Raw genomic sequence first — 57,035 nt, 5'->3', positions numbered from 1 at the left:
GGAGAAGGGCAGACGGGGGGAGGTAGCAGAGGAGCGACGACCCGACACATAGCACCCCCCCCCCCCCCCCCCCCCCCTACCCCCCCCCCCCCCCCCCCCCCCCCCCCCCCCCCCCCCCCACGCGCGTGTCGGGGATACTGGTAGGCGCAGACGTAGAGGGAAAGGCCACACATCGTGACTGAGATCGAGATCGGGCGCGGCAAGCGCGGCCGCAGGGCGTACGCGTTCGACGACATCGCCGTCGTACCGAGCCGGCGCACCCGGGACCCGAAGGAGGTCTCGATCGCCTGGCAGATCGACGCCTACCGCTTCGAGCTGCCGTTCCTGGCCGCTCCCATGGACTCGGTGGTGTCGCCGCAGACCGCGATCCGCATCGGCCAGCTCGGCGGCCTCGGCGTCCTGAACCTCGAGGGCCTGTGGACCCGGTACGAGGACCCGCAGCCGCTGCTCGACGAGATCGGCGAGCTGGACGAGGCGAACGCCACCCGCCGTCTGCAGGAGATCTACGCGGCCCCGATCCAGGAGGAGCTGATCGGGCAGCGCATCAAGGAGGTGCGCGACTCGGGCGTGGTCACCGCGGCCGCGCTCTCGCCGCAGCGCACCGCCCAGTTCTCCAAGGCGGTCGTCGACGCCGGGGTGGACATCTTCGTCATCCGCGGTACGACGGTCTCCGCCGAGCACGTGTCGGGCGCGGCAGAGCCGCTGAACCTGAAGCAGTTCATCTACGAGCTGGACGTTCCGGTCATCGTCGGCGGCTGCGCCACCTACACCGCCGCCCTGCACCTGATGCGTACGGGCGCGGCGGGTGTCCTCGTCGGCTTCGGCGGCGGCGCCGCGCACACCACCCGTAACGTGCTGGGCATCCAGGTCCCGATGGCGACCGCCGTCGCGGACGTCGCGGCCGCGCGCCGGGACTACATGGACGAGTCCGGCGGCCGGTACGTGCACGTGATCGCGGACGGCGGCGTGGGCTGGTCCGGCGACCTGCCGAAGGCCATCGCGTGCGGCGCCGACTCGGTGATGATCGGCTCCCCGCTGGCGCGGGCGACCGACGCGCCGGGCAAGGGCCACCACTGGGGCATGGAGGCCGTCCACGAGGACGTGCCGCGCGGCAAGCTGGTCGACCTGGGCATCGTCGGGACGACCGAGGAGATCCTGACCGGTCCGTCGCACTCGCCGGACGGGTCGATGAACTTCTTCGGCGCGCTGCGCCGCGCGATGGCGACGACGGGCTACAGCGAGCTCAAGGAGTTCCAGCGCGTCGAGGTCACCGTCGCGGACGCCCAGCACAAGCGCTGAGCCCCTGACGTACGAAGGGCCCGCACCTCGAAGTCGGTGCGGGCCCTTCGTGCGTCCGGACGCGACCGGTCAGGCGTTGGCCTTCTTGGCGCCGGCGAAGGCAGTGACGGCGGCGATGGCGAGGAAGAGGTAGGTCATGGCGTCCGCGGTCTCCTTCCACAGGTCCGTCAGCGAGCCGAAGTCTTCCATGAGGATCTCGGGGGCGGACCCGCCCAGCGTGTTGCTGATGACGACCGCCACCGCGACGAGCTGGCCGAGGTAGACGGCGCCGATCGACAGGATCGCGGCGACCACGGGCAGGGCCGGGTTGCGGCCGCCGACCTTGGCGGCGGCGAAACCGACGAGGAATCCGACGCCGACCGCGGCGTATCCGATCTCGCGCTCGATGGCCCCTCCGATCGCGCCGTAGGCGACGGCGGCGACGAGGGCGGCCACGACCGCGGTCACCAGGCCGAGCGCGAGGTTGTCCCGCGCGGGGGCCGGGGCGGGCGCGGGTGAGTAGGGTGCGGCACCGGCGGGGCCGCCGAACGGGTTGCCGGGCGGCGGAACGGGCTGGCTCATGCTGGGAAGTCCCCCCTGAAGCGTGCACGGCCATGGCGCACACCTGTGCGTATAAAGACCGTGTGAAGTAGAGGGTCCGGAGACTAACAGCCCGCTCCGACATTCGCCCCCCGGTATCCCGGGCCGGACCTACAGGCGGTGGGCCGCGCCCGCCGGAGTGACTCCGCGGGTGTCCAGCAGGAGTTGCGCCTTCACCGCCAGACCTTGCAGGTCGTACGTACGGTGGTGCTGGAGCAGCACCGTCAGGTCGGCCGCCGCGGCCGCCTCGTACAGGGAGTCCGCCCGGGGGACGGGCAGGTCGCGGACGCGCCAGTCGGCGACGTAGGGATCGTGGTAACTGACCGCCGCGCCCAGGTCCATCAGGCGGCGGCCGATCTCGGCGGCGGGGGAGCCCTCCTGGTCGGCGAGGTCCGGTTTGTAGGTGACGCCGAGCAGGAGGACGCGGGCGCCGCGCGCGGACTTGCCGTGCTCGTTGAGGAGCGTGGCGCAGCGCTGGATGACGTACTGCGGCATGCGTTCGTTGACCTGGCCCGCCAGTTCCACCAGGCGCAGCGGGCGGTGGGGGCCGATCGTGTCGACGGGGACGCCGTGGCCGCCGACGCCGGGGCCGGGGCGGAAGGCCTGGAACCCGAAGGGTTTGGTCTCGGCGCACCGGATGACGTCCCACAGGTCGACGCCGAGTTCGTGGCAGAGCACGGCCATCTCGTTGACCAGGGCGATGTTGACGTGGCGGAAGTTGGTTTCCAGGACCTTGACGGTCTCGGCCTCGCGCGTGCCGCGGGCCCGTACGACCTTGTCGGTGAGGCGGCCGTAGAAGGCGGCGGCGGATTCCGTGCAGGCGGGGGTGAGGCCGCCGATGACCCTCGGGGTGTGGGCGAAGTCGTGGGCGCGGCTGCCCGGGTCGAGGCGGCCGGGGGCGTACGCGAGGTGGAAGTCGCGGCCCGCCCTGAGCCCGGAGCCCTCTTCGAGCAGCGGACGCAGGACGTCCTCGGTGGTGCCGGGGTGGACGGGCGATTCGAGCAGGACGGTGGTGTTGGGGCGCAGCCGGGCGGCCAGCGCGCGTGCCGCCTCGGCGACGGCGGTCAGGTCCGGTGTGCGGTCGGCGCCGAGGGGGGTGGGGGTGCAGATGACGGCGGTACGGACCCGGCCCAGCTCGGTGGGGTTGGTGGTCGGCCGGAAGCCCCCCGAGAGCATCCGGCGGATTTCCGAGGCGGTGAGCGAGCCGTCGACCGGCGGCCGGCCGGCCGCCAGCTCCGCCACGGGGTGGGGGTCGGTGTCGTAGCCGATCGTGTCGATCCCGGCGGCTGTGGCGGCTTGGGCGAGGGGCAGTCCGAGGTGGCCGAGGCCGATGACGGCGAGGTCTGCGGGCATGGGTGATGCCGTCCTTCCCAGTAGCCGGAGTGGACGCGGCACGCAAGTCCTGTGGACAGAACGAGCGCAGTGCAATGTCAGACTAGGCGTAAATATGACCGTTATGCGGCATTGCGGGCCATGGTTCGGCCGAGTGTTGTCCACAGGCGGTGGCTGAAGTCGGAGGGCCAGGACAGAATCAAGTCTGTGAGCCCGACCACACGGGGACACACGGGGGCGACGGGAGGCAGCGGTGAGGACAGCGACACTGGGACCCGCCGAGCGCGCCGAGGCGCTGGCGGCCATGGCCGATCGTGAACTGGACGTGCTGGTCGTGGGAGCCGGGGTGGTGGGCGCCGGGACGGCTCTCGACGCGGTGACACGCGGACTGGCGACCGGGCTGGTGGAGGCGCGCGACTGGGCGTCGGGCACCTCCAGCCGGTCCAGCAAGCTGATTCACGGCGGGCTGCGCTATCTCGAAATGCTGGACTTCGCGCTCGTACGGGAAGCGCTGAAGGAGCGCGGACTGCTGCTGGAGCGGCTCGCCCCCCACCTGGTGAAACCGGTGCCGTTCCTCTACCCGCTCCAGCACAAGGGCTGGGAGCGGCTCTACGCGGGCTCGGGCGTGGCGCTGTACGACGCCATGTCCGTCTCGTCGGGGCACGGCCGCGGGCTCCCCGTGCACCGGCACCTGTCACGGCGGCAGGCGCTGCGCGTGGCGCCCGCGCTGAAGAAGGACGCCCTGGTCGGGGCGTTGCAGTACTACGACGCGCAGATGGACGACGCGCGCTTCGTGGCGACGCTCGTGCGGACGGCCGCGAGTTACGGCGCGCACGTCGCCAGCCGGGCACGGGTCATCGGCTTCCTGCGCGAGGGCGAGCGCGTCGTCGGCGCCCGGGTCCAGGACGTGGAGGCGGGCGGCGAGTACGAGGTCCGCGCCAAGCAGATCGTCAACGCGACGGGCGTGTGGACGGACGACACCCAGGCCCTGATCGGCGAGCGCGGGCAGTTCCATGTACGGGCGTCGAAGGGCATCCACCTGGTCGTGCCCAAGGACCGGATCCACTCGAGCACGGGCCTGATCCTCCGCACCGAGAAGTCGGTCCTCTTCGTCATCCCCTGGGGACGCCACTGGATCGTGGGGACCACCGACACCGACTGGGACCTGGACAAGGCCCACCCGGCGGCGTCCAGCGCCGACATCGACTACCTGCTGGAGCATGTGAACAGCGTGCTGGCGGTCCCGCTCACCCGGGACGACGTCCAGGGGGTGTACGCGGGCCTGCGGCCGCTGCTGGCCGGCGAGTCCGACGCGACGAGCAAGCTGTCGCGCGAGCACACCGTGGCCCACCCGGTGCCGGGTCTGGTCGTCGTGGCGGGCGGCAAGTACACGACGTACCGGGTGATGGCCAAGGACGCGGTGGACGAGGCGGTGCACGGCCTGGACGCACGGGTGGCGTCCTGCGTCACCGAGGACGTACCGCTGCTGGGCGCCGAGGGATACCGGGCGCTGTGGAACGCGCGGGCACGGATCGCCGCCCGGACGGGGCTTCACGTGGCGCGCGTCGAGCACCTGTTGAACCGGTACGGCTCCCTGGTGGAGGAACTGCTGGAGCTCGTCGTCGCCGATCCGAAACTCGGCGAACCGCTGAGCGGCGCCGACGACTACCTGCGGGCCGAGGTCGTCTACGCCGCGTCGCACGAGGGCGCCCGGCACCTGGACGACGTGCTGACCCGGCGTACCCGGATCTCCATCGAGACCTTCGACCGGGGCACCCGCAGCGCACGTGAGTGCGCGCGGCTGATGGCGCCGGTGCTGGGCTGGGACGAGGAGCACATCGAGAAGGAGGTGGAGCACTACGAGAAGCGGGTGCAGGCGGAGCGCGAATCGCAGCGGCAGCCGGACGACCTGACGGCGGACGCGGCGCGCCTGGGCGCACCGGACATCGTGCCGCTCTAGGCGGCTCCCGGGGCCCCGCGCCCTACTGCCAGGTCGCGGTGTCCGGGTCGACGCCGTGGGCGTGCGCGCTCGCGTCGACGATGCGACGGAACCACGTGGCGAGACCGGCGCGGATGCCGTCGTAGTGGGCGGCGAATCCCGGATCGGCCTCGTACATGCGGCCGAGGCACACCTGCATCTGCCTGGTGAGGGGGAAGTACGCAGCGAATACTTCGCGGTGCCGCTCGACGAGTCGGTTCGCTTCGGGGCTGCCGGGTGTGACGCCGGCGTCCATGGCATCCCCGAGGGCGCGTTCGAAGGCGGCCACGGCGTCGGCGATCGCCTGCCATTCCTCCGGACCACGAGAGGCCGAGCGTTCGGCGTACTGCCGCCATTGCGTCGTGTCCCCGTAGCGCTGACGCGCTTGGGCGGGCCAGTCCGGGTTCCACTGGGGGCCGAAGATCGCGGCCTGCTGCTCCACGGTCAGCAGCAGGCCGCGCTCGTGGGCGTCGACCATCCGGTCCAGACCGGCGCCGAGCTGCTGGAGGCGCTCGATCCGTTCGGTGACCTGGGCGCGCTGCGCGCGCAATGCGCCGGGTACGTCCGAGGTCGAGTCGTCCAGCACGGCCCGGATCCTGTCCAGGCCGAGACCGATCTCTCGGTAGACGACGACGCGGTGCAGGCGTTCGAGGTCACCGGCGGTGTAGAGCCGGTAGCCGGCAGCCGTGCGCAGCGATGGTCGTGCCAGACCGATCTCGTCCCAGTGATGCAGCGCGCGGACGGTCACGCCCAGACGCGCCGAGACCTGACCGACTGTCAGGCCCTCGGCGTCAGTGGCATCAGGCATGCTCCTCGTCGTCGCCGCGACCGACGCCCGGTGGGGTGATCCCGATGGCTTCAAGGTCCCGTGCCTCCTTGCTGGCGGGATCGAAGGGCTTCGCCGCAGTGAACACGATCCGTGCGTTCTCGGGGGTGATCACCGCCACATCGCGGGTGTTCCAGGGGGTGTCCCGTGGACCGTCGACCGAGTCCGGGCGGAGCGCACGACAGGTCTCGACGAGGGAGTCGACCTGGCTGAGCACGCACGCGAAACTGAAGCTCATCGCCGGTGGCTGCTCCGGAACGCTCGCATCCGAGACGAGGAGGACGTCCTGGAACGCCCACCGGCGCAGATGGACGAGTTCGCCGGGGATGCTGAACAGTTCGATGAAGCCGAGCCCATGGCACCAGAAGTCGACCGACGCCGCCAGATCGCTCGTGGGGATCGTCGCGAACGCAGGCATTCCATAGATGCCACGGAACGGCTCCGGCGGAACCGCGTCCGGGCCGGGGGCGGGTACGGGGCTGATCTCGAACGCGTTGTAGTAGTCGCTCATGCACCTCACCCTCCGGCCTCCCGCAACGTGAGGGTCAAGCCCGATCCGGGAAATCCTCGGGGACGTTGCCGGCGCGGCCGCCGGAGCGGCAGAACTCGTCCTCCAGGAGGGCCGGTTCCAGTGAGTCGAGGGCGCTGTCGGGCACGGCGTCCGTATTGACCCGGAAGGTGATGGTGCGTCGGCCGTCGCTGGTGGAGGCGGTGCGGACGTAGCTGCCGGTGATGTGGCCGTTGTGGCCCCACACCGTGGTGCCGCAGGAAAGCCGCTGGGGGTAGATGCCCATGCCGTAGGGGCCGTTCGCGGGGCGGGTGTCGAGCAGTTCCCGGAGCTGGGGTGCGGGGAGGAGGCGGCCGGAGAGGAGGGCCGCGTAGAAGCGGTTCAGGTCGTCCAGGGTGCTGATCAGTTCGCCCGCCGCGTCTGCGGCGCGCGGGTCGAGCGCGGTGACGTCCCGGCCGGCGGCATCGTAGGCCCGGCCGTGCGGCGGGGGCAGGGCCGTACGGGCGCCGGGGAAGGAAGTGCCGGTGAGGCGAAGAGGACTGATGACGCGCCGCCCGGTCTCCGCCGCGTAGGAGCGGCCGGTGACCTGTTCGATGACGAGGCCGAGCAGCACGTAGTTGGTGTTGGAGTAGGCGTAGCGACCGACGGGCCCAGGGGGACGGGCCAGCGCACGAAGGACGGCTTCGCGCGCGGGCGTCAGTGCCGTGGGCGGCCGGCGGCGTCGGCGTAGTCCGGCAGGCCACTGGTGTGGGTGAGCAGGGCGCGCAGGGTGACGCGCCGGCCCGCCTCGCCGGGCAGCAGGCCGGGCACATGGAGCCCGATCGGGTCGTCGAGGCGCAACCTTCTCTCGGCGGCGAGTTGGAGCACCACCGTCGCGATGAACGTCTTGGTGATGCTGCCCGCGCGGAAGCGGTCGGCGCGGTGCATACCGGGACCGGTTGCCTGGAACCGCGACGCGGTGGGCGAGTCGGACAGCATCGCCGCGGCCGGCGCGTGGCCCTCCGAGACGAGCCGGGGCAGCACGGCGGAGGGAGGGGTGGGGGAGGGTGCCCCGGGCAGCGGGCCGACGCCCAGCCCGAGCAGGGCGGTGACCAGCGGAACGGCGAGCCGGGCGCGGGGCAGTGGCATCGTGGGATCCTCCTTCGGGGCCCCATCCTGGCGGACGTGAGGACCCGGGAGATTCACCGGTCCCGGAGTGAGAGACAATGGACGCTCTTCCAGGGCGGGTTACCGCATCGCGCGGAAGCGGCAGGCGCGGGCGAGGATCAGGGATCGCAGAGGGGACGCATGTCGGGAGCGGAGCAGTCGCGGAACGCGGCTCGGGAACCTCAGCGGGACGCGGCGAAGCCGGGCGTCGGATCGGACGGGCCGGACAAGAAGCCGGGCGCCGAGCCGGCCGCGGACGCCCCCGCCACGTCGGGCACGGAGCCGGTCAAGGACGCGACCATGAAGCTGGGCGCCGGCCGGCCCGGGGCAGCGGCCGACGGATCCGGCGGCCCCTCGGACAAGGCGGCGGACGGCGAGCGGGACGCGGGCCGCGAGAGCGCGGGTACCGGCGCTTCGGTTCCCGCCCCCCGGTCGGACAAGGGCGCGGTTTCCGCCACGTCCGGCGGACGGCCGGGCAAGGACGCCGCCGGCGGGCCGGACGCGGAGCCCGGGGACGCGCCGAGCGTGGGTGACGAGGCGCCCGGCACGACGCCCTCGCCCTCGTCCACGGGCGCGGACACGGGCGGCCGCTCGGTCCCGTCCGCGCGCTCCGGCGCGGTGGAGGACGTGAAGGAGCCGAAGGGCCCCAAGGACTCCAAGAGCCCGTCCACGGGCCCCAAGGACCCCACGGGCCCGTCCACGGGCCCCAAGGACCCCACGGGCCCGTCCGCGGGCTCCACGGGCCCGTCCATGGACTCCAAGGCCCCCAAGGAGCCGTCCAAGGCGGCCAAGGAGCCGAAGGGCGCCAAGGGAGCGGGCGCGGTGGCGCCCGCGGGCGCCGGGGCGAAGCCGGCGGCGGCCGGCGGGCGCGGCGGCGGGGCCGACTCGGCGTCAGCGGTGCGTCCGACCAGCGAAGGGCGGCTCCTCGCGGGCCGCTACCGGCTCGGCGGCGTTCTGGGGCGCGGCGGCATGGGCACCGTCTGGCGGGCCGTCGACGAGACGCTCGGGCGTACCGTCGCCGTCAAGGAACTGCGCTTCCCCAACAGCATCGACGAGGACGAGAAGCGCCGCCTCATCACGCGTACCCTCCGCGAGGCCAAGGCGATCGCCCGGATCCGCAACAACGGCGCCGTGACCGTCTACGACGTCGTCGACGAGGACGACCGTCCCTGGATCGTCATGGAGCTGATCGAGGGCAAGTCGCTCGCCGACGCCATCCGTGAGGACGGTGTCCTCACGCCCAGGCGCGCCGCCGAGGTGGGGCTCGCGATCCTCGACGTCCTGCGTTCCGCGCACCGCGAGGGCATCCTGCACCGCGACGTGAAGCCGTCCAACGTCCTCATCTCGGACGACGGCCGGGTCGTCCTCACCGACTTCGGTATCGCACAGGTCGAGGGCGACCCGTCCATCACCTCGACCGGCATGCTCGTCGGCGCCCCGTCGTACATCTCGCCCGAGCGGGCCCGCGGCCACAAGCCCGGCCCGGCGGCGGACATGTGGTCGCTGGGCGGCCTGCTCTACGCGTGCGTGGAGGGCTGCCCGCCGTACGACAAGGGCTCCGCCATCGCGACGCTGACCGCCGTCATGACCGAGCAGCTCGACCCGCCGAAGAACGCGGGCCCGCTGGAGGAGGTCATCTACGGCCTGCTCCACAAGGACCCGGCCAAGCGTCTCGACGACGCGGGCGCCCGCGTGCTGCTCAACGACGTGATCCACGCGCCCGAGGCGGCCGTGGCACCCGTGCCCGAGCCGTCGCCGGAGGTCACGCGCATCGTGCCTCTGCTGCCGCTGCCCGGCGAGGACGCCACCGCCAAGCCCAAGGACGCCGACGACCCGGCGGCGGAGCGGATGCGCGGCGCGCTGCGTTCCGTGCGCAACGCGGCCGCGTTCGCCAAGGCGGAGCCGGCGTCCGGGCCGCAGAGCGCGGAGCGTTCCGCGCCGGTGGCGCCCGCGCGGGCGCCGCTCACCGATGTGGTGTCGCGGCGCACGCTCGTGGTCATCGCGGTCGTCGTCGCGCTCGCCGTGATCGCCACCGTGCTCGCCCTCACCCTGGGGGGTGACGACGAGCCGGGCGCCAAGGGCAAGGGCACGCCCGGCACCGACCGGACGGCGTCGGCCGGTTCGGCGGTCGCCGAGGGAGCCACCGGTGGCAACGACGACCAGCCGGCCGGCGAGCAGGGCAAGGAGCAGGGGGGCGAGCAGCCCGGCACGGGCGGCGCCAGCGGCGGCAAGGGCGGGGCGAAGCCGTCCGCCGGAACGGGGACGGGCAACGGCGGGGCGGCGCTGCCGGCCGGGTACACCATGGTCAGTGACGGCACGTTCCACTTCTCCATGGCCATGCCGTCGAGCTTCCGCAGGACGGCCATAGCGGGGCAGAACTCGGGCGGGATATACAGCGAGAGCGGTGGGTTCCCGAGGGTCCAGGTGGACTTCACCGACAACCCCAAGGACGATGCCGCGGCCGCCTGGGGGGCCGCCTGGCTCGGCCTCAAGGCCAGTGTCAGTGGCTACCGGCATCATGGAATCGACAAGGTGGACTACAAGGGTTATCCGACGGTCGCCGACTGGCAGTTCGAGCGCGAGCAGAGCGGGGAGCGGGTCCGCGTGCTCAACCGAGGCTTCAAGGTCGACGCCACGCACGGTTACGCGATCATGATCACCTGCAAGGCCGCGGAGTGGGACGGCGTGGAGTGCAAGACGCTGCGGGACACGGCGTTCGCCACGTTCAGCCCCAAGGACTGACCAGGGCCACGTATCGTGAGAGCTCGTGGACCGTACGCAGCCGGAATGGGCAGGTAACTGCACATCGGACGACCAGAATTGACGGTTTCGTACGGTCTGTGAAGCCGGGGGACAGCGCGCTCGTGGGGAGGCGGCGTCGTGGACGACTATGCGGGGAGGGTGCTCGCCGACCGCTACCGCCTGCCGTTGCCGCCCTCGGACGAGTACGAACTCGTCGAGACTCGGGCCTTCGACACGTACAGCGGCCAGGAAGTGCTGGTCCGGCAGCTCCCGTTGCCGGAGGTCGTCGACGCCGAGGTCGTGGAACCGGAGCGGCAGGCCGGGTCAGCGGGACCTGCCGGGGCCGCCGGGTCGCGCGTGCCGCCGCGCAGAGCGGCGAGCGGCCGGGCGGTCAGGCGGTCCGGTGACCCTGCGGTACGCCGGGCCATCGAAGCCGCGCAGGCGGCGGCGCAGATCCCGGACCACCCCAGGCTCGACCAGGTCTTCGACGTCTTCGCCGAGGCCGGGTCCCTGTGGATAGTGAGTGAACTGGTCGCGGCCAGGCCCCTGGCGGCCCTGCTCGCGGAGAAGCCCCTCAGCCCGTACCGGGCGGCGGAGATCGGCTCGGACGTGCTCACCGCGCTGCGCGCGCTGCACGCGCACGGCTGGGTCCACCGGAACATCACGGTGCGCACGGTGCTGGTCTGCGACGACGGACGGGTCGTGCTGACCGGGCTCGCGGCGGGCGCGGCGGAAGAGGCGCTGTGCGGGTACGCCCCGGTCCCGGATCCGGACGACGACGACTTTCCGCCCGCACCGCACGGACCGTCCGGACCGTCCGGACCGCACGCACCGGCCGCTCCGGCCGCTCCGGGATCCGCTCCCTCGCCCCTCCCCGCGCTCGCGCCGGGGTACGAACTGGCCACGCCCACGCTCCCGGAGCCCGCCACCGGCCCGGAACCGACCGCCCTCCCGGAGGCCCCGCACCCTTATCCGCACCCCCACCCGCCCGCGCCGGACGAGCGCGCCACCCGGGCCGGTGCCATCGCCGCGTACCGGGCCGGAGCGCGTGCCGCCGCCCGTGCGGAGGAGGCGGGCTCCGCCCTCGCCCTGCCGCCCCCGCCGAAGGGCCCCGCGGCCCCCGCGGGCGGCACACCGGACGACTACGAGCCCCAGTGGTGGTCCCGGGCCGCCGACCTCGACGACGATGAGGACGACACCGGCGAGGGCGAGGCCGACGGCGGAGCTCCGCGGCGTGCCCTGCTCACGGGCACCTGGAGCGACGGCCCTGGCTCCGGTCCCGGATCCGTCCCGGCCGGCGGGGGCGTATCCCCGTACGGCACCCGGGACGCCCTGCGCGCCGACGCCCAGCGCCAGGCCCGCACTCCCGTCCCGTCACCGGCGGAGCGGTCCGCCGAACCGGGCCGCTGGGACGACGTCGTCGCCGACACCCAGTCCGCCGCCCCGCGGTACCGGGGCCCCGCCACACCCCTCGCCGCCGAGCGCGCCCGCCAGGCCCGGATCGCCGTCGTCGGAGCCGTGACGGAGCGGTGGGCACCGGAACAGGCGGGGCCGGTGCACGACACCTGGCAGCTCGCCCCGCCCATCGGGCCGGCCACCGACCTGTGGGCGCTCGGCGCGCTGCTCTACCGCGCGGTCCAGGGCCACGCCCCCTACCCCGAGGAGAACGCCGCGGAGCTGGTCCAGATGGTGTGCGCCGAGCCGCCCGCGTTCGCGGAGGAATGCGGCCCGCTGCGCCCGGTCGTCGAGTCGCTGCTGCGCCAGGACCCCACCGAGCGACCGGACTTCGAGGAGCTGCGCGGCTGGCTGCGCTCGCTCGTCCGGTCGGCGCCGGAGCCGGACGCGGGCACCGGCGTCGTCCCGATGCCGTCCGTCGACGCCACCCGCCTGCCGGTCGTGCGGCGCCGGGGCGAGCTGGTCCGCAGGCGCCGCGCCGGCGCGCCCGGCAGCACCCAGGGCCGCCACCGCCACAGCAAGAAGACCAGGCCCACGAGGAGCAACGCCGGTGCCTCCCGGGCCCCGCACACCCCGCGTGCCCCGCGCGCCCTGGGACGGACGCTCCTGCTCGCCATACTGCTCGCGCTCGCCGCCGCCATCGCGTACGCCGTGATGTTCATGCCCAAGGCGGAGCCACAGACCCGGGGGCAGTCCCCGCAGCAGTCACAGCCGTCCCAGCGGCCGCAACAGCCGCCGCAGACCCAGCCGTCCGGCACCCCGCAGGAGCAGCCCACTCCGAGCGCTCCGGCGCCGTCCACCAACACCGTCACCCCCGACGCGCCGGACATGGCAGCCGGGTACACCGTGCGCGACGACCCCGAGGGGTTCCGTATCGGGGTCGACAAGAGCTGGCGGCGCAGCCCCATCAACGACGTGGGCCAGGTCCGCTACACCGGTGGCGACTTCACCCTGATCGTGGTCCCGGGCCGGGACACCGTCCAGGCGGGTGGCAGCGACCCCTTGGAGTACCAGCGCACCAAGGAGCGCGAGCTCCAGCCCTGGCGCGACTCCAGCTGGGCCACCGCCACCGGGCTGCGCCGGATCGACGTGGGCCGACAGGTCATGGCCGAGGGTCAGTTCACCTGGACGGACGCCAACGGCCGGGAGGTGTACGTCCGCAACCTCGCGTTGATCGTCGGTGACCGCTACCACGTCGTCCACGTCATCGGTCCGGAGACCCAGCGTGACAAGGTGTCCGAGATCTACCAGCAGGCGATCGGCGTGTACCGGTCCACCCGCTGAGACGTCGTCACTCCCTGTTCCCCACAAATGCGCCCGAAAGCCCAACTACGCATCACAGAGCGGTCTCCTTGGCAACCCCGAGGTTTCGGCCACGGCACAACCCTCCGTAACCTGGAATCCGAAGGAACGAGCGGGGGACAGTGGAACACTCTCAAGGCATGGGCGCGGGACTCGTGCTCGCCGGTCGCTACCGGCTCATCGAGGCCATCGGTCGCGGCGGCATGGGCAAGGTCTGGCGCGCCCACGACGAAGTGCTGCACCGCACTGTCGCCGTCAAGGAACTCACGGCGGGCAAGTACGTCTCCGAAGCGGATCGGGCCGTTCTCCACGCCCGTACGCAGAAGGAGGCGCGCGCCGCCGCCCGTATCACGCATCCCGGCGTCGTCACCGTCCATGACGTGCTGGAGCAGGACCACCGCCCCTGGATCGTGATGCAGTACGTCGACGGGCCCTCGCTCGCCGACGCCGCAAAGGCGGCTGAAAATCGCCGTATCGACGCGCGCGAGGCAGCCCGCATCGGACTGCACGTCCTGGGCGCGCTGCGCGCCGCGCATGCCGCCGGAGTGCTGCACCGGGACGTCAAGCCCGGCAATGTCCTGCTCGCCCGCGACGGCAGGGTCCTGCTCACCGACTTCGGGATCGCCGCCATCGAGGGCGACTCCTCCATCACCCGGACCGGGGAACTGGTCGGCTCCATCGAGTACCTGGCTCCCGAGCGGGTACGCGGTGGTGACCCGGGCCCCGCCTCCGACCTCTGGGCGCTGGGCGCCACGCTCTACACCGCCGTCGAGGGCACCCCGCCCTTCCACCGCACGTCACCGCTGAGCGTCATGCAGGCCGTGGTCACCGAGGAACCACCGCCCGCCGAGTACGCCGGCGCCCTCGCGCCCGTCATCACCGCGCTGTTGCGCAAGGACCCGGGGGACCGTCCCGAGGCCGCCGAGGTCGGACGCATGCTGCTGGAGGCGATGGAGGGCCGTACGCCCGCCGCCGCGCAGGCGTACGTCCCGACCCGGACCATGAGCCGTGAGGACCTGACGGCCGTGACCAAGAAACTGCCGGGGCCCGACGAGCAGACGTCCGAGCCCGGCTCCCCGCACGAGGCGGGCGAGGCGGACGAGGCGGACGAGCAGTCCCCGGACCGGCAGTCTTCAGACCGGCAGCCCCCGGGCCAGGAGTCCCCGGACCGGCAGACCCCGGACCAGGAGTCCGCGGACCGGGAGTCCGGCCGAAGAACCGCGGGCCGAAGACCCGCGGCGAGCGCCGACCGGAACACCACGGCCCGGACGACCGGAGGGCGGTCGGCCACGCGCCGCCGCCCGGAGGCCGAGCGGATGGCGGCCCAGGACACCACCGGCCACACGAACCGGGACCGGAGCGCCGCGTCCGGTGGAGCTCCGGGCTCACCCGGCTCCCTCGGCGCCTCGGGCGACCGGGACCGAGCCGGTGACCGGTCGTCCCGGCACCGGGGTTGGCGCACGGCCGTCCTGGTGACGGTCCTCGCCGCGGTCGTGGGCAGCGCCGCGGGTTTCGCCGTGATGCGGTACGGGAACGACGACACGGCCCGCGACGCCGCCGCGGCCGACCTGGACGGGGCGGCACCGTCCGTGCCGGATGGCTGGGAGCGCGTCGAGGACCCGTCGGGTTTCAGCCTTCTCGTACCGGAGGGGTGGAAGCGCCGGACGGAAGGCGGTCAGATCGACTACACGCCCGACAACGGCCGCCACCTCATCCGTATCAGTGTCGACGCCTCACCCGACTTCGAGAATCCCTGTCTTCACATGCTCGATATCGAGAAAGGGCTGAAGAAGCGGCTTCCCCGGTATGAGCGGAAGGAGCTGCACACGAACACGTTCCGTGATCAACTGGAATCCTGTCTGTGGGAGTTCACCTGGGTCGAGAAGAACGCCAACGCGGGCGAGCGGCACGCGATCGACCAGGTGTACTACGCGGACGACGGAACCGAGTACGCGTTGTTCATGTCCGCTCCCGCGGCCGACTGGCCGGTGACCAGGGAGCAGTTCGACATCGTGCTGCGCGGCTGGCGTCCCGCCGAGGAGTGACCCTCGGCGCGAGCAGAGGGGATGTGCCGTGTCCGGATCGGGGCAGCAGCGGCGGATCGTCGGACGCTACCGGCTGGAGGCCCGGCTCGGGCGGGGAGGCATGGGTACGGTCTGGCGGGCGTACGACGAGCTGCTCGGCCGTCGCGTCGCCGTCAAGGAGCTCCACGTCGACGTGGGAACCGCCGTCTACCCCACTCTCCGCGAGGCGCGTGCCATCGCGCGCGTGCACCATCCGCACATCGTCTGCGTGCACGACGTCGTCGAGGAGGACGGCGTCCCGTACATCGTCATGGAGCTGGTCGAAGGCCGTTCGCTCGCCGAGCGGATCGCGTCCCACGGTCCTCTCGACGCCCGTGAGGCGGCACGCGTCGGACTCGCGCTGCTGAGCGCGCTGCGGGCCGCCCACGCGCTCGGGGTGCTGCACCGGGACCTGAAACCGGCCAACGTCCTGCTGGAGGAGGGCAGCGGGCGGGTCGTCCTCACCGATTTCGGCATCGCGCAGCTCGCCGGCTCGACGACGATCACGGAGGCGGGGATGTTCGTCGGCTCGCCCGAGTACACCGCGCCCGAGCGGATGCAGGGCGCGCAGGCCGGTCCGGAGACGGACCTGTGGTCGCTGGGGGCGCTGCTGTGCGCCACGCTGACCGGCCAGTCGCCCTTCCACCGCGACTCGTTGGGCGGGGTGCTGCACGCGGTCGTGGAGGAGGACTTCAGACCGCCCGCGGCGGCGGGGCCCCTGCTGCCGGTCGTACGCGGCCTGCTGCAGCGGGACCCGGCCCGGCGGATGGGCGCGGCGGAGGCGGAACGGCTGCTGAGGGCGTACGCGGACACGGGACGGCCTCGCGGGTCCGAGGGACGCGGCGCCGACGGGCGCGGTCACGACGGACGCGGCGCCGAGTCACCCGGGTACGGGCGGCGCGGGTCCGAGGTGGCCGACGACGCACCGCTGACGTACACCGGCAGGGCGGCCGGTGCCGCCGGACCGTACGCCGATGCCGTACCGCCCCGCGCCGACGCCTCGCGCCGCTCGCCCTCGGACGCCGTGCCGGAGCGCGCCGACCGCGCCCGCGCCCGCGCCCGTACGCGTACCCGCGCCCGTGACCGTACCCACGACCGCCCCCACGCCCACGATCTCCCCCCGCACGGGGATGCCGCGCCCCCGCGCACCGGCCGCCCGCCCCGGCGCGGCCTCCGCAACCCACTGGTGGCCGCCGCCCTGCTGGTGGCCCTCGCCGGGGCGGGCGCGGCGGGCGTGCTGCTCCTGCGAGGCCACGGGGACGGCGGGGGCGGCGGAGGCGGCGACCACCCGACGGCCACCGTTTCCCCGTCACCGGACACGCCCACCGCTCCGAACACCCCCGGCGCGGCAGCCGGTACGGGGACCGGCACCGGAACCGGGACCGGCACGGACACCGGCGCCGGCCCGGGCGCCACCCCCACCCCCACTCCGAGCCACGCCCGCGTGCCCACCGGATACCGCTCCACCTCGGACCCGCGCGGCTTCTCGCTGACCGTCCCCCAGGGATACGTCCGGTCCACCGACGACAGGCGTGTCTTCTACATGTCGTCCGACCGGGCGGTGCGGATCGGCATCCGGATCCAGGACCCGGCCTCCGGCGGGCCCCTCGGCTACATGCGCCGGGCCCATGCCAACGGCCCGGAGGTCCACCCCGGTTACCGCGACGCCAAGGTCACGCCGACGACGCACAACGGCCTCCCGGCGGCGCTCCGGGAGTTCACCTGGGACGGGTTCTCCCCCGCCGAGGGGGCGCGGCGCACGTACGACCTCTGCTGGGACGAGAACGGGCGGATGTACGACGTGTGGGTCTCGGCGCCGGTGGCCCGGCGGGACGAGCTGAAGCGCCACTTCGACACCGTTCTCGATTCCTTCCGGGTGCGGCAATCGTGACCGGAACTCATGATCAGGCCCTGACCAGCCCCTGATCAGGGCTTATTTGCCAGTGAACGCTGGCATGGTGTGGGCGCCCGGTGAAAAGCTGTTACCGGCGGGTACCGCGCGGGCCCCATCCGGAATACCCTCGCCCCCATGACGGACACGACGGACACGCAGGCCCCCGCCACGCCTCTCGGTACGAACCCGGTAGCCCCCGCCCCGGCCGGTGCCCGCACCGCCGCCGACGTGGTGACGCCCGAGGTGGTCGCCCAGCTCACCCGGGGCGTCGTCGGTTCCGGCCGGACCGCCAACCACACCCCCTTTACCGGGGAACGGCTGGCCGAGCTGCCCGAGTCGACCCCCGAGGAGGTGGCCGAGGCCTTCGCCCGCGCCCGCGCCGCGCAGTCCGCCTGGGCCGCCACGCCCGTACGCGCGCGTGCCGCCGTGCTGCTCCGCTTCCACGACCTGGTCCTGGAACGGCAGGCGGAGGTCCTCGACCTGATCCAGCTGGAGACCGGCAAGGCCAGGCTCCACGCCCACGAAGAGGTCCAGGTGGTCGCCGTCGCCGCCCGCCACTACGGGCGCCGCGCGGCCGCGTACCTCAAGCCGAAGCGGCACACCGGCGCCATGCCGACCCTCACCAAGGTCACCGAACTGCGCCAGCCGCGCGGCGTCGTCGGCCAGATCGCGCCCTGGAACTACCCCCTCGAACTGTCCGTCGGCGACGCGCTGCCCGCCTTCGTGGCCGGCAACGCGGTCGTCATGAAGCCCGACACCGAGACGGCGCTGACCGCCCTGTGGGCCCGGGACCTGCTCATCGAGGCGGGCCTGCCCGCCGAGGTCTTCCAGGTCGTCATCGGCGACGGCCCGGTCGTCGGCCCCGAGATCGTCAAGCACGCCGACTACGTCTCCTTCACCGGCTCCACCCGCACCGGCCGTGAGGTGGCCCAGGGCGCGGCGGCCCGCCTCGTCGGCGTCTCCCTCGAACTGGGCGGCAAGAACGCGATGCTGGTCCTCCACGACGCCGACGTGGAGAAGGCGGCCGCGGGAGCCGTGCGTGCCTGCTTCTCCTCGGCCGGCCAGCTCTGCATCTCCATCGAGCGGCTGTACGTCCACGAGTCCATAGCCGACGAGTTCATGGACCGGTTCGTCACCCGCACGAAGGCCATGCGGCTCGGCAACTCCCTGGCCTACGGGGCCGACATGGGCTCCCTGGTCGGGGAGCGGCAGTTGGAGACCGTCACCCGGCACGTCGAGGAGGCCGTCGCCAAGGGCGCCAAGCTCGTCGCGGGCGGCGTCGCCCGGCCCGACATCGGCCCCCTCTTCTACGAGCCCACCATCCTGGAGGGCGTCCAGGAGCCGATGGCGGTGTGCGGCGAGGAGACCTTCGGCCCGGTCGTCTCCGTCTACCGCTTCACCGACGAGGACGAGGTCGTCGAGCGCGCCAACGCCACCGCGTACGGCCTCAACGCCAGCGTGTGGACCAAGGACGGCCGCCGCGGGCACGCCGTCGCGGCGAAGCTCCGCACCGGCACGGTCAACATCAACGACGGGTACGCCCCGGCGTACGGCAGCGTCCAGTCCCCGATGGGCGGCATGAAGGACTCCGGCCTCGGCCGCCGGCACGGTTCCGAGGGCGTCCTGAAGTACACCGAGGCCCAGACCGTGGCGCAGCAGCGGGTGATGCCGTTCGGGCCCTCGTTCGGCATGGACGACGAGCAGTACGCGGCGCTGATGAGCCGCAGCCTGCGCCTGATGAAGGCGTTCCGTTTCCGCTAGACCTTTTCCCTTCGGTACGAGGAGAGCCCATGCCCCAGGTCCCCCCTGCCCGGAATCAGGACGAAGCGCCTGACGGGTACGACTACGACGTCATCGTCGTCGGTTCCGGCTTCGGTGGCTCCGTATCGGCCCTCCGCCTGACCGAGAAGGGCTACCGCGTCGGTGTCCTGGAGGCGGGCCGCCGGTTCAGCCCCGGCACCCTGCCCAAGAGCTCCTGGGACGTGAAGAACTACCTGTGGGCGCCCGCCCTGGGCCTCTTCGGCATCCAGCGCATCCACCTCCTCGGCAACGTCATGGTCCTGGCGGGCGCCGGGGTCGGCGGTGGTTCGCTCAATTACGCCAACACCCTCTACGTGCCGCCCGAGCCGTTCTTCCGGGACAAGCAGTGGGCCTCCATCACGGACTGGCAGGAGGAACTGGCCCCCTACTACGACCAGGCCAAGCGCATGCTGGGCGTACGGCTCAACCCGACCATGACGCCGTCCGACGTCCACCTCAAGGCGACCGCCCAGGCCATGGGCGTCGGCGACACCTTCCACCTCGCGCCCGTCGGCGTCTTCTTCGGCGACGGCAAGGACGCCACCGAGGGGGACGGGCCGGGCGCGGCGAAGGTCAAACCGGGACAGAAGGTCGACGATCCGTATTTCGGGGGCGCGGGCCCGGCCCGGCGTGCCTGCACGGAGTGCGGCGAGTGCATGACGGGCTGCCGGCACGGCGCGAAGAACATGCTCACCGAGAACTACCTCCACCTCGCGGAGAAGGCCGGGGCCGTCATCCACCCCATGACCACGGTCACCGCCGTCACCGACGCCCCGTCCGGCGACGGCTATGCCGTCTCGACCGTCCCCACGCACCGCCGCCGCAAGGCCGCCCCGCGGATCCTGCGCTGCCGGTACGTCGTCGTCGCGGCCGGCACGTACGGCACCCAGACGCTGCTGCACCGCATGAAGGACGAGGGCAAGCTGCCCCGTGTCTCCGCCAGGATCGGCGAGCTGACCCGTACCAATTCCGAGGCGCTGGTGGGCTCCCAGACCACCGACCGCCGCTACCGCAAGCGGCACGGCCACAAGCGGGTGGACTTCACCCGGGGTGTCGCCATCACCTCGTCCATCCACCCGGACGCCAGCACCCACATCGAACCGGTCCGCTACGGCAAGGGCTCCAACGCCATGGGGTCCCTCTCGATCCTCCAGGTGCCCTACGCCGAACGCCGGGTCAGGGCATGGCTCGGCAACGTGGCCCGTCACCCGGTGCTGATGATGCGGTCGCTGTCCAACCGCCGCTGGTCGGAGCGGACCATCATCGGGCTCGTCATGCAGTCCCTCGACAACTCCCTGACGACCTACCGCAAGACCGACGGTGTCGGCAAGGGCCTCCTCACCGCCCGGCAGGGCCACGGCGCCCCCAACCCCAAGCAGATCGCCGAGGGCACGCGTGCCGCGAGCCTCCTCGCGGAGGAGATCAACGGGTTCGCCGGCTCCAACGTGGGCGAACTGATGGGCACCCCGCTCACCGCCCACTTCCTGGGCGGCTGCGTGATCGGGGCGACGGCGGAGGACGGTGTCATCGACCCGTACCACCGCCTCTACGGCCACCCCGGCATCTCCGTCGTCGACGGCGCGGCGGTCTCCGCGAACCTCGGTGTGAACCCGTCCCTCACGATCACCGCCCAGGCGGAGCGCGCCATGTCCTTCTGGCCCAACAAGGGCGAGGAGGACCCGCGCCCGGCGCAGGGCGCCGCGTACGAACGCCTCGCCCCGGTCGCGCCCAAGTCCCCCACCGTCCCGGCGAACGCCTTCGGCGCCCTGAAGTTGCCGTTCCTCGGCATCCCGGTGGTCCCGCCGAAGCGGTAGCCGGACGGCACCGGACATGAGAGAGGCGCTGCACCCCCCTCCGAGTGCAGCGCCTCTCTTGCTTGTGTGGTGCGTGTGTTACGCGGTGGCCCCACCGTTACGGCGACGCAGCGCGAACACGACACCGGCACCGGCGACGATGGTGACACCACCGGCGATACCGATGGTCGGCAGCATCGAGGAGGAACCGGTCTCGGCGAGCTCACCCTCGACCTTGATCGGGGTCGAGCCGCCCTGCGGCTTCAGGTCGGCAGGCTTCTGGTCGGACGGCTTGGCCTCGCCGCCGCCGTCACCGTTGCTGCCGGCCGCCAGGACCTCGAAGTCGTAGGACGCGTAGTCCTCGTAGCACTCCTCGTTCTTGTCGTAGCCGGTGGCCGCGAAACCGAGGGCGGTGCCGGCGGGCGCGGCCTTGTCGATCGAGATGCGCAGCTGGATGGTGCGGTTCTCGTTCTTCTTCAGGTTGACGACGTCGAAGAAGAAGCCGATGTTCTCGCCGGAGAGGTTGGCGCCGTTCTCCCACTGGCCGTTGGGCTTCTTGTACTCGATCTTGGCGTACTTCTCGACCAGGCGGTCGGTGTCGGCCTCGAGGTCGTCGGCGTAGGACGCCCAGGCGCCGACGACGACCTCGTCGATGGCGTCCTGGCTGTTGTTCTTGACGTTCAGCTGGAAGTTCTTCCAGCCGCTGCCCGCGACGATCTTGTGGGGGAGGTTGGAGAGCGTGACATCGACGGCGGCCTGCTTGCAGACCTCCTCCTCGATGATCTCCTCTTCCTCGTCGACGACCTCTTCCTCGTCGACCTCTTCCTCGTCCTTGCCGGTCTCGGTGCCCGGCTTCTCGGCGCCGTCCTCGGTGCCCGTGCCGGTGCCGTCTCCGGTGCCGCCCGTGGTCGTGTCGTCCTCGGTCTTCGAGTCCTCGTCCGTCGTGGACTCGTCCTCGGTCTTCGTGCCGTCCTCGGTCGTGGCGGCACCGTCGTCGGTCTGCGAACCGTCCTCGGTCTTGGTGCCGTCCTCGGTGGTGGCGGAGCCGTCGTCGGTGTTCGTGCCGTCTTCGGTCGTCGTGCCGCCGGTCGTGGCGTCCTCCGTCCCGCCCGTGGCGCCGGAGGTGGAGGTCGTGCTGGTGGTGCCGTCCGTCGCGTACGCGGCCGGAGCCGCCAGGAAGGCGGCAGGGGCTATGACGGCGGTCGCGGCAGCGACCGCCATGGCGCGGCGAAGCTTCATGAAGACCTCAGTGAAGTCCAGGCGTACCGCATGATGCGGCACGGTGTCGTGGGGCTGACCCGGTGTGGGGGCGTCACGGGTGTGGCCGTTGATTCGCATGCATGACCTGCGACGCGTGGGAATGGTTGCACGCCACCTGACAGAAAACTTATGTGCGCTGCATCACACATTCCGCTTGTGGGGCGCCACAGCTCCCGAACGACGACCGGCCGGAACCCGGCACACAACAAGGGCCCCGCGGAATCGCTTCCGCGGGGCCCTTGGCCATCGGCTCCGGCGTCAGGGCAGCGCCGGGGCCGAGGGAGGCGGCGCCGGGGGTAACGCCGCTCGGTGGCAGTGGTCGTGGGGAGAGGGGGGAAGAGGGTGTGGGAGAACGGGGGACAGGTACCGCGGGTGTGAACCCGTGGGCCGGATTGCGGTCGGCTCCGGGCGTCCCCGGAGCCGACCGCCTTTTCGGGTGACCGGGCTGCTGTCCCCTGCCGTCCGGTCACGCGCGCCGGGGCGAGGTCCCACGACGTACCCACGAGGTACGCCACACGCCCCAGCGGAGCCACGCGTGGTTTCTTCGGCCCGCCCCTGGCTGACACGGACACCCGGACCAACGAAGCCGTACGGGAGCGGTCACGCGCCGTACGGGTGAGAGCGCGCCCGAACTCAGATCCGGCCGCGGCACAGCTCCAGCATCGTCATCGCCAGCGACGTACCGGGCCTGCCCAGCGCGTCCCTGTAGTGGGCCAGCACCTCCATCTCGCGTGCCAGGTTCACGCGCCGGCCACCGGACGAGATCCGCGCCTCCTGGATGACGGCCGAGACGGCCATCCGTTCCTGGATGAGGCCGATGATCCGGTCGTCGAGCGCGTCGATGCGGTCACGCGCGCCCACGATCACGTCCGCCGCCTCGTCGGTGCGGGCGCCGGTCCTGTCGAGGGAGTCGAGTGCGGTCATGGCGGGGGCTCCTTTGGTGGGTGGGGCCCCGGGACCGGCGACAAGGTCCGGGAAAACGACAGGCGCCCCGGACCTTGTCGGCCCGGGGCGCCTGGGAAGTCGCTTGTCAGTGGCTCAAGCAGCACGACCATGGCAGCCGGACGGGCCCGGTGCCATAGGTAAAGACGAAGGTCGAGAGCTTGCGCATGCGGCCAGTATGGACCATCCACCCAGCGGGACGGGCGCGGGTTCGGATGGTGAGACAAAGGTTCCCCCGGCCACGCCGGTAGAATCGACATACAGACTCCTCCCGCCGGAAGGCCGCCGTAGTGTCATCAGCGAATCCCGCTGCCGCGCCCGACGCCGTACTCGTCGTCGACTTCGGCGCGCAGTACGCCCAGCTCATCGCCCGCCGCGTCCGTGAGGCCCGGGTCTACAGCGAGATCGTCCCGTCCACCATGCCGGTGGCCGAGATGCTGGCCAAGAACCCGAAGGCGATCATCCTCTCCGGCGGCCCGTCCTCCGTGTACGAGGAGGGCGCCCCCCAGCTCGACCGCGAGATCTTCGAGGCCGGCGTCCCCGTCTTCGGTATGTGCTACGGCTTCCAGCTGATGGCCACGACCCTCGGCGGCACCGTCGACAACACCGGCGCGCGCGAGTACGGCCGTACGCCCCTGCACGTCAGCAGGACGTCGTCCACCCTGTTCGAGGGCACCCCCGCCGAGCAGCCGGTGTGGATGTCGCACGGCGACGCCTGCTCCGCCGCCCCGGAGGGGTTCACCGTCACCGCGTCCACGGACGTCGTGCCGGTCGCGGCCTTCGAGAACGACGAGAAGAAGCTGTACGGCGTGCAGTACCACCCCGAGGTGATGCACTCCACGCACGGCCAGCAGATCCTGGAGCACTTCCTCTACCGCGGCGCCGGTCTGCGTCCCGACTGGACCACCGGCAATGTCATCGAGGAGCAGATCGAGGCGATCCGCGCCCAGGTCGGCGAGAAGCGCGCCATCTGCGGCCTGTCCGGCGGTGTGGACTCGGCAGTGGCCGCCGCCCTCGTGCAGAAGGCCATCGGCTCGCAGCTGACCTGTGTGTACGTGGACCACGGCCTGATGCGCAAGGGCGAGACCGAGCAGGTCGAGAAGGACTTCGTGGCCGCCACCGGCGTCCAGCTCAAGGTCGTCGACGCGCAGGAGCGGTTCCTCGAGGCGCTCGCCGGGGTCTCCGACCCCGAGGAGAAGCGGAAGATCATCGGCCGGGAGTTCATCCGGGTCTTCGAGCAGGCGCAGGCCGAGATCGTCGCCGAGGCGCCGGACGACCACCCCGTCGAGTTCCTCGTCCAGGGCACCCTCTACCCGGACGTCGTCGAGTCGGGCGGCGGCACCGGCACGGCGAACATCAAGTCCCACCACAACGTGGGCGGGCTTCCCGAGGACCTCGAGTTCAAGCTGATCGAGCCGCTGCGCAAGCTGTTCAAGGACGAGGTCCGGATGGTCGGCCAGGAGCTCGGCCTGCCGGAGGAGATCGTCCAGCGCCAGCCCTTCCCGGGCCCGGGCCTCGGTATCCGTATCGTCGGCGAGGTGACCAGGGAGCGGCTCGATCTGCTCCGCGAGGCCGACGCCATCGCCCGCGAGGAGCTGACGGCCGCCGGACTCGACCGCGACATCTGGCAGTGCCCCGTCGTGCTGCTCGCCGATGTCCGCTCGGTGGGCGTGCAGGGTGACGGGCGTACGTACGGGCACCCGATCGTGCTGCGGCCCGTGTCGTCCGAGGACGCCATGACGGCGGACTGGACGCGTATGCCGTACGACGTGCTGGCGAAGATCTCGACGCGGATCACCAACGAGGTGAAGGACGTCAACCGGGTCGTCCTCGACGTGACGTCGAAGCCGCCGGGCACCATCGAGTGGGAGTGACCCCACCACACGCCTGACCGGAGCCGTCGCCTACTTCCTGTGGGCGGCGGCTTCGAGCGTGAAGTCGTCGTAGTGGAAGCCCGGCGCGACGACGCACGTGACGAGGACCGGCTGGTCGCCCGCCGGTTCGGCCGCCTGCCAGGTGCCGGCCGGGACGAGGAGCTGGGGCTGTTCGCCGGTCTCGACGGACGGGCCCAGTACCAGCTCCCAGGGCTCGGACGGGGCGTCGCCCTCGCCGCCGAGCGAGAGGCGCAGCGGGCCGCCGCGGTGCCAGAGCCACAGCTCGTCGGAGCGCACACGGTGCCAGCGCGACCGTTCACCCGGGTGGAGCAGGAAGTAGATGCCGGTCGCGAAGGTGCGGGGGCCGGAGTAGCCCGCGGGTGTCGTCGAACCGGTCGTCTTCCAGGTCTCCCTGAACCAGCCGCCCTCGATGTGGGGTTGCAGTTCGAGGAGATCGACGAGGGGTGAGGGCAGGGTTCGGTCGTCGTCCGTCATGGGTGCATTCTGCTCCAGTCGCTCCCTCGGTGTGATCTCTCTGGTCAGTTGTCGTGACCGGCGGTAACTTCCGGCCATGAGTGAAGCCGAGGCACCCACGCCGGTCCCCGTCGAGCGGCTGCGCTTCGCGATGCCGCCGACGCACGCGTCCGTCGCCGAGGAGCGGGCGTACCGCAAGCAGCGGCTGGCGGGGGCGCTGCGCCTGTTCGCGCGGTTCGGGTACGAGGAGGGCGTCTCCGGTCACCTCACCGCGCGGGACCCCGAGTTCCCCGACTGCTTCTGGGTCAACCCCTTCGGTGAGCCGCTCGCCGGCCTCACCGCCCGGGACCTGATCCTGGTCAATGGAGAGGGCCAGGTCGTCGAGGGCACCGAGCACGTCAACCAGGCGGCGTTCACCGTGCACGCCGAGGTGCACCGGGCGCGGCCCGACGTCGTGGCGGTGGCGCACACCCACTCCACGTACGGCCGGGCGCTGGCCGCGCTCGGGGAGCTGCTCGAGCCGATCACCCAGGAGGCGTGCGCGTTCTACGAGGACCATTGCCTGTACGACGCGTACACGGGTGTCGTCGTGGACGCCGCCGAAGGGCGCCGGATCGCGGCCGCGCTCGGGGGCCGCAAGGCGATCGTGCTGCGCAACCACGGGCTGCTGACGGTCGGGGACTCGGTCGACGCGGCGGCCTGGTGGTTCATCACCATGGAGCGGTGCAGCCGGGTGCAGCTCGCGGCGCGCGCGGCGGGGAAGCCCGTGCCGATCGAGCACCGGGAGGCGGTCGCGACACGGGAGCGGCTCGGCAGTGATCTGGTGGCGTGGATCAATTATCAGCCGTTGTGGCGGCAGATCAGTCGCTCCGAGCCCGAACTCCTGTCGTAAACGGTCAAGTGGGAGGCGGTGATTTCACTCCTGTGGGAGGTGTGGGCGGGGCGCGGGCCATGGTGTTCATAGGAAAGAATTCCTTTTCCCTGTCGGGTGGTTGAGGCGCCGGTTGAGACACGGAAGGGGCCGCCATGGCGGTGCACGAGGCGAGGCGGTGCGGTGGTTGTACGACGCACGGGGCGCGCGAGGAGCACCGGCGGGCGGTGGCCGCGTTCCGGGCCCGGCGCGACCGGTTGGCGGTGGGGGAGGGCGTCCCGCACCTCCCTGACGGCGCGTCACGGCGGTGGGTGTCCGACGAGCTCGGCCGGCACGCGCGGACGGTCGCCGAGCGGGGCCGGGCGCTCGGCGAGGCGTGGCCCCAGGCGGTGTGGCGCGGAACGCTGTACGCGGTGTGGGGCACCGTCACGGCGCTGGCGGCCCTCGTGTCGGCGGCGCACGCGGTCGCCGCGCAGGACGGCGGAGGATGGACCGGGGCGCGGACGGCGGGGCTGGGCGCCGCGATATGCGTGGCCGCCCTGCTGACCGGCGCGGCACGGGTGCACCGGGCGCACGGAGGGCTCCTCGCGCCCCTGATCGGCGAGGACAACCGGCTGTCGACGTCCAGGACGGTCGCCGGCGGGTGGGTGCTCCTCACGGTCTTCGCGGCGCTCCACCTCACCCTCCAAGGTGCCGCCCGCGGTGCGGTCCGGCTGGAGGGGGGCGACCGGCTGCTGACCGTGCTCGCCCTGGTGTGCGCCGTGGCCGTCGCCGTACGCAAGGTGGTGACCGCGCGGATCCTGCGGCAGCGGGTGCAGAAGCTGCGCGCCGAGCGGCCGCGCGCCGCCGACGTGCTGTGCGACGACGCGGGGCGCGGCAGCCTCGCCGACGCGCAGTACGTCCTGGTCTCGGCGTTCGCGGTGCTGTTCGCCGCCGCCCGGCTGGTCCGGCGACCCGGCGAGCTGCCCCAGTTGCCGTGGGCGCTGGTCGCCCTGGTGGCGCTCTCGGCCGCCACCTACCTGGCCGCCAAGTGCGCCGAGGGCGTCCGCCCGGTCATCCTCTCCGTGGTGCGCGCCCCGGAGGCCGGCGCCCCGGACGCCCCGATCCGTACGGGCGACGACATCGAGATCCGGGGCGCCGGCTTCGTACCGCCCGGCGCGGCGAGCCCCGCGCACCTCACCCGGACGGTCGTCCGCATCGGGCCGGTCCACGTCCACGTGCCGCTCGTCCCCGCCCCGGGCGGCTTCACCAACCCCACCGACACCACCCTCACCGTTCCGGTCCCGGCGGACGTGCCCCCCGGATGGACGGACGTCCAGGTCGTCACCGCATCCGGAGCGGTGACGAACCGCGTCGTCATCGACGTGGCGGCCGGCCGCTCCTGAACCGGCTCGCCGGTGACCGCACCGGCGCGCCGGGCAGGCCGCTCCTGAACCGGTCCCCCGTCCGCCGCGTATCCATGGGCGGGAACGCCGAGGAGAATCGGTTTCGGGGACAGCCGTGTGAGAGGCAGGCCGGCGATGACGCACACCTACCGGACGACAGCGACCTACGGGAACGGCGGCGAGCCGCCCGGCTGGAAGGCGACCGCCACCCGGTACGCGCTGCTGCCGCTGCGGGTCTTCCTCGGCGTCACCTTCATCTACGCCGGGCTCGACAAGATCACCGACGACCGCTTCATGGCGGCGTCCGGGACCGGCTCGGTCGGCGAGATGATGCGGTCCGTCCGGGACTCCTCGGCCGTGCCCTGGCTCGTCGACCTGGCGCTGAAGAACCCGGAGGGGTTCGGATACGCCATCGCCTTCGGTGAGCTGGCGGTCGGCCTCGGCACGCTCGTGGGGCTGCTGGCGCGGCTCGCCGCGCTGGGCGGGGCGCTCATCTCACTGAGCCTGTGGCTGACCGTGAGCTGGCAGTCCGACCCCTACTACTACGGCAACGACCTCGTCTACCTGATGGCGTGGTTGCCGCTCGTGCTGGCCGGTGCCCCGATGCTGTCGCTCGACGCGGCCCTGGCGGCCCGGCGCCGGCGGGCGCGGTAGCCGGTCCAGGCGGCGATGCCCGACAGGACCGACCCCCCGCACAGCAGGGGCAGCACCGCGTACCAGGCCGTGTGCCAGGCTCCGGCCGCGTCGCCCGCGTACAGCGCCGCGATGCCCAGACCGGTGAGGCCCAGGACCAGCCGGCCCGGGTGGAACTCATGGCGCCACCGGCTCCGCTCCTCGGGGCGGGACCCGGGGTTCTCATGACGCGGCACGGGTGACCTCCACCTGTCCGAGATCGACCTCCAGGGTGAGGTCGAGGGTTCCTGCCGGAGCCGTGCCCCTGGGCGGGGCGATGGTGCGGTTCACCTCGCGGTCCGGGGCGATGTCGACGTCATCGGGCGGGTCGTCCGGGAGGCGCAGGTCGCCGAGCCCCACCGTGGCGTGGACCCTCACCGTGGCGTTCTCGGGGACGACGACGTGAAGGCGGCCCGCGCCGACCTCGGCGGTGGTGCGCGCCGTCTGCTTCGCGGGAACGGCCAGCCGGGACAGGTCCAGGGTGCCGACGCCGGTGTCCAGCTCGTACCGGGGGCGCAGGTCCGCCGCGGTCGCGGGCTTCCAGTCCGTGCGTATCCACTCCGTGTCGATCTGCCGGGGTATCAGCGACGCGCCCGCCAGCAGCACCGCCGTGACCACCGTCATGAAGACCGTGCCGGCACCCGTCCGCCCCACGAACGACCCGGCCACCAGACCGAGCGCGAACACCACCAGCGCGCACACCAGCCCGGTCTGGAGGCAGGTGCCGAGCGGCTGCGACCCCCAGGAAAGCCCGGTGCCGAGCCCGCCCGCCACCAGCGCCAGCAGGAAGACCGGGCCGCCGATGGAACGCGGGCCGGCGGCGGCCCGGCCGGCGGCGGCCCCCGCGCTCTTCGCGGGGCGCCGGAGGATCGCGTCCTCCACCCCCACGCCGTCCGCCGGCCCCCACAGGTACCCGAGCGGGACCGGCCCCGACGTACCGTCCTTGACGATCGGCTCACGCCACCACGAAGGGGACTCCGGCGGCGGCGGCGCCTTCGTCTCCGGCGGCGCGTCCGCCACCGTGTGCGCCGCCGGGGCCGCGACCGCCTCGTGGCCGTCGGCCAGCCTGCGCCGCTGCGACCAGACGGCCGCCCCGCTGACGGCGATGATCAGCAGGAGGGAGAAGGAGATCGTGCTGCCGTTGCCCAGCATCGACAGGAACAGACCGCAGCCCACCAGCGCCATGAGCAGCGCGATCAACGAGGCACCGTCGACCCGGCCCGACACCAGCCGCCGCGCCTCGTTCTCGTCGTCGCCCTCGGCCGTGATGAGCAGCCAGGCGAAGCCGTAGAAGACCAGACCGAGGCCCCCGGTCACGGCGAGCACTCCGATCGCGACCCGGAAGATCACCGGGTCGAGGTCGAAATGCCGCCCCAGCCCGCCGCACACCCCCGCCACGACCTTCCGCCGCGTGGTGCGCCGCAGCGGCGGGTGGGGTGGTCCTCCGTCGGCGGTCTCGGCGGGAGCGGGGGTCGTACGCGTCATAGGTCCATGGTGACGGCCCGTGAGCCCCGTCGGCACCTTCCGCGACCCTGGCCCGTCCCTGATATTGCCCCTGGGGCCGCTGCCCCGGGACGAGGGGATTCTCAGGGTCGGATGAGGGACGGCCCTGATGTCCGGCGCCGGCCGACGTGTGACGATCGGGGCATGCCAGTCGCCGCCCGCCAGCCCGAGACGACCGACGAGCCGCCCGTGCGCAAGCTCTACCGCAGCGCCGACGGGCGGATGCTCGGCGGTGTCGCGCGCGGACTGGCCGGGCATCTCGGGCTCCCCGTCATCTGGGTGCGGCTGGTCTTCCTCGCCCTGTTCCTCGCCGACGGCCTCGGGGTGCTGGTCTACGCCGTCTTCTGGATCGTCGTCCCGCTGGGTGTCGGCGGCCGGTCCACCGAACCGCGCTCCGTCTTCGCGACCGCGCCCGACGGGCGGCGCAGGCTCCGCAAGCCCGACAAGGGCCAGGTCGTGGCGCTCGTCGCGCTCACCGTCGGGGCGATCGGCTTCGTCACGAGCGTCGACCTCGGTGGCGACGCCAACCGGTATGTGTGGCCGGTCCTGCTCGTCGGCGTCGGCGTCGTCCTGGTGTGGCGGCAGGTGGACAACGCGCGCCGGGCCAGCTGGACCGAGCCGGGCAGCCGCAAGCGGATCTTCCAGCTCGTGCGAGGTCTCGCCGGTGTGGCGCTCGTCGGCATGGGCCTGACGGTGTTCATGGTGGTGCGGGGCTCGGCCGCCCAGCTCGGCACCGCGCTCACCGCCGCGATAGCCGTCCTCGCCGGGATGGCCCTGCTCGCCGGACCCTGGCTGGTGCGGATGTCGCAGGACCTCTCCGAGGAGCGCACCATGCGCATCCGCGCCCAGGAGCGGGCCGAGGTCGCCGCCCATGTGCACGACTCCGTCCTGCACACCCTCACCCTGATCCAGCGCAACGCCGACGACGCCGGCGAGGTCCGCCGGCTCGCCCGCGCGCAGGAGCGCGAGCTGCGCAACTGGCTGTACCGGCCGGAGGGCACCGGCAAGGACGAGGATCAGGAGCCCGAGACCCTGGCCGAGGCGGTCAAGAAGACCGCCGCCGAGGTCGAGGACGCGCACGGCGTACCCCTGGAGGTGGTGGTCGTCGGCGACTGCCCCCTCGACGAGGGACTGGCCGCACAGATGCAGGCCGCGCGTGAGGCCATGGTCAATGCCGCCAAGTACGGTGGCGAGGGAGGGGCGGTGCAGGTGTACGCGGAGGTGGAGGGCCGCACGGTCTTCGTGTCCGTACGGGACCGGGGTCCGGGCTTCGACCTCGATTCCGTACCCGCCGACCGGATGGGCGTACGAGAATCGATCATCGGGCGGATGCAGCGCAACGGCGGCACCGCGCGGCTGCGCTCGGTCCCCGGTGACGGCACCGAGGTGGAGCTGGAAATGGAGAGGGCGGACGGATGACCGACGAGACGACGACGGCAGGGGCGGGGCGCCGGGTGCGGGTCGTGCTGGTGGACGACCACCGGATGTTCCGCACCGGCGTACAGGCCGAGATCGGCCGGACCGAGACGACCGGCGTCCAGGTGGTCGGCGAGGCCGCCGACGTCGACCAGGCGGTCGCCGTGATCACTGCGACCCGCCCCGAGGTGGTCCTCCTCGACGTCCACCTGCCGGGCGGCGGCGGCGTGGAGGTGCTGCGCCGCTGCGCCGGCCTGATGACGGCCCCCGAGAACCCGGTGCGGTTCCTGGCCCTGTCCGTCTCGGACGCGGCGGAGGACGTCATCGGGGTCATCCGGGGCGGCGCGCGCGGCTACGTCACCAAGACGATCACCGGGACCGATCTGGTCGACTCCATCTTCCGTGTCCAGGAGGGTGACGCGGTGTTCTCGCCCCGCCTGGCCGGGTTCGTGCTGGACGCCTTCGCCTCGACGGACGCCCCGCCGGTCGACGAGGACCTGGACCGGCTCACCCAGCGGGAGCGGGAGGTGCTGCGGCTCATCGCGCGCGGATACGCGTACAAGGAGATCGCCAAGCAGCTCTTCATCTCGGTGAAGACGGTCGAGTCGCACGTCTCGGCGGTGCTGCGGAAGCTCCAGCTCTCCAACCGCCACGAGCTGACCCGCTGGGCGACGGCGCGCCGTCTGGTGTGACGGGGACCTCTCCGCGGATCCCGTCAGGCCTATTTGTGAGATAAACGGTACATAGGAGCGGCAACCAGTGCGGTGACGGTGCCCTCCTACTCACCGTGATGAGCCTGACAGGTACTCCCTTCCTCGTGACCTCGGTCGTCCTGGCCGTGATCGCCGTACTGCTGCCCCTGGCGCTGTGGAGCCGCGTGCGCGGCCCCGCCGTCGTCCGGGGCGTGACGCGGCTGGGCATGGTGGCCTTCGCACAGCTCACGGCGATCGTCGTGGTCTTCGTGGCGGTGAACAACGTCAACGGGCTCTACGACAGCTGGGACGACCTCCTGGGAACCAGCGACCACGTCGACACCGCCATCGACCTCGGCCCCGACGGCCTGGGCGGCAGACGCATAGCCGACCTGCCGAAGGTCAAGCAGACCTTCACGCCCGTCGACGACCCCACCGTGGGTACCGGTGTCCGGAAGACCACCCTGAACGGGGGGATATCCGGGGTGAAGGCCGAGGTGTACGTGTGGCTCCCGCCGCAGTACGACGACCCGGCGTACAAGGACAAGAAGTTCCCCGTCGTGGAGCTGCTCTCGGGCTTCCCCGGCTCGCCGAAGTCCTGGTTCGGCAGCATGCACGCCAACAAGCAGCTCGAACCGCTGATGAGGAACGGCACGGTCGAGCCCTTCATCCTCGTCGCGCCGCGCAGCAACGTCCTGGGCCACACCGACACCGGCTGCGCCAACGTCCCCGGCAAGGTCAACGCCGACTCCTGGCTGAGCGTCGACGTGCGCAAGATGGTCATCGACAATTTCCGCGCCGCCGACACGGCCGACGGCTGGGCCGTCGTCGGATTCTCGTCGGGGGCCCACTGCGCCACCAAGCTGACCATCGCCCACCCCGACCGCTACCGGTTCGGCGTCAGCATGTCCGGCTACAACGACCCGGCCGCCGAGCCCTCCTCGCTCACCGGGAAGGACCCCGAGCTGCGGCACGCCCACAACCCCCTCACCATGCTCAAGTCCGCTCCGGTGCCGCCGCGGGTCACGCTGCTCGTCACCGGCGACGGGGGCGACGGTTACCAGCAGGGCCTCGCGCTGCGGGAGGCGTCCAAGCCGCCGACACGCATCGACGTCCAGCAGGTCTACGGCGGTCACCGCGTCAGCACGTGGGTGCGGGAGGTGCCGTCGGTGTTCCAGTGGCTGACGCAGCAGTTCCGCGCCGAGGGCACGGGGGCCGACCGGGGCCAGGGTGCCGACGCGGGTGCGGGCGCGGATCGCACGGCCCCGGGCGCCGACGCGGGTGCCGGGCAGGAGCAGGGCCAGGATCAGGGCCAGGGCACTGGCCCGGGGCAGGGTTACGGGGACGGCACCGGGATGGCCGCGGGCGCGGGTGAAGGCGCCGGGAGCGGGACCGGTGCCGGGACCGGGACCGGGACTGCAACCCGGCCGGGAGCCGTGGCCGTCGGCGGTCGCCCGTAGCGGTCGGCTGCGGCCCGGGCCGGACCGGAGGCCCACGGCCCCGCCGCGCTGCGGGGCACGCGGGCGCGCTGCGGCTCGTCGACATCGGGCTCGCCCTGCCGTCGGTGCCGGACGTCGAGGCGCTCCAGCAGGAGCACGAGCACGAGGACGTGGCCCGGCCGCTGCCCGTCCCGGTGGGGGGCCGTCACGCGGTGGGCGCCGGTGTACGCGGGTCGCGTGCCGGCCGCCGGCGCACGCGGTGGCGCCGCCGCGCGGTGGGGCGCTCATGCCACGCGGGTCGCGCCCGCCCACGGCATCTCGTCGATCGGCGCGATCCGCACGGGGGCACCCGGCCTGGGGGCGTGGATCATCTTGCCGTCGCCGATGTAGAGGCCCACATGGCTGACGCCCGCGTAGAAGAACACCAGGTCGCCGGGGGCCAGCGCGGAGCGGGACACGCGCCGGCCGGTGTCGATCTGGCTGTACGTCGTGCGGGGCAGCGACACTCCGGCGGAGCGCCAGGCGGCCTGGGTGAGGCCCGAGCAGTCGAAGGCCGACGGCCCGGTGGCGCCCCACACGTACGGCTTGCCCAAGGCTCCGTACGCGTACGAGACAGCCTGCGCCGCGCGTGGGTTGGGAGCGGGGGCGGGGCCGCGGGGCGCGCCGTGCGAGGCGGGGACGGACGTGCCGTCGTACGCGGCGCGCTGGGCGGCGGTGAGCCGGGCGAGGAGATTCTCGGCGGCGGTGAGCCGGCTCCGGACGGTCGCCTTGTGCCGGGCCAGCTCGGCCTGCCGGGCCGTCAGGTCGCGCAGCCGGCCGGCCGCCTCGGCGCGCAGCCGGGCGAGCTCCGTGACCTGGCTCCGGGCGGCGGTGACGGCCGTGGCCTGGCGGTCGCCCACCCGGTCCGCGAGGGCGGCGCCCCGGAGGTACGCGTCGGGGTCGCTGGAGAGCGCAAGCTGGGCGGCCGGGTCGAGGCCGCCGCCGCCCCGGTACTGGGCCGTCGCCACGGAGCCGAGCGCGTTGCGGGCGGCGTTGAGGCGGGCGGTCCGGCGGGCGGCCTCGTCGCGCAGGGCGCCCAGGGCCGCCTCGGCCCGCTCCACCTCCTCCTTGGCCCCGTTGTACTTCTGGGTGGCCTCCTCCGCCTCCTGGTACAGCAGGTCGGCCTTGGCCTTCACCTGGCCGGGCGTGAGGTGGGGTTCGGCGTACCCGGAGCCTTCGAAGGCGGTGGCGGTGGCCGCCCCGGCGAGTGCCAGGGTGACGGCCGCGCGGCCGCTCAACGGCTGCTGCTTCGGTTTCCGGTGCGTTGCCACGGCGGCGGTCACTTCCCTTCGGCGGGGACGGGGCCTGGGGGAGGACGCTAAACCTGGGGGTCACGGTCGAGAGGCGGTATGACCGCAATTGGCCGCAGGTGAGGGTTCAGGAGCGTATTCCGCAAGAGCCCACCTGCTCGGAATCCCGCATTCCATATCACCTGCGACCGATGCGACGAATGAGGTGACCCTGGCCGGAGACCGGTGGTAACGCCCGGGCTAGGCTCCGCCCCATGGACGTACTCATCAATGTCTTCGTCGCGCTGCACATCATCGGTATCGCCGCTCTGCTGGGCGGCTTCATGACGCAGATGAAGGCGATGGGGGAGGGTGCGGCGCGTTTCGGCCCCGCGATGCTGCACGGCGCCCTGACCATGCTGCTCACGGGCGTGGTCCTGGTCGGGCTCAACCAGGCCGACGACCAGACCGTGAACAACGTCAAGATCGGTGTGAAGCTGGCCATCCTGGTCGTCATCCTCGGCCTGGTCTACGTCAAGCGGGACGAGGAGCGGGTCGACAAGGCGGTTTTCGGGGCCGTCGGCGGCCTGACCATGGTGAACATCTTCATCGCCACGCTCTGGACCTGATCGCCCGTCAGGCGCCCCGGGCGGCCGCCTCCTCGATGAGCTCGGCCGCCCGCCGCAGCCCGTCCCGTTCGCGGATCACCGCACCCGTCGCCGCCAGCCGCTCGCGCAGGGACGTGTCGCCGAGCAGCCGCTCCAGGGCCCCGGTCAGTTCCTCGTCCGTGAACCGGTAGGTGTCCAGCCGGACGCCGAAGCCCAGCTCCTGCATGCGCTGCGCGTTGTCGTACTGGTCCCAGAACAGCGGCAGCACGATCATCGGCTTCCCGAAGTGCAGCGCCTCCGTCGTCGTGTTGTTGCCGCCGTGCGTGATCACCAGGTCGACCAGGGGAAGGACCGACGTCTGGGGCAGGAATTCCGCGCCCCACATGTTCGGCGCCAGCTCGATCTCGGCGTGCAGCGGCCCCTTGGAGACGATGTAGCGGTACGGCGTCCGCGCCAGGACCCCGATCACGCGGCGCATCAGTTCCACGTCCGCGGATCCCAGGGAGCCGAGCGAGAAGTAGATCAACGGCGGCTCGCCGTCCGCCCCGGAGGGCGCGAGCTCCGGCGGCAGGACGAAGTCCTCGTCCGTCTCCCGTACGCACGAGTCCAGCCGGTGCCAGTGCGGCGGCAGCACGCGCGCGTAGTCGGCCGCCTCGGGATACACGTACAGATTCGTCCCGGCCTCGTGGATGAACTCCAGCTCGGGCAGGGGCGGCGCCCCCTGCTCGGCCACCCAGGTGCTGAAGTCGGCCCACAGCTCCCGGTGCGTACGGTCGTACTCGGCCCGGAAGGCCGCCCAGCCGGAATCGTCGCCCGCCGGGTAGCCGGAGAAGGCCGGCGGGACGCCCGGACTCCTGATCTCCAGCGGGTTGCAGGAGACGATGCGTACGAACGGCACTCCGGCGGTCAGCAGGGCGGGGAACGCCACCACGTTGTCCTCGACGATCACGTCCGGGCGCACCCGCTCGACGACCGCCTTCAGCTGCGGCTCGCAGTGGCGGGCGCCCGAGACCAGCTCCGTCCGGACCGGTCTGATCCAGGTGCCGAGCTGCTCGAAGGTCGGCTTGCGGAACTCCGGAGCGGTGTCCCGCACGAAGTCCTTCCAGAACCGGCCCGCGTCCTCCTCCCCGTCCGGGGGAGGAGCGAGACGGACGAGGTCCTCCTCGAAGCCGAGCGCGCTCAGCCTCACCCTCCAGGACGCCTCCGCGGCGAACACCACCCGGTGGCCGCGGCGCCGCAGCACGTCCGCGATCCCGACGCAGTTGTTCGTCGGCCCGTACGCGCTCTCCGGTGCGAACAGGACGGTGAGCCGGCGGTCGGTCACGGTTCCCCCCATGTGATCCCCCTGTGCGGTCGTCAGGCCGGGCGCACGCCACTGTGGACGGGCATGCAGTGGATGGACTCCTCGCGCACGTTCGCCCCGGGACCCAGCGCGTGGATCATCTTCCCGTCGCCCTTGTAGATGCCGACGTGCCTGATGTCGTCGTAGAAGAACACCAGGTCGCCGGGGCGCAGGTCCTCCGTCGCGACCCGGGTGCCCGCCAGCACCTGGTCCCGGGCCGCACGGGGGAGGTCGACCCCCGCCGCCCGCCACGCGGCCTGGGTGAGCCCGGAACAGTCGTACGAGCTCGGGCCGGTCGCGCCCCACACGTACGGCTTGCCGATCTGCGCCTCGGCGAAGGCGAGCACCTCGCGGGCCTTGGCGGTGTAGCCACTGTCGTCGTCCGGCTGCTGGAGCTGGTGCTGATGCAGGTGATCCTGTTGTTCTTGCTGCCGCTGCTCCTCGGCCTTGCGGCGGGCGTCCTCCTGGCGCCCCCGCTCCTCCGCCGTCAGCCGCGCCAGCAGCGACCGAGCCTCGCCGAGCTTGCGCTGCACGGTCTGCTTGGCGGTGCGGAGGGAGGCCTGGGAGGCGGTGAGCGACTCCTGCTTCCGTGTCGCCTCCGCCTGCTGCCGGGCGGCCCCGGCCTCCACCCGCTGCTCCGTGACCTCGGCCTCGCCCCGCTGCGCCCGGTGGTCGGTGAGCGTCTCGTGCCGGTGGTCGGTGAGCGCCTCGTGCCGATGGCCGGTGAGCGTCTCGTGCCGGTGGTCCATGAGCCGGTCCACCGGCGGAGCCTGGTCCACGACCGCCTGCGGGCCGTCCGGGAAGACCAGCGACGTGGTCGGAGCCGACCCGCCCGACCCGTACCGCGTGGCCGCGTGGCTACCGAGGGGGCGGCGGGACTGCTCCGGCGCTTCCGTACGCCGGGCGGCGCCGGCGAGTGTCCCGCCGGCCTCGCGCCGCTGCTCGTCCGTGGCTTCCCTGGCCTTGCCGTACTGCTGCGTCGCCGTGCCCGCCTGCCGGTAGAGGTCGTCGACCTTTCTCTGAACCTCCTCGACCGTCGGCCCCCGGTCCTGGTCACCCGGGCCACCGGACGCCGCGGTCGCGCTCTGTGACGACAGGAACGTGACCGAGGCCAGGGCGGCGGCCGTCGTGACCCCGACGGCGGGGTGGTGGGCATGCAGGGTCTGCAAGGTGCGCGATGTGCGCGGCTTGCGATGCGACGCCAAGGTCGGCATCTCCTTCCGTGGACCGCCTACCGGGTCAGCTGTCAGGTTCGGGCGGAACGGAAGGTGCCCTACGGCCGTGCCCGAGCGGCTGCGGGCCGATTCACCTCGGTCGTACGTGGTGGGTCCCCGGTTCCGAACTGCCGTGGCGGCAGCACGGATTCGGCGTGGGCGATCCGACTGGCGTGGTTCGCCGAAGAGAGAACGGACCGCTTGGGCGAGCACGCTAGCCAACCTGTGGTGGTGCTGTGAAGGTTGATGTTCGATATGCCCGATACGTATTCGTGACCTTGGCGTGATGTCGTCGACGCGGTACGGAGCGTGACGAATCGGGCCTGTTCCCGGTTCGTCCACGGCTGTCAGTGGGGCGGCCTAGACTCGATAGGCGATGAGCAGCCTCTTTGACGACAGCTTCCTGGCGGACCTCCGGAACCACCCCTCCGAGGAGCCCCCGCCGCCCGAGGACTCCGAGGGCCCCGGGCACGGCCCGGCCGCGGAGGAGGTCCCGCACGACCTCTTCGGGGACCGCTTCGACGTGCCCCCGGCCCGGGACACCCACTACCGCGACGGTGCCCCGCGTCCCGTCGTGGACCCCGCCGCGCTGCTGGAGGGGCTGAACGAGCAGCAGCGCGCCGCCGTCGTGCACACCGGCTCGCCGCTGCTCATTGTCGCCGGCGCCGGCTCCGGCAAGACCCGGGTGCTGACCCACCGCATCGCCCACCTGCTGGGCACCCGGCACGTCCACCCCGGGCAGATACTGGCGATCACCTTCACCAACAAGGCCGCCGGTGAGATGAAGGAGCGCGTCGAGCAGCTCGTCGGCCCGCGCGCCAACGCCATGTGGGTCATGACCTTCCACAGCGCGTGCGTCCGCATCCTGCGCCGCGAGTCCAAGAAGCTCGGCTTCACGTCGTCCTTCTCCATCTACGACGCCGCCGACTCCAAGCGGCTGATGGCGCTGGTCTGCCGCGATCTCGACCTCGACCCCAAGCGCTTCCCGCCGAAGTCGTTCAGCGCCAAGATCTCGAACCTGAAGAACGAGCTGATCGACGAGGAGGCCTTCGCCGACCAGGCCGCCGACGGGTTCGAGAAGACGCTCGCCGAGGCGTACCGGATGTACCAGGCACGGCTGCGCGAGGCCAACGCCCTGGACTTCGACGACATCATCATGACGACGGTCCACCTGCTCCAGGCGTTCCCGGACGTCGCCGAGCACTACCGCCGCCGCTTCCGCCACGTGCTCGTCGACGAGTACCAGGACACCAACCACGCCCAGTACACGCTCGTACGCGAACTGGTGGGCACCGGTTACGAGGACCTGGACCCGGCCGAGCTGTGCGTCGTGGGCGACGCCGACCAGTCGATCTACGCCTTCCGCGGCGCCACCATCCGCAACATCCTCCAGTTCGAGGAGGACTACCCGGACGCGACCACGATCCTGCTGGAGCAGAACTACCGCTCCACGCAGACCATCCTCTCCGCCGCCAACGCGGTCATCGAGCGCAATGAGAGCCGCCGCCCCAAGAACCTGTGGACCAACGCAGGCGAGGGCGCCCGGATCATCGGGTACGTCGCGGACACCGAGCACGACGAGGCGCAGTTCGTCGCCGACGAGATCGACCGGCTGACGGACGCGGGCGACGCCAGGGCCGGCGACGTCGCCGTCTTCTATCGGACGAACGCCCAGTCCCGTGTCTTCGAGGAGATCTTCATCCGCGTCGGCCTGCCGTACAAGGTCGTCGGCGGCGTCCGCTTCTACGAACGCAAGGAAGTCCGGGACGTGCTGGCCTACCTGCGCGTCCTGGCCAACCCCGAGGACAACGTCCCGCTGCGCCGCATCCTCAACGTCCCCAAGCGCGGCATCGGCGAGCGCGCCGAGGCGATGATCGACGCACTGGCGCTGCGCGAGAAGATCACCTTCCCGCAGGCGCTGCGCCGCGTCGACGAGGCGTACGGCATGGCCGCCCGGTCGGCGAACGCCGTGAAGCGGTTCAACACGCTCATGGAGGAGCTCCGCACCATCGTGGACTCGGGCGCCGGCCCGGCGGTGGTGCTGGAGGCCGTCCTGGAGCGCACGGGATACCTCGCCGAGCTCCAGGCCTCCACCGACCCGCAGGACGAGACCCGCATCGAGAACCTCCAGGAGCTCGCCGCCGTCGCCCTCGAGTTCGAGCAGGAGCGCGGCGAGGAGCCCGGCACCCTGGCCGAGTTCCTGGAGCAGGTCGCGCTCGTCGCCGACTCCGACCAGATCCCGGACGAGGACGAGGAGGGGTCCGGTGTCATCACGCTGATGACCCTGCACACCGCCAAGGGCCTGGAGTTCCCGGTGGTGTTCCTGACCGGCATGGAGGACGGTGTCTTCCCGCACATGCGTGCCCTCGGCCAGACCAAGGAGCTGGAGGAGGAGCGGCGGCTGGCGTACGTGGGCATCACGCGTGCCCGCGAGCGGCTCTATCTGACGCGGTCGTCGATGCGCAGCGCGTGGGGGCAGCCCTCGTACAACCCGCCCTCGCGGTTCCTGGAGGAGATCCCCGGACAGCACCTGGAGTGGAAGCGCACGGGTGCGATGGCCAAGCCCGCCGGGCCGACGTCCGGCATCGCGTCGTCGCTGTCGTCGTCACTGTCGTCGAGGTCGCGGGCCGGCGGCCCCTCCGGCTTCGCCACCCGGCGTACGACGGACAAGCCGGTGATCTCCCTGGCGGTCGGGGACCGGGTGACGCACGACCAGTTCGGGCTCGGGACCGTCATGGCGGTGACGGGAGCGGGCGGGGACGCGCAGGCGACGATCGACTTCGGGGACGAGAAGCCGAAGCGGCTGCTGCTGCGGTACGCGCCGGTCGAGAAGCTGTAGGCCGCTCGGAAAGCCGTAGCGGTCAGGAGGTCGGGTCGAGGCCGTGGCTGCGCAGCCACGGCAGCGGGTCGATCGCGGCGCCGCCGCCGGGCCGTACCTCGAAGTGCAGGTGCGGTCCGGTGGAGTTGCCGGAGTTGCCCGAGTAGGCGATGACCTCGCCGGCCTTGACCTCGCCGGACCGGATCTTGGTGCTGCTGAGGTGGCAGTACCAGGTCTCGGTGCCGTCCTTGGCGGTCACGATCGCCATGTTCCCGTAGGCGCTGTTCCACTGGGTGCGCACGGTGCCGTCGGTCGCGGCCATGACGGGGGTCCCGTACTGGACGGGGAAGTCGATACCGGTGTGCAGGGACATCCAGTTGACGCCCGCCTGCCCGTACTGGGCGCTGAGCTGGTGCAGGCCGACGGGGAGGGCGAACTTGGGGCGCAGCGCCTCGCGGCGGGCCGCCTCCTCCTCGCGCTTCTTGCGCTCCGCCTCCTGGCGCGCCTTGAGGTCGATGCGCTCCTGGGTGCGGCTCGCGCGGTCACCGAAGTCGCGGGCGTCGGCGCTGAGCGCGGCAAGCTGGGTGTCCAGCTCGCTGTTGGCGACGACCGGCTGGACCGAGGCCGGGTCGGCGGCGGTCACCGTCTTCTCGTCGCTCTTGGTCTCGCCGGTGGCGCTGCCCGTGAGGCCGCTGACGGACGCGGCGGCGATACCGGCGACGCCCATCACACAGGCGGAGGGCATGGCGACGGTGAGGAGCGCGGAACGTTTGGCAGGGGTCCGGCGGCGGCCGCGGCTGCCGCCACCGCCTCCGCCGGAACGGCGGCTGGGCCGGGGGGCGGCGACGGGTGCGAGTGCGGTTTCGGTGAGGCTCTCGTGCAGGTCCTCGGGCTCCGCCCCGGAATCGGGCTCGGCCGAGGGTTCGTCGTCGGGGCCGAGCTCGTACTCCGGTTCCGCCTCGGCGGCGGACTCGTGCGCCGACGGGGACTCCGCGAGGGGTTCCGGCGCGGGGAGCTGGTCCGCGGCCGCGTAGTCGTACTGCTCGGGGACGGTGAACGTCTCGGTCGGCGCGGCGGCGTAGTTCCAGGCGGTGGCGTCGTAGGCGCCGGTCTCGAAGGAGGTGGCGGCCGTGGTCGCCCCCGGGGTGCCGTTCCACTGGCCGGTGGTGTCGTACGCGCTCGCCTCGCTCCAGGCGCTCGCGTCCCACTGGCCGGTGTGGGCCGAGTACTCGACGTAGCCGGTGGTGTCCGTGGTGGCCCACTGCTGGGTGGCGGCGGCCCACTGGGTGCTGTCGTACTGGCCGCTGTGGTCGGCGGTGTAGCCGACGTGGTAACTGCCGCTGCTTTCGTAGGTGTTCTCGTATGTGCCGGGAAGGGCACCGAAGAGTGGATCGGTGGCGAAGCTGCCGGTGTCCAGGCTGCCGGTCTCGAAGCTGCCCGTGGAATACGCGTCGTCTCCGACGTACCCGGCGTGGGGGTGCTGGTCGTTCACCAACTTCTCTCTCGCCTCGGCAGCAGGACCAGATCTGGGGAGGCCCCGGCGACGGGGACCCAGAGGGGAAAGCAGTGGGCGCGACTGTACCCGGCGGTACGCGCAAGCGACAATCTTCCGTGGGTTTTGGCCCCGGGGGAAACGGGCATTCGGCCGCCTTTCGGCGGAGTGTGGGCAGAGGCTTGGCCCTACGTTCGAGAAGTGTTCGAAGTTTGGTCGGGGTGCGTCAGGCCACGGACGCGGAATCAGATGTTCCGTCGGCCGCCTCGTCGGACTCGAGGACCTGGCGGATGCCCGCCGCGACCGCCGGGTGGACGGGCAGGGCGAGATGGCCGATCCCGGTGACGCGTACGTTCTGCGCGACCAGGTCCGGATGATCTATCCGTGCCGTCTCCACGGGCACCATCCACTGGTCCAGATCGCTCCAGAAGCTGACGAAGCGCGTACGGCAGTGAGGCGCGGGCTCGCTCAACTCCCGCACGACGGACGAGCCCGGACGCATCTGCCGCACCAGCGGGTGCGCGCCCGCGAGCGGCGCGACGGTCGTGCCGGAGTGCGGCGTACCCAGCGTGACCAGGGTGCGTACCCGGTGGTCGCCGCCGAGTCGCTGGACGTAATAGCGGGCGATCAGTCCGCCGAGACTGTGGCCGACGATGTCGACCTCGCGGTGTCCCGTGCGGTCACAGATCTCCTCGATGTGGCGGCCGAGGAGCTCGGCGGCGGCCCGGACGTCACACGTGAGCAGGGAGTAGTTGAGCGACTCCACGTGGCGGCGGCCGTGCCGGACGAGGGACCGGCGCAGCAGCACGAAGACGGAACGGTTGTCCACGAAGCCGTGCAGCAGCACGGTCGGCGGATGCGGACCGCCTGCGACCGGGAGCGGTCGGCGTTCCGGCGCGATGCCGGTGGGGTAGAGGACCAGGTGGCCGGCGAGGATCGCCAGCTCCAGGGCGGTGGCCTTGATCAGCGCGGCGGACAGCCGTAACGGGAAGAAGGGCAGCACTTTCCAGGGCAACAGGACCTTCACGGCCGACCTCCGAACTGGGGTGCCGTCCCGGAGGGTGGTGGCCGTGCGGCCGTATCCCCGCGCCGTGCGGCTGGCGGCACGGTGATACGACGACCTCGTGGCGGCTCCCGTCGCGATCGTCCCGGCTCTCCTGTGGCCTCTGGGCCCGCCCGGTGCGGGTACGACGCGTAGCGAACATGTCCCACGTGTGATTTCCCCCTCGGTATCCACCGCGAAACGGCCGGTTGCGGGATGCTGTCGATAACGTTCGTTCACCTCCCCGGCATATAGGTACGGGGGACGCATGTGGAGGCAGTGATGGGTGTGACCGGTCCGATCCGCGTGGTGGTGGCCAAGCCGGGTCTCGACGGCCACGATCGCGGCGCGAAGGTGATCGCGCGGGCGCTGCGTGATGCCGGTATGGAGGTCATCTACACCGGCCTGCACCAGACGCCGGAACAGATCGTCGACACGGCGATCCAGGAGGACGCGGACGCGATCGGTCTGTCGATCCTGTCGGGCGCCCACAACACGTTGTTCGCCAAGGTGCTCGAGCTGTTGAAGGAGCGCGAGGCGGAGGACATCAAGGTGTTCGGCGGCGGGATCATCCCGGACGCGGACATCGCGCCGCTGAAGGAGAAGGGCGTGGCGGAGATCTTCACGCCCGGCGCGACGACCGCGTCGATCGTGGACTGGGTCAACGCCAACGTGCGCGTCTCCGCCGAGGCGTAACCCTTCACGGGGCTCCCGCCCCGTGTCGCCCGTCGCGGCGAGCCCCGCCCGGGGTCGGCGACCAGGTGCCGGGTGCCCGGTGCCGGGTCCCGGCGCGCCGGCACCCGGGGCTGCCCGCCCGGGCGTCGGTTGGCGTGGGGGCCGCTCCGTGGGGGGTGTCCCGGGCTCTCCTTCGCAAGCTCAGTCGTCTTACGCCCGGAACACCCCCCACTGCGCGTCCCCCTTCCCGGGGCGGGGCGGGGGTGGTTCCGCCGCAGGCCCAGGCGCCCGCCCACCCGGCCCGCGCCACTGGCGTGGGGGCGGAACGGTCAGGTGCTGGGTACCGGGGGCGGAGTCACCGGTAGGAGTTCGGCGTGCATCGCCGCACGCAACCGCAGTGTGGCGACCAGCCGCTGGAACGCCTCCGACCAGTAGCCCCCCGCTCCCGGCGACGCCCCTTCCGGTTCGTCCGGCACGGCGGTCAGAACCTCCAGGCGGTCCGCCTGGCCCGGGTCGAGGCAGCGCTCCGCCAGGCCCATCACGCCGCTGAAGCTCCACGGGTAGCTCCCGGCGTCGCGCGCTATGTCCAGCGCGTCCACCACCGCGCGGCCGAGCGGCTCGGCCCACGGCACCGCGCAGACGCCCAGAAGCTGGAACGCCTCCGACAGCCCGTGCGCCGCGATGAAGTCGGCCACCCAGACGGCCCGTTCACCGCCGGGCAGGATGGACAGGAGTTTCGACCGCTCGGCGAGCGAGGACGTGCCCGGGCCGGTCGCCGGGGGTGTCGTCGGCGGGCCGAGCAGCGCGCGGGCCCAGGCGGGATCCCGCTGCCGGACCGCGGCGCGGCACCACGCGGCGTGCAGCTCGTCCCGCCAGTCGTCCGTGACCGGCAGGGCGACGATCTCCGTGGGCGTACGGCCGCCCAGCCGGGAGGACCAGACGGCGAGCGGGGCGGCTTCCACCAACTGGCCAAGCCACCAGGATCTTTCACCGCGGCCCGTCGGTGGGTCGGGCAGGACGCCGTCGCGCTGCATACCGGCGTCGCATTCGTGCGGGGCCTCGACGGTGACCGCCGCCTCCGCGCCCGTACGGTCCAGGCCCACGCAGCTGGACGCCCGCTCGGCCATGCGCTGGGCGAACGCCGAGTGCGGCAGCGCGGAGAGCAGCTCGGCGGCGGTCGAGCGGACATTGCGGCTGCGGTCGGAGAGCGCCTGCTCCAGGAACGGCTCGTCGGCGTCGGACAGCCCCGTGCGCAGCGAGTCGAGGAACATCAGCCGGTCCTCGGCCCGTTCGGTGGACCAGGTCGAGGCCAGCAGGGATGCCGCGGCGGCCGGGTCGTGCGCCCGTACGGACCCGAGAAGGGCGACCCGCTCGGCGAACAGGCCCTCATCCCACAGCCGCCGCACGGCGTCCTCGTCCGTGGGGTCGGGCAGCGCGGTGCCCGCCGAGGAACCGCGCAGGGCGAACCGCCACTCCGGGTTGAGCCGGGCCAGCCACAGACCGCGCGGCCCGGCGAACGCCAGCGCGGCCGGCCGCAGGTCGGTCCGGGCCCGCGCCGCGTCCAGCAGCGCGGGCAACACGGACGCGGGCGCCCGGTACCCGTGCTCGTTCGCCGCGGCCAGCCACTGCGGGAGCAGCTCCGTGAGGTCGGGCGCCGTGCCCCGGCGGCCGCCGCCGGACGACGTGCCGGAACGGTCGGCGAGTAGCTGGGTGAGCCGGCGCCGGGCCGTGTCGGGCAGTTGTGGCCGCCCGTCGTGCGGCGCCGGCTCGGGCAGCTCGGCGGCGGGTCCCGGCAGCAGGCCCGCCCTGCGCCGCACGGTGTGCAGGGCGGCGGCGTCCAGCAGCGCGACCGGCGTGTCCTTGCCGGGCGCCCCGGCCAGGACGTCTGCGGCGGGCGCGCGACGGTCGGTGCCGAGCAGCGCCGAGGTGACGAGGTCTTCCCAGTGCGTGGTGGTCATCGTGCTCCTCCGTACGTCAGGTCAGCGCGACGGTCTCGGGCGTGTCCGCGGACCAGGCGGTCAGCGGGGTGAAGCCGCGGTGCCCGCACTCGCCGAACACCGTGACCGGACGGCCGCCGGAGAGCGCGGCCAGCCGCCACAGGCCGGGCCGGGCGACCGCGGCCGGGGCGACCGGCAGCGCACCCCCGCCGTCCGCGTCGGCCACCTGCCAGGTGCCGTCCTGCGACGGCACGGGTATGACTCCGGTCAGCGTCACCGGCCAGGAGTCCAGCCACGGGTCGTCCCGCAGTGCCGTGCCGTACGCCGCCAGCCCCTCGGCGACGGACCCGCCCGGTGGTGGCCCCGTGTCCGGCGCGGGTACCGAGAACTGCTCGCCGAGCTCGGCCCGCAGCTGCCCGGCGCCCCCGTACGGCCGGATGTCGGCGTCGATCACCACGCCGACGGGCAGGGCGAGCCCGGGCGCCCGTCCGGCGGCGCCGAAGGAGAGCAGCAGCGCCGTGCGTCCACTGCCCTTTCCGTACAGCCAGACGCGGCGGGTGGTCAGCTTGCCGTCCGAGGTGTCGTACTGGGCGAGGACCGACCAGTGGTCGCGCACGGCCGGACCGTCGGCGGGCGCCGTCAGCCCGACCCTGGTGCGGACCGTCGCGGCCAGCGGCTCCGGCAGCCGCTCGATGTCCAGCCAGGCCCGGTCGAGCAGATGCGTCAGGGAGCATTCCTCCAGCAGCCGCACCGGCCAGCCGGGGCCCGAGCCCGGGATCGCCCCCAGCTCCCGGACCCGCCCGGCCAGGCCGGGCGCCTGAGCGTCGACCATCCGGGCCGCGGTCTCCTCCCACAGCCCGTACCCCGACCGGTCGGCGGCGGCCAGCCCGCCGCGCAGCAGGTCCGCCAGCCGCTGCTCCAACTCCTCGGCGCCCGCGGTGATCCGGGCCGCCCGCTGCTCGGCCCGACGCCGTGCCGCCTCCGGGTCGGCGCTCCTCGAGGGCGGGCCGCCGTCCGCCGCACCCCCTGGCTTCCCCGCCGCGCGGGCTCGGCGGCCCGCCAGCCACTGCTCGGCCCAGTCCGGCACGTCGGAGCCGCGCACGGGGTCACCGCCGGCCGCCCAGAGCAGCAGCAGCCCCAACGCGTGTTTGCACGGGAACTTCCGGCTCGGACAACTGCACTTGTACGCGGGCCCCGTGGTGTCGACGACCGTCTGATACGGCTTGCTCCCGCTGCCCTTGCACAGCCCCCAGACCGCCCCCGAGCCGTCGCTTCCGCCGCCGGACCACGGCCCGGCCGTGCCCAGCTTGCTGCCCGCCCTGCGTGAGGCGTCGTCAGGTGCCAGAGCCAGCACCTGTTCCGCCGTCCAGCGCACCCCCTGCTGATTCATGGGAACGACGGTAGGTGCCACCACTGACAATCGACTCCGACCAGCGGATTCGCCGGAGCCGAACGAGTTGACCCTGCCTTCCCCTTACTGTTTTCTGCCTGTGCCGCAGTCAACTCGCCCGGGGGGTCAGCATGAACCGCATCAGTCGCTCCAGCCGCACCAGTCGCTCCATCGCGTCCGCGCTCGTCGCCGGTGGACTCGTCCTCGGACTCGGAGCCTGCTCCGAGATCAAGGAGGAGGCCGCCAAGCAGGTCGAGAAGGAAGTGAACGAGCCGTACGAGGTGACGTACGAGATCACCGGCAAGGGGATCGACTCGATCGACTACCACGTCGACGGCGGGGACGCGACGACGCCCAAGGTGGAGTCCGTGCAGAAGCCCGCGCTGCCGTGGAAGAAGACGGTGAAGCTCCGCGGTCTGCTGCCGCCCGGCGTGCTGCCGGTCGCGGTCGACCCCGCGGGCGTCGAGATGACGTGCAAGATCGTCTACCAGGGCAAGGTCATCAAGGAGCAGACCGCGAAGGGCATGGCCGCCGCCACCGGTTGCATCGCCGTGTCCCCGGTCGCCGGCTGACCCCGCCGCGACTCCGCAAGTCCACCACGACATCGGCCGTTTCCGCCTCCGAGCTGCGGTGGCGGCCGATTGTCAGTGGCATGGTGCACGGTGGATCCCACACCCGGTCGAACGTGATCTGGAGGGGGATCCATCACCGTGCCCACAACCACCGAAGCCACCGAAGAAGCCACCGGAACATCCCGCGCGGAGGCCCTGCGCCCGCACGCCGAGGAGGCCTTCGCGCACGAACTGAAGGCACTCGCCGCGGCCGACGACCGGCCCCGCCCGGTCCGCTGGCGGCTGTCGCCGTGGGCCGTCGCCACCTATCTGCTCGGTGGCACGCTGCCCGACGGCACCGTGATCACACCGAAGTACGTGGGGCCGCGCCGGATCGTCGAAGTCGCCGTCACCACCCTCGCGACCGACCGCGCGCTGCTCCTGCTCGGCGTCCCCGGCACCGCCAAGACGTGGGTCTCCGAGCACCTCGCCGCCGCCGTCAGCGGTGACTCGACCCTCCTGGTGCAGGGCACGGCCGGCACCCCCGAGGAGGCCATCCGGTACGGGTGGAACTACGCGCAGCTCCTCGCCCACGGACCCAGCCGTGACGCCCTCGTACCCAGTCCCGTCATGCGTGCCATGTCCGACGGCATGACGGCCCGCGTCGAGGAGCTCACCCGCATCCCGGCCGACGTCCAGGACACCCTGATCACGATCCTTTCCGAGAAGACGCTGCCGATCCCCGAGCTCGGCCAAGAGGTCCAGGCGGTCCGGGGGTTCAACCTCATCGCCACCGCCAACGACCGGGACCGGGGCGTCAACGACCTGTCCAGCGCGCTGCGCCGCCGCTTCAACACGGTCGTGCTCCCGCTGCCCGCGACACCGGACGCGGAGGTCGACATCGTGTCCCGGCGCGTCGACCAGATAGGGCGCTCCCTCGACCTGCCCGCCGCTCCCGAGGGCCTGGACGAGATCCGCAGGGTCGTCACCGTCTTCCGTGAACTGCGCGACGGTGTGACGACCGACGGCCGCACCAAGCTCAAGTCCCCGTCGGGGACACTGTCCACGGCCGAGGCGATCTCCGTCGTCACCAACGGCCTCGCCCTCGCCGCCCACTTCGGCGACGGCGTGCTGCGCCCCGGTGACGTGGCGGCCGGCATCCTCGGCGCGGTCGTCCGCGACCCGGCGGCCGACCGTGTCGTCTGGCAGGAGTACCTGGAGACCGTGGTCCGCGAGCGGGACGGCTGGAAGGACTTCTACCGTGCCTGCCGGGAGGTGTCGGCATGACGGGGACCACCGGACCCCTGCTCCTCGGCGTGCGCCACCACGGCCCGGGATCCGCCCGGGCGGTGCGGGCCGCGCTCGACGCCGCCAAGCCACCGGCCGTGCTGATCGAGGGCCCGCCCGAGGGGGACCCCCTCCTGCCGCTCGCCGCCGCCGAGGGAATGAGTCCGCCGGTCGCGCTCCTCGCACACGCGGTGGACGACCCCGGGCGCGCGTCCTTCTGGCCGATGGCCGAGTTCTCCCCCGAGTGGGTCGCCATCCGCTGGGCGCTCGACCACGGCGCTGCCGTCCGCTTCATCGACCTGCCCGCCACCCACACCCTCGCCATGGCGCAGGACCCGACCTGGCGGGACGGCGAGGGCGAGGAGGTGGCCGGGGGCGAACCGGGCGAGGAGCGGCACGGACTGCGCGTCGACCCCATCGCCGTGCTCGCCGAGACCGCCGGGTACGACGACCCGGAGCGCTGGTGGGAGGACGTGATCGAGCACCGTGGCACCGGGTCCGCGCCCAACGGGCCGCCGGGCGCGGGCGACCACGACCCGATCGCCGTCTTCACCGAACTCGCGGACGCCATGGGCGCACTGCGCGAGACGTACGGACACGGCGGGCACGACCGCGACCTCGTCCGCGAGGCCCACATGCGGCTCCAGCTCCGCGCCGCGCGCAAGACGCACGGGGACGGTGTGGCGGTCGTCTGCGGCGCCTGGCACGTGCCCGCCCTCGCCGCGAAGAGCACCGTCGCCGCCGACCGTGCCCTCCTCAAGGGGCTGCCCAAGGTCAAGACGGAGATCACCTGGGTGCCCTGGACACACCGCCGGCTCGCCCGGCACAGCGGCTACGGTGCCGGAATCGACTCGCCCGGCTGGTACGGGCACCTGTTCAGCGCACCCGACCGGCCGGTCGAGCGCTGGATGACGAAGATCGCCGGACTGCTGCGCGACGAGGACCGGATCGTCTCCTCGGCCCATGTCATCGAGGCGGTACGGCTCGCCGGGACGCTCGCCGCGATGCGCGGGCGTCCCCTCGCGGGGCTGACCGAGACGATCGACGCCGTACGTGCGGTGATGTGCGACGGCTCCGACGTGCCGCTCGGACTGATCCAGGACCGGCTGATCATCGGCGACACACTCGGTGAGGTCCCCGAGAGCGCCCCGGCCGTGCCCCTGCAGCGTGACCTCACCCGGCTCCAGCGCACCCTGCGCCTCAAGCCCGAAGCGCTGGAGCGTGAACTCGACCTGGACCTGCGCAAGGACACCGACGCCGCGCGCAGCCGGCTGCTGCACCGGCTGCGGCTCCTCGGGGTCGGCTGGGGAGAACCGGCCGCCGGGCGTGGCAGCACGGGCACATTCCGGGAGAGCTGGCGGTTGCGCTGGGAGCCCGAACTGCACATCAGGGTCGCCGAGGCCGGGGTCTGGGGCACCACCGTGCTCGCCGCAGCCACCGCCCGCGCCGAGTCGGACGCCGTCTCGGCGACCGCGCTCGCCGACGTCACCGCCCTCGCCGAGCGGTGCCTGCTGGCCGGGCTGTCCGACGCGTTGCCCGTGGTGATGAAGGCGCTCGCCGACCGGGCCGCACTCGACGCGGACGTCGGGCACCTCGCCCAGGCCCTTCCGGCGCTGGCCCGCTCCTTGCGGTACGGCGACGTACGGTCCACGGACACGGCCGCGCTCGGCGAGGTCGCCACCGGACTGGCGATGCGGATCTGCGTCGGCCTGCCGCCCGCGTGCACGGGCCTCGACGCGGACGGTGCCGCCGAGATGCGCGGCCACCTGGACTCCGTCCACACCGCGATCCGGCTGCTTCCGCACGCCGGCGACACCACCACCGGCGACACCACCACCGACGACATCACGACCACCGGCATCACGACCACCGGCATCACGACCACCGACATCGCCGGCCGCTGGGCGGGCGTCCTGGGCAAGCTCGCCGAGCGGGACAGCGTGCCCGGCGTCATACGCGGACGGGCCGCCCGGCTGCTGCTGGACGACGGGCGGCTCGCGGAGGACGAGGCCGCGCGGCTGATGGGGCTAGCCCTTTCGCCCGGCACACCGCCCGCCGAGGCGGCCGCCTGGATCGAGGGGTTCGTCGGCGGGGGCGAGGCCAACCCCGGCGGCGGCATGCTGCTCGTGCACGACGAGCGGCTGCTCGGTCTCGTCGACGCCTGGCTCACCGGGGTTCCGGCGGAGGCGTTCACCGACGTACTGCCGCTGCTGCGGCGCACGTTCTCCGCGTACGAACCGGGCGTCCGGCGCACGCTGGGCGAGCTCGTGCGGCGCGGCCCGGCGGGCGGGAGCCCGACACGCGCGGAGGCCGGGCCGCCCGGTTTCGCGCCGCAGCTCGACGAGGCACGGGCGGACGCGGTGCTGCCGCTGCTGCGGCTGCTGCTGGGCACGGACGACAGGGTGAACAACGAACTGCTGGGGGCGGGGAAGTGAGTGACGAGGAGCGGCTGCGGCGCTGGCGCCTGGTGCTGGGCGGGGGAGCGGCCGACGGGACGGGCTGCGCTCTCACGGGCACCGACGCGGCCATGGACGGCACCCTGGCCGCGCTGTACGGGGAGAAGAGCGGCCAGGGCCGCAGCGGGCGGGACCGTTCGGCGGGCCTGGGCGCGTCGGCGCCGTCCGTCGCCCGCTGGCTCGGCGACATCCGGACGTACTTCCCGAGCTCGGTCGTCCAGGTGATGCAGCGGGACGCGATCGACCGGCTCGGTCTGTCGACCCTGCTGCTGGAGCCCGAGATGCTGGAGGCCGTCGAGGCCGACGTCCACCTCGTCGGCACGCTGCTCTCGCTCAACAAGGCGATGCCCGAGACGACGAAGGAGACGGCACGGGCCGTCGTGCGCAAGGTCGTCGATGACCTGGAGAAGCGGCTCGCCACTCGCACCCGCGCCACGCTCACCGGCGCGCTCGACCGCAGCGCACGCATCAGCAGGCCCCGCCACCGGGACATCGACTGGGACCGCACCATCCGGGCGAACCTGAAGAACTACCTGCCGGAGTACCGCACGATCGTGCCCGAGCGGCTCATCGGCTACGGGCGGGCGGCACAGTCCGTGAAGAAGGACGTCGTCCTCTGCATCGACCAGTCCGGTTCGATGGCGGCGTCCGTGGTGTACGCCTCGGTGTTCGGAGCCGTGCTGGCCTCCATGCGGTCCATCGCGACCCGGCTCGTCGTCTTCGACACGGCCGTGGTCGACCTCACCGACCAGCTCGACGACCCTGTGGACGTCCTGTTCGGCACCCAGCTCGGCGGCGGCACGGACATCAACCGGGCCTTGGCCTACTGCCAGTCGCAGATCACGCGCCCGGCCGACACCGTCGTCGTCCTGATCAGCGACCTCTACGAGGGCGGCATACGCGACGAGATGCTGAAGCGGGTGGCGGCGATGAAAGCGTCGGGCGTGCAGTTCGTGGCGCTGCTCGCGCTCTCCGACGAGGGGGCTCCGGCCTACGACCGGGAACACGCGGCGGCGCTCGCGGCGCTCGGCGCACCCGCGTTCGCGTGCACGCCGGATCTCTTCCCGGAGGTGATGGCAGCGGCGATCGAGAAGCGGCCGCTGCCCATACCGGACATGGTGACCCATCAGTAACACGGGACTTGCGCCACCCCGGGATGCTCGTGCGAGCATCAGCGCGACGTACGCGGAAGGCGATGTTCCGCGCAAGGGGAGGAATCCGGACACCGTGACCGCCGCAGCAGCTTTCATGCCTGTTGCCGCTCCGCGCCTCGTGCGCGGGGCGGTGGCGCGGCGTGCGCTGGCGGTCGTGCTGTTCCTCGGGGGTCTGCTGGCCCTGGGATTCCTCTTCGGTGGTCCGGCACACGCGGCGGACCAGGGGTCGTTGGCATCCACGGACCACTCGGCGCGGACGGTCGCCGCCGAACGGCTCCCGGACGGACCGGAGATCGCGCCCCGGACGGCGTCGGCCGCCGGTGACTCCGTCACGGACGCCGTGCACACGGTCGTGGAGGCCGCCGAACCGGTGGCCCGCACCGTGACCGAGCCCGTCGGGGGAACCGTGCGCGAGGTCGCCGAGGCGTTGCCCGCGACGCCGGTGACCCTGCCCTCGGGCCCGGACCGCCCGGCCCTCCCCCTGCCTCCGGCACCCCTGCCGCAGCCCGGCCCGGGCTCGCCGCTCGCACCGCCGGCCGACACGTCCGGGGCTCACGGGGCGGCGCAGGTCATGACGCAGGACGGGCTCACCGTCCCCGAGGCGGCCGACCCGGACGCCGTCGGCCACCAGGGTGCCGCCACCCACCCCTCCACGAGCACCGCGAACCCCACCCCCGCGACGGCCACCGACGCGAGAAGCGCAGGCACCCTCGACGGCACGGACGCCCGTACCGGAGAACGCCGCCCCGCGCTCGCGCACTTCGCCGCGCCGCCGCTGCCCCTGGCGCCCGGCCCGTGCGGCGGTGTCGTCCGGCAGTCGGCCGCCGGCGACGGCGGCACGCCCCGCGCCGGCGACCAGCACGCCGTGGCGTCCTCGGTGGACGCGCACACCGGACCGGTCCGGGGCACCGCCCTGCCGGCGACCGCGGCCCCCACCCAGGACCGCCCCCACAAGATCCTCGAATTCCCCGGCTAGGGCAGGCCTTCCCCCCGCTCATTGACCTGCCGCGCGGGGGCGGGACAGGTCTGCCCGCCGTCTCAAGAACCGAATTCGAAGGATCCGACGCACCCATGCACAAGAACATCCGCCGTTCCATAGCCGTCGCCGCCACCGCCACCGGTATGTGGGCCATCGGCACCGCCGCCGCCAGTGCGGCCGAGGTGCCCGTCTCGGTGCCGCTCTCCACGCCGGACCAGGCGGTCGAGGCCGCCGACACGACCGCCGACAGCGCCACCGCCACGGTCACCACCACCGCCGCGCACACCGCGCCGGTCCAGGACGCCACCCAGCAGATCGCGCAGGAGGTGACCCAGGACGTCCACACCGACGCCCAGTACGCGACCGCGGGCGTCCAGTACGCGACCGCGCAGGTCCAGGGTGTCGGCGCCGACGTCCACAGTGAGGCCGAGGGCGAGATCGACTACCTCTTCGGTCCCCTCTCCGCCTTCGCCCACGAGGTGCAGAGCGACCCCGTCGCCACCGCCACCCCCGTCGCGGACGCGGCCGCCCAGGACGCCCTGCCGCCCGTCGTTTACCGCGCCGTCCACTCCGCCGTGCCCGTCGCGGGCCAGGCGGCCGGCGACGCGGGCGTCCTCGCGGAGGACGTGGTCTCCGACGCGTACCCCTTCGCCGAAGGCGTCGCCTCCGGCATCCAGCCGCTCGCCGGGGGCGTGGCGGGTCAGGTCGCCCCGTTCGCGGACGGTGTCACCGGCTCGGTGCAGCCGCTCGTCCAGGCCGTGGCCGACCAGGTCCAGCCGGTGGTCCAGGGCGTGGGCGGCAGCGCGACCGGCCTGGCGTACGGCGTGGCCGGTGAGGTGGCGCCGTTCGCGGAGGGTGTGACCGGCGAGGTTCAGCCCTTCGCGACCGGCCTGGCGGAGGGCGTGACCGGGGACGTCCAGCCGCTCGCCGGCAACGCCGTCTCCGGCGTGTCGGGGACCGTCGGCACGGTCACCCCGGACTACCTCCCGTACGGCGTGTGACCGAAAGTCCGACAGGAGTCCGACCGGGGTCCCGACCGGGACTCCGACGAGGGTTCCGGCCGGGACTCCGAACAGGGTTCCGGCCGGGACTCCGGCCGGGAGTCTGATCCGGTACGAAATCCGCAGCAACGGGCGGTCTCACAAGCAGTGGGGCCGCCCGTTTGAGGTCCGTGCTTGTGACAGGTATCACCGCTCCGGTGTGAGCTGCGATTTAGGTGCCCCGGTCTCACGGGGATAATCTGCGAGACGGACATGCCGCGTCCACGGACACCGTGTACGCCTCCCTTGTGACAGCGCAGTCACGTTGCCCTCCGCGGCACGCCCACGCAGACAACGGAACCGCGATCACCAGAAAAGGGACGGACGCGCGTGGACCTGTTCGAGTACCAGGCGAGGGACCTCTTCGCCAAGCACGGTGTACCGGTGCTGGCCGGTGAAGTCATCGACACGCCTGAGGCGGCGCGCGAGGCCACCGAGCGACTGGGCGGCCGTTCGGTCGTCAAGGCGCAGGTGAAGGTCGGCGGCCGCGGCAAGGCCGGTGGCGTCAAGCTGGCCGCCACGCCGGACGAGGCCGTCGCCCGCGCGACGGACATCCTCGGTATGGACATCAAGGGCCACACGGTCCACAAGGTGATGATCGCCGAGACGGCACCCGAGATCGCCGAGGAGTACTACGTCTCGTACCTCCTCGACCGCACCAACCGCACCTTCCTCGCCATGGCCTCCGTCGAGGGCGGCATGGACATCGAGGAAGTCGCGGCCACCAAGCCCGAGGCCCTGGCGAAGATCCCGGTCGACGCCAACGAGGGTGTCACCGAGGCCAAGGCCCGCGAGATCGTCGAGGCCGCCAAGTTCCCGGCCGCGGTCAAGGACCAGGTCGCCGAGATCCTGGTGACCCTGTGGAAGACCTTCGTCGCGGAGGACGCCCTCCTCGTCGAGGTCAACCCGCTGGCCAAGGTCGCCGACGGCCGCGTCATCGCGCTCGACGGCAAGGTGTCGCTGGACGCCAACGCCGACTTCCGCCAGCCGGAGCACGAGGCCCTCGAGGACAAGGCCGCAGCCAACCCGCTCGAGGCTGCCGCCAAGGCCAAGAACCTCAACTACGTCAAGCTCGACGGCGAGGTCGGCATCATCGGCAACGGCGCCGGCCTGGTCATGTCGACCCTGGACGTCGTCGCGTACGCCGGTGAGGCGCACGGCGGTGTGAAGCCCGCCAACTTCCTCGACATCGGTGGCGGCGCTTCCGCCCAGGTGATGGCGAACGGCCTGGAGATCATCCTGGGCGACCCGGACGTCAAGTCGGTCTTCGTCAACGTCTTCGGTGGCATCACCGCCTGTGACGAGGTCGCCAACGGCATCGTCCAGGCGCTGAAGCTGCTCGCCGACAAGGGCGAGGAAGTCACCAAGCCGCTGGTCGTGCGCCTCGACGGCAACAACGCGGAGCTGGGTCGCAAGATCCTGTCGGACGCCAACCACCCGCTCGTGCAGCGCGTGGACACCATGGACGGCGCGGCCGACAAGGCCGCCGAGCTCGCGGCTGCGAAGTAAGGGACGAGGTCGGAAACACCATGGCTATCTTCCTGACCAAGGAAAGCAAGGTCATCGTCCAGGGCATGACCGGTGCCACGGGCATGAAGCACACCAAGCTCATGCTGGGTGACGGCACCAACATCGTCGGTGGCGTCAACCCGCGCAAGGCGGGCACGTCCGTCGACTTCGACGGCACGTCCGTCCCCGTCTTCGGCACGGTCGCCGAGGCGATGAAGGAGACCGGCGCCGACGTCTCCGTCCTCTTCGTGCCGCCGGCCTTCGCCAAGGCCGCCGTCGTCGAGGCCATCGACGCCGAGATCCCGCTGGCCGTCGTCATCACCGAGGGCATCGCGGTCCACGACTCCGCCGCGTTCTACGCGTACGCGGTGGAGAAGGGCAACAAGACCCGGATCATCGGCCCGAACTGCCCCGGCCTGATCACGCCGGGCCAGTCCAACGCCGGCATCATCCCGGGCGACATCACCAAGCCCGGCAAGATCGGTCTGGTGTCCAAGTCGGGCACGCTGACCTACCAGATGATGTACGAGCTCCGGGACATCGGCTTCTCGTCGGCCGTCGGCATCGGTGGCGACCCGGTCATCGGCACCACCCACATCGACTGCCTCGCGGCCTTCGAGGCCGACCCCGAGACCGAGCTGATCGTGATGATCGGTGAGATCGGTGGCGACGCGGAGGAGCGGGCGGCCGACTTCATCAAGGCCAACGTCACCAAGCCGGTCGTCGGCTACGTCGCGGGCTTCACCGCCCCCGAGGGCAAGACGATGGGCCACGCCGGTGCGATCGTGTCCGGTTCGTCCGGCACCGCGCAGGCGAAGAAGGAGGCCCTCGAGGCCGCGGGCGTCAAGGTCGGCAAGACGCCGACCGAGACGGCCAAGCTGGCGCGCGCGATCCTCGCGGGCTGAGTACCGGCTGCCTGATCGGCGGGCCCGGGGGGGGGGGGGGGGGGGGGGGGGGGGGGGGGGGGGGGCGTGGGGGGGGGGGGGGGGGGGGGGGGGGGGGGGGGGGGGGTGGGGGGGGAGGGGGGG

At 72.5% G+C, this 57,035-nt stretch carries 42 protein-coding genes, 1 pseudogene and 1 riboswitch; of the genes and pseudogenes, 26 read left to right on the top strand and 17 right to left on the bottom strand.

Features of this window, described 5'->3' with window-relative positions; translation table 11 throughout:
• Positions 1 to 174 precede the first annotated feature (174 nt).
• Positions 175 to 1,299 (top strand): GuaB3 family IMP dehydrogenase-related protein, encoded by a 1,125-nt coding sequence (locus ACZ6C1_RS31100; RefSeq protein ID WP_469245500.1) that lies wholly within the window; start codon positions 175 to 177, stop codon positions 1,297 to 1,299.
• Between the two features lie 69 nt (positions 1,300 to 1,368).
• Here the strand turns inward: ACZ6C1_RS31100 and ACZ6C1_RS31095 are convergent, their stop codons facing one another.
• Together ACZ6C1_RS31095 and ACZ6C1_RS31090 are read right to left on the bottom strand one after the other, a co-directional pair.
• The gene (locus tag ACZ6C1_RS31095) at positions 1,369 to 1,860 is read right to left on the bottom strand and encodes a hypothetical protein (RefSeq protein ID WP_469245499.1); all 492 of its coding nucleotides are present in this window, start codon (positions 1,858 to 1,860) and stop codon (positions 1,369 to 1,371) included.
• 129 nt (positions 1,861 to 1,989) lie between these two features.
• A complete protein-coding gene (locus ACZ6C1_RS31090) occupies positions 1,990 to 3,231 on the bottom strand; it encodes a nucleotide sugar dehydrogenase (RefSeq protein ID WP_469245497.1) in 1,242 nt (413 codons plus the stop codon).
• A 232-nt stretch (positions 3,232 to 3,463) separates the two neighbouring features.
• On the opposite strand from ACZ6C1_RS31090, the gene ACZ6C1_RS31085 reads away from it, so the two are divergent.
• A complete protein-coding gene (locus ACZ6C1_RS31085; RefSeq protein ID WP_469245495.1) occupies positions 3,464 to 5,170 on the top strand; it encodes a glycerol-3-phosphate dehydrogenase/oxidase in 1,707 nt (568 codons plus the stop codon).
• Between the two features lie 22 nt (positions 5,171 to 5,192).
• Here the strand turns inward: ACZ6C1_RS31085 and ACZ6C1_RS31080 are convergent, their stop codons facing one another.
• From ACZ6C1_RS31080 to ACZ6C1_RS31070, 3 genes and pseudogenes are all read right to left on the bottom strand, one after another.
• Complete coding sequence (locus ACZ6C1_RS31080) at positions 5,193 to 5,996, bottom strand: MerR family transcriptional regulator (RefSeq protein ID WP_469245493.1); 804 nt, start codon at positions 5,994 to 5,996, stop codon at positions 5,193 to 5,195.
• Positions 5,989 to 6,525, bottom strand: a complete 537-nt coding sequence (locus ACZ6C1_RS31075; RefSeq protein ID WP_469245492.1) for a VOC family protein — start codon at positions 6,523 to 6,525, stop codon at positions 5,989 to 5,991. The genes ACZ6C1_RS31080 and ACZ6C1_RS31075 overlap by 8 nt, the downstream gene beginning before the upstream one ends.
• 34 nt (positions 6,526 to 6,559) lie before the next feature.
• Positions 6,560 to 7,650: pseudogene (locus ACZ6C1_RS31070) on the bottom strand (serine hydrolase domain-containing protein).
• A gap of 159 nt (positions 7,651 to 7,809) precedes the next feature.
• On the opposite strand from ACZ6C1_RS31070, the gene ACZ6C1_RS31065 reads away from it, so the two are divergent.
• The 6 genes from ACZ6C1_RS31065 to ACZ6C1_RS31040 all read left to right on the top strand — a co-directional run bounded on the left by ACZ6C1_RS31065 (position 7,810) and on the right by ACZ6C1_RS31040 (position 20,738).
• Positions 7,810 to 10,410, top strand: a complete 2,601-nt coding sequence (locus tag ACZ6C1_RS31065; RefSeq protein ID WP_469245490.1) for a serine/threonine-protein kinase — start codon at positions 7,810 to 7,812, stop codon at positions 10,408 to 10,410.
• 138 nt (positions 10,411 to 10,548) lie between these two features.
• Positions 10,549 to 13,149: a protein kinase gene (locus ACZ6C1_RS31060; protein WP_469245488.1), complete on the top strand. Its 2,601-nt coding sequence runs from the start codon at positions 10,549 to 10,551 to the stop codon at positions 13,147 to 13,149.
• Positions 13,150 to 13,307: 158 nt separating this feature from the next.
• The gene (locus tag ACZ6C1_RS31055; protein ID WP_469245486.1) at positions 13,308 to 15,212 is read left to right on the top strand and encodes a serine/threonine-protein kinase; all 1,905 of its coding nucleotides are present in this window, start codon (positions 13,308 to 13,310) and stop codon (positions 15,210 to 15,212) included.
• Positions 15,213 to 15,240: 28 nt separating this feature from the next.
• Complete coding sequence (locus ACZ6C1_RS31050; protein WP_469245484.1) at positions 15,241 to 17,121, top strand: serine/threonine-protein kinase; 1,881 nt, start codon at positions 15,241 to 15,243, stop codon at positions 17,119 to 17,121.
• Between the two features lie 138 nt (positions 17,122 to 17,259).
• Positions 17,260 to 18,885 (top strand): succinic semialdehyde dehydrogenase, encoded by a 1,626-nt coding sequence (locus ACZ6C1_RS31045; RefSeq protein ID WP_469245482.1) that lies wholly within the window; start codon positions 17,260 to 17,262, stop codon positions 18,883 to 18,885.
• Positions 18,886 to 18,914: 29 nt separating this feature from the next.
• Positions 18,915 to 20,738 carry a GMC oxidoreductase gene (locus tag ACZ6C1_RS31040; protein ID WP_469245480.1) on the top strand — a complete coding sequence of 608 codons (1,824 nt, stop codon included), beginning with the start codon at positions 18,915 to 18,917 and terminating at the stop codon, positions 20,736 to 20,738.
• 78 nt (positions 20,739 to 20,816) lie between these two features.
• On the opposite strand, the gene ACZ6C1_RS31035 is transcribed toward ACZ6C1_RS31040, so the two are convergent.
• Positions 20,817 to 22,055: an LPXTG cell wall anchor domain-containing protein gene (locus ACZ6C1_RS31035; RefSeq protein WP_469245478.1), complete on the bottom strand. Its 1,239-nt coding sequence runs from the start codon at positions 22,053 to 22,055 to the stop codon at positions 20,817 to 20,819.
• Between the two features lie 555 nt (positions 22,056 to 22,610).
• Positions 22,611 to 22,901: a chorismate mutase gene (locus ACZ6C1_RS31030; protein WP_469245476.1), complete on the bottom strand. Its 291-nt coding sequence runs from the start codon at positions 22,899 to 22,901 to the stop codon at positions 22,611 to 22,613.
• Positions 22,902 to 23,209: 308 nt separating this feature from the next.
• Between ACZ6C1_RS31030 and guaA the strand changes: the two genes are divergently transcribed.
• The gene (gene guaA, locus ACZ6C1_RS31025) at positions 23,210 to 24,793 is read left to right on the top strand and encodes a glutamine-hydrolyzing GMP synthase (RefSeq protein WP_469245474.1); all 1,584 of its coding nucleotides are present in this window, start codon (positions 23,210 to 23,212) and stop codon (positions 24,791 to 24,793) included.
• Between the two features lie 30 nt (positions 24,794 to 24,823).
• On the opposite strand, the gene ACZ6C1_RS31020 is transcribed toward guaA, so the two are convergent.
• Positions 24,824 to 25,288, bottom strand: a complete 465-nt coding sequence (locus tag ACZ6C1_RS31020; protein ID WP_469245472.1) for a cupin domain-containing protein — start codon at positions 25,286 to 25,288, stop codon at positions 24,824 to 24,826.
• A 76-nt stretch (positions 25,289 to 25,364) separates the two neighbouring features.
• On the opposite strand from ACZ6C1_RS31020, the gene ACZ6C1_RS31015 reads away from it, so the two are divergent.
• The 3 genes from ACZ6C1_RS31015 (at position 25,365) to ACZ6C1_RS31005 (ending at position 28,177) form a co-directional block, all read left to right on the top strand.
• A complete protein-coding gene (locus ACZ6C1_RS31015; RefSeq protein WP_469245470.1) occupies positions 25,365 to 26,159 on the top strand; it encodes a class II aldolase/adducin family protein in 795 nt (264 codons plus the stop codon).
• A gap of 134 nt (positions 26,160 to 26,293) precedes the next feature.
• Entirely contained in the window at positions 26,294 to 27,523 is a 1,230-nt protein-coding gene (locus ACZ6C1_RS31010) for a hypothetical protein (protein WP_469245468.1), read from the top strand.
• Positions 27,524 to 27,658: 135 nt separating this feature from the next.
• Positions 27,659 to 28,177, top strand: a complete 519-nt coding sequence (locus ACZ6C1_RS31005; RefSeq protein ID WP_469245587.1) for a DoxX family protein — start codon at positions 27,659 to 27,661, stop codon at positions 28,175 to 28,177.
• On the opposite strand, the gene ACZ6C1_RS31000 is transcribed toward ACZ6C1_RS31005, so the two are convergent.
• Both ACZ6C1_RS31000 and ACZ6C1_RS30995 read right to left on the bottom strand, forming a co-directional pair.
• Positions 28,084 to 28,392, bottom strand: coding sequence for a hypothetical protein (locus tag ACZ6C1_RS31000; protein WP_469245466.1), 309 nt, complete (start codon positions 28,390 to 28,392; stop codon positions 28,084 to 28,086). The genes ACZ6C1_RS31005 and ACZ6C1_RS31000 overlap by 94 nt on opposite strands.
• Complete coding sequence (locus ACZ6C1_RS30995; protein ID WP_469245464.1) at positions 28,379 to 29,680, bottom strand: PspC domain-containing protein; 1,302 nt, start codon at positions 29,678 to 29,680, stop codon at positions 28,379 to 28,381. The genes ACZ6C1_RS31000 and ACZ6C1_RS30995 overlap by 14 nt, the downstream gene beginning before the upstream one ends.
• A 162-nt stretch (positions 29,681 to 29,842) precedes the next feature.
• Here ACZ6C1_RS30995 and ACZ6C1_RS30990 point away from each other — a divergent pair, with 162 nt between their 5' ends.
• The 3 genes from ACZ6C1_RS30990 to ACZ6C1_RS30980 all read left to right on the top strand — a co-directional run bounded on the left by ACZ6C1_RS30990 (position 29,843) and on the right by ACZ6C1_RS30980 (position 33,266).
• A complete protein-coding gene (locus ACZ6C1_RS30990) occupies positions 29,843 to 31,117 on the top strand; it encodes a PspC domain-containing protein (RefSeq protein WP_469245463.1) in 1,275 nt (424 codons plus the stop codon).
• Positions 31,114 to 31,806: a LuxR C-terminal-related transcriptional regulator gene (locus ACZ6C1_RS30985; protein ID WP_469245462.1), complete on the top strand. Its 693-nt coding sequence runs from the start codon at positions 31,114 to 31,116 to the stop codon at positions 31,804 to 31,806. Before ACZ6C1_RS30990 ends, ACZ6C1_RS30985 begins: the two co-directional genes overlap by 4 nt.
• Before the next feature lie 98 nt (positions 31,807 to 31,904).
• Positions 31,905 to 33,266 carry an alpha/beta hydrolase gene (locus ACZ6C1_RS30980; protein WP_469245460.1) on the top strand — a complete coding sequence of 454 codons (1,362 nt, stop codon included), beginning with the start codon at positions 31,905 to 31,907 and terminating at the stop codon, positions 33,264 to 33,266.
• A gap of 263 nt (positions 33,267 to 33,529) precedes the next feature.
• On the opposite strand, the gene ACZ6C1_RS30975 is transcribed toward ACZ6C1_RS30980, so the two are convergent.
• A complete protein-coding gene (locus ACZ6C1_RS30975; RefSeq protein WP_469245458.1) occupies positions 33,530 to 34,555 on the bottom strand; it encodes a C40 family peptidase in 1,026 nt (341 codons plus the stop codon).
• Positions 34,556 to 34,788: 233 nt separating this feature from the next.
• On the opposite strand from ACZ6C1_RS30975, the gene ACZ6C1_RS30970 reads away from it, so the two are divergent.
• Entirely contained in the window at positions 34,789 to 35,142 is a 354-nt protein-coding gene (locus ACZ6C1_RS30970; protein WP_469245456.1) for a hypothetical protein, read from the top strand.
• 7 nt (positions 35,143 to 35,149) lie between these two features.
• Here the strand turns inward: ACZ6C1_RS30970 and ACZ6C1_RS30965 are convergent, their stop codons facing one another.
• Together ACZ6C1_RS30965 and ACZ6C1_RS30960 are read right to left on the bottom strand one after the other, a co-directional pair.
• Positions 35,150 to 36,457 (bottom strand): glycosyltransferase, encoded by a 1,308-nt coding sequence (locus ACZ6C1_RS30965; protein ID WP_469245454.1) that lies wholly within the window; start codon positions 36,455 to 36,457, stop codon positions 35,150 to 35,152.
• A gap of 20 nt (positions 36,458 to 36,477) precedes the next feature.
• Positions 36,478 to 37,677: a C40 family peptidase gene (locus ACZ6C1_RS30960; protein ID WP_469245453.1), complete on the bottom strand. Its 1,200-nt coding sequence runs from the start codon at positions 37,675 to 37,677 to the stop codon at positions 36,478 to 36,480.
• Positions 37,676 to 37,843: riboswitch (cyclic di-AMP (ydaO/yuaA leader) on the bottom strand. It overlaps the preceding gene by 2 nt.
• Before the next feature lie 210 nt (positions 37,844 to 38,053).
• Between ACZ6C1_RS30960 and pcrA the strand changes: the two genes are divergently transcribed.
• Positions 38,054 to 40,516: a DNA helicase PcrA gene (gene pcrA, locus ACZ6C1_RS30955; protein ID WP_469245451.1), complete on the top strand. Its 2,463-nt coding sequence runs from the start codon at positions 38,054 to 38,056 to the stop codon at positions 40,514 to 40,516.
• A 22-nt stretch (positions 40,517 to 40,538) separates the two neighbouring features.
• On the opposite strand, the gene ACZ6C1_RS30950 is transcribed toward pcrA, so the two are convergent.
• Positions 40,539 to 41,987, bottom strand: coding sequence for a M23 family metallopeptidase (locus ACZ6C1_RS30950; RefSeq protein ID WP_469245449.1), 1,449 nt, complete (start codon positions 41,985 to 41,987; stop codon positions 40,539 to 40,541).
• 226 nt (positions 41,988 to 42,213) lie between these two features.
• Positions 42,214 to 43,014 (bottom strand): alpha/beta hydrolase, encoded by an 801-nt coding sequence (locus tag ACZ6C1_RS30945; RefSeq protein WP_469245447.1) that lies wholly within the window; start codon positions 43,012 to 43,014, stop codon positions 42,214 to 42,216.
• Between the two features lie 297 nt (positions 43,015 to 43,311).
• On the opposite strand from ACZ6C1_RS30945, the gene ACZ6C1_RS30940 reads away from it, so the two are divergent.
• Positions 43,312 to 43,725: a cobalamin B12-binding domain-containing protein gene (locus ACZ6C1_RS30940; protein ID WP_469245445.1), complete on the top strand. Its 414-nt coding sequence runs from the start codon at positions 43,312 to 43,314 to the stop codon at positions 43,723 to 43,725.
• Between the two features lie 308 nt (positions 43,726 to 44,033).
• Here the strand turns inward: ACZ6C1_RS30940 and ACZ6C1_RS30935 are convergent, their stop codons facing one another.
• Both ACZ6C1_RS30935 and ACZ6C1_RS30930 read right to left on the bottom strand, forming a co-directional pair.
• Positions 44,034 to 45,662 (bottom strand): DUF5691 domain-containing protein, encoded by a 1,629-nt coding sequence (locus tag ACZ6C1_RS30935; RefSeq protein ID WP_469245444.1) that lies wholly within the window; start codon positions 45,660 to 45,662, stop codon positions 44,034 to 44,036.
• 16 nt (positions 45,663 to 45,678) lie between these two features.
• The gene (locus ACZ6C1_RS30930; RefSeq protein ID WP_469245442.1) at positions 45,679 to 47,031 is read right to left on the bottom strand and encodes an SWIM zinc finger family protein; all 1,353 of its coding nucleotides are present in this window, start codon (positions 47,029 to 47,031) and stop codon (positions 45,679 to 45,681) included.
• Between the two features lie 131 nt (positions 47,032 to 47,162).
• Between ACZ6C1_RS30930 and ACZ6C1_RS30925 the strand changes: the two genes are divergently transcribed.
• The 8 genes from ACZ6C1_RS30925 (at position 47,163) to sucD (ending at position 56,912) form a co-directional block, all read left to right on the top strand.
• The gene (locus ACZ6C1_RS30925) at positions 47,163 to 47,603 is read left to right on the top strand and encodes an MmpS family transport accessory protein (protein WP_469245440.1); all 441 of its coding nucleotides are present in this window, start codon (positions 47,163 to 47,165) and stop codon (positions 47,601 to 47,603) included.
• 132 nt (positions 47,604 to 47,735) lie between these two features.
• On the top strand, positions 47,736 to 48,869 hold the full coding sequence (locus ACZ6C1_RS30920; RefSeq protein WP_469245585.1) for an ATP-binding protein: 1,134 nt from the start codon (positions 47,736 to 47,738) through the stop codon (positions 48,867 to 48,869).
• A complete protein-coding gene (locus ACZ6C1_RS30915; protein ID WP_469245438.1) occupies positions 48,866 to 51,304 on the top strand; it encodes a DUF5682 family protein in 2,439 nt (812 codons plus the stop codon). Before ACZ6C1_RS30920 ends, ACZ6C1_RS30915 begins: the two co-directional genes overlap by 4 nt.
• On the top strand, positions 51,301 to 52,458 hold the full coding sequence (locus ACZ6C1_RS30910; RefSeq protein ID WP_469245436.1) for a VWA domain-containing protein: 1,158 nt from the start codon (positions 51,301 to 51,303) through the stop codon (positions 52,456 to 52,458). The genes ACZ6C1_RS30915 and ACZ6C1_RS30910 overlap by 4 nt, the downstream gene beginning before the upstream one ends.
• 115 nt (positions 52,459 to 52,573) lie before the next feature.
• On the top strand, positions 52,574 to 53,455 hold the full coding sequence (locus ACZ6C1_RS30905; RefSeq protein WP_469245435.1) for a hypothetical protein: 882 nt from the start codon (positions 52,574 to 52,576) through the stop codon (positions 53,453 to 53,455).
• Between the two features lie 95 nt (positions 53,456 to 53,550).
• Entirely contained in the window at positions 53,551 to 54,459 is a 909-nt protein-coding gene (locus tag ACZ6C1_RS30900; protein ID WP_469245433.1) for a hypothetical protein, read from the top strand.
• Positions 54,460 to 54,828: 369 nt separating this feature from the next.
• Positions 54,829 to 56,007 carry an ADP-forming succinate--CoA ligase subunit beta gene (sucC, locus tag ACZ6C1_RS30895; protein WP_469245431.1) on the top strand — a complete coding sequence of 393 codons (1,179 nt, stop codon included), beginning with the start codon at positions 54,829 to 54,831 and terminating at the stop codon, positions 56,005 to 56,007.
• Positions 56,008 to 56,027: 20 nt separating this feature from the next.
• On the top strand, positions 56,028 to 56,912 hold the full coding sequence (gene sucD, locus ACZ6C1_RS30890) for a succinate--CoA ligase subunit alpha (RefSeq protein WP_351809359.1): 885 nt from the start codon (positions 56,028 to 56,030) through the stop codon (positions 56,910 to 56,912).
• The last annotated feature ends 123 nt before the right edge of the window (positions 56,913 to 57,035 follow it).

The sequence above is a fragment of the Streptomyces sp. NPDC041796 genome (assembly GCF_055590785.1).
This window is presented reverse-complemented; position numbering and strand designations above follow the sequence as displayed.

What these genes read in the sequence shown, in the direction of transcription:
- ACZ6C1_RS31095 (WP_469245499.1), bottom strand. Translation starts at nt 1,860, where the DNA reads ATGAGCCAGCCCGTTCCGCCGCCCGGCAACCCGTTCGGCGGCCCCGCC.
- ACZ6C1_RS31090 (WP_469245497.1), bottom strand. Translation starts at nt 3,231, where the DNA reads ATGCCCGCAGACCTCGCCGTCATCGGCCTCGGCCACCTCGGACTGCCC.
- ACZ6C1_RS31080 (WP_469245493.1), bottom strand. Translation starts at nt 5,996, where the DNA reads ATGCCTGATGCCACTGACGCCGAGGGCCTGACAGTCGGTCAGGTCTCG.
- ACZ6C1_RS31075 (WP_469245492.1), bottom strand. Translation starts at nt 6,525, where the DNA reads ATGAGCGACTACTACAACGCGTTCGAGATCAGCCCCGTACCCGCCCCC.
- ACZ6C1_RS31065 (WP_469245490.1), top strand. Translation starts at nt 7,810, where the DNA reads ATGTCGGGAGCGGAGCAGTCGCGGAACGCGGCTCGGGAACCTCAGCGG.
- ACZ6C1_RS31055 (WP_469245486.1), top strand. Translation starts at nt 13,308, where the DNA reads ATGGGCGCGGGACTCGTGCTCGCCGGTCGCTACCGGCTCATCGAGGCC.
- ACZ6C1_RS31045 (WP_469245482.1), top strand. Translation starts at nt 17,260, where the DNA reads ATGACGGACACGACGGACACGCAGGCCCCCGCCACGCCTCTCGGTACG.
- ACZ6C1_RS31040 (WP_469245480.1), top strand. Translation starts at nt 18,915, where the DNA reads ATGCCCCAGGTCCCCCCTGCCCGGAATCAGGACGAAGCGCCTGACGGG.
- ACZ6C1_RS31035 (WP_469245478.1), bottom strand. Translation starts at nt 22,055, where the DNA reads ATGCGAATCAACGGCCACACCCGTGACGCCCCCACACCGGGTCAGCCC.
- ACZ6C1_RS31030 (WP_469245476.1), bottom strand. Translation starts at nt 22,901, where the DNA reads ATGACCGCACTCGACTCCCTCGACAGGACCGGCGCCCGCACCGACGAG.
- ACZ6C1_RS31020 (WP_469245472.1), bottom strand. Translation starts at nt 25,288, where the DNA reads ATGACGGACGACGACCGAACCCTGCCCTCACCCCTCGTCGATCTCCTC.
- ACZ6C1_RS31015 (WP_469245470.1), top strand. Translation starts at nt 25,365, where the DNA reads ATGAGTGAAGCCGAGGCACCCACGCCGGTCCCCGTCGAGCGGCTGCGC.
- ACZ6C1_RS31010 (WP_469245468.1), top strand. Translation starts at nt 26,294, where the DNA reads ATGGCGGTGCACGAGGCGAGGCGGTGCGGTGGTTGTACGACGCACGGG.
- ACZ6C1_RS31005 (WP_469245587.1), top strand. Translation starts at nt 27,659, where the DNA reads ATGACGCACACCTACCGGACGACAGCGACCTACGGGAACGGCGGCGAG.
- ACZ6C1_RS30995 (WP_469245464.1), bottom strand. Translation starts at nt 29,680, where the DNA reads ATGACGCGTACGACCCCCGCTCCCGCCGAGACCGCCGACGGAGGACCA.
- ACZ6C1_RS30990 (WP_469245463.1), top strand. Translation starts at nt 29,843, where the DNA reads ATGCCAGTCGCCGCCCGCCAGCCCGAGACGACCGACGAGCCGCCCGTG.
- ACZ6C1_RS30985 (WP_469245462.1), top strand. Translation starts at nt 31,114, where the DNA reads ATGACCGACGAGACGACGACGGCAGGGGCGGGGCGCCGGGTGCGGGTC.
- ACZ6C1_RS30980 (WP_469245460.1), top strand. Translation starts at nt 31,905, where the DNA reads ATGAGCCTGACAGGTACTCCCTTCCTCGTGACCTCGGTCGTCCTGGCC.
- ACZ6C1_RS30970 (WP_469245456.1), top strand. Translation starts at nt 34,789, where the DNA reads ATGGACGTACTCATCAATGTCTTCGTCGCGCTGCACATCATCGGTATC.
- ACZ6C1_RS30965 (WP_469245454.1), bottom strand. Translation starts at nt 36,457, where the DNA reads ATGGGGGGAACCGTGACCGACCGCCGGCTCACCGTCCTGTTCGCACCG.
- ACZ6C1_RS30960 (WP_469245453.1), bottom strand. Translation starts at nt 37,677, where the DNA reads ATGCCGACCTTGGCGTCGCATCGCAAGCCGCGCACATCGCGCACCTTG.
- pcrA (WP_469245451.1), top strand. Translation starts at nt 38,054, where the DNA reads ATGAGCAGCCTCTTTGACGACAGCTTCCTGGCGGACCTCCGGAACCAC.
- ACZ6C1_RS30940 (WP_469245445.1), top strand. Translation starts at nt 43,312, where the DNA reads ATGGGTGTGACCGGTCCGATCCGCGTGGTGGTGGCCAAGCCGGGTCTC.
- ACZ6C1_RS30935 (WP_469245444.1), bottom strand. Translation starts at nt 45,662, where the DNA reads ATGACCACCACGCACTGGGAAGACCTCGTCACCTCGGCGCTGCTCGGC.
- ACZ6C1_RS30930 (WP_469245442.1), bottom strand. Translation starts at nt 47,031, where the DNA reads ATGAATCAGCAGGGGGTGCGCTGGACGGCGGAACAGGTGCTGGCTCTG.
- ACZ6C1_RS30925 (WP_469245440.1), top strand. Translation starts at nt 47,163, where the DNA reads ATGAACCGCATCAGTCGCTCCAGCCGCACCAGTCGCTCCATCGCGTCC.
- ACZ6C1_RS30915 (WP_469245438.1), top strand. Translation starts at nt 48,866, where the DNA reads ATGACGGGGACCACCGGACCCCTGCTCCTCGGCGTGCGCCACCACGGC.
- ACZ6C1_RS30905 (WP_469245435.1), top strand. Translation starts at nt 52,574, where the DNA reads ATGCCTGTTGCCGCTCCGCGCCTCGTGCGCGGGGCGGTGGCGCGGCGT.
- ACZ6C1_RS30900 (WP_469245433.1), top strand. Translation starts at nt 53,551, where the DNA reads ATGCACAAGAACATCCGCCGTTCCATAGCCGTCGCCGCCACCGCCACC.
- sucD (WP_351809359.1), top strand. Translation starts at nt 56,028, where the DNA reads ATGGCTATCTTCCTGACCAAGGAAAGCAAGGTCATCGTCCAGGGCATG.